This is a genomic window from Aquamicrobium terrae, assembly GCF_052978165.1.
This window is the reverse complement of record NZ_JBRKLZ010000002.1, coordinates 53,851-110,928: the sequence shown is the minus strand read 5'-3', so window position 1 is coordinate 110,928 and position 57,078 is coordinate 53,851. Positions and strand designations below refer to the sequence as shown.

43 protein-coding genes and 13 pseudogenes (2 of these 56 cut by a window edge) are annotated in these 57,078 nt (G+C 61.7%); 32 read left to right on the top strand and 24 right to left on the bottom strand.

Annotation, left to right across the window (positions count from 1 at the left end):
* The 4 genes in view from ACVCNR_RS17790 to ACVCNR_RS17775 are tightly spaced (each overlapping or abutting the next) and all read left to right on the top strand, a layout consistent with a single transcriptional unit that may run on beyond the window.
* On the top strand, positions 1-220 hold the end of the coding sequence (locus tag ACVCNR_RS17790; protein ID WP_447076652.1) for a PAS domain-containing sensor histidine kinase. The gene continues 1,757 nt to the left of window position 1, outside the view; the window shows 220 of its 1,977 coding nt (coding positions 1,758-1,977); its start codon lies off the left edge, out of view; the stop codon is at positions 218-220.
* Complete coding sequence (locus tag ACVCNR_RS17785) at positions 217-867, top strand: response regulator transcription factor (RefSeq protein ID WP_447075831.1); 651 nt, start codon at positions 217-219, stop codon at positions 865-867. The genes ACVCNR_RS17790 and ACVCNR_RS17785 overlap by 4 nt, the downstream gene beginning before the upstream one ends.
* Complete coding sequence (locus ACVCNR_RS17780; protein WP_447075829.1) at positions 857-1,240, top strand: response regulator; 384 nt, start codon at positions 857-859, stop codon at positions 1,238-1,240. Before ACVCNR_RS17785 ends, ACVCNR_RS17780 begins: the two co-directional genes overlap by 11 nt.
* Positions 1,230-1,916 (top strand): response regulator transcription factor, encoded by a 687-nt coding sequence (locus ACVCNR_RS17775; protein ID WP_447075827.1) that lies wholly within the window; start codon positions 1,230-1,232, stop codon positions 1,914-1,916. Before ACVCNR_RS17780 ends, ACVCNR_RS17775 begins: the two co-directional genes overlap by 11 nt.
* Positions 1,917-1,937: 21 nt before the next feature.
* Here ACVCNR_RS17775 and ACVCNR_RS17770 read toward each other — a convergent pair whose 3' ends face one another.
* Entirely contained in the window at positions 1,938-3,518 is a 1,581-nt protein-coding gene (locus ACVCNR_RS17770) for a DHA2 family efflux MFS transporter permease subunit (protein ID WP_447075825.1), read from the bottom strand.
* Positions 3,515-4,549, bottom strand: a complete 1,035-nt coding sequence (locus ACVCNR_RS17765; protein ID WP_447075823.1) for an HlyD family secretion protein — start codon at positions 4,547-4,549, stop codon at positions 3,515-3,517. Before ACVCNR_RS17765 ends, ACVCNR_RS17770 begins: the two co-directional genes overlap by 4 nt.
* Before the next feature lie 75 nt (positions 4,550-4,624).
* Here ACVCNR_RS17765 and ACVCNR_RS17760 point away from each other — a divergent pair, with 75 nt between their 5' ends.
* Positions 4,625-5,260, top strand: a complete 636-nt coding sequence (locus ACVCNR_RS17760; protein WP_447075821.1) for a TetR/AcrR family transcriptional regulator — start codon at positions 4,625-4,627, stop codon at positions 5,258-5,260.
* 287 nt (positions 5,261-5,547) lie between these two features.
* Here the strand turns inward: ACVCNR_RS17760 and ACVCNR_RS17755 are convergent.
* Positions 5,548-5,637 (bottom strand): annotated as a pseudogene (locus ACVCNR_RS17755) (recombinase family protein); the annotation flags it as partial.
* Positions 5,638-5,687: 50 nt separating this feature from the next.
* Between ACVCNR_RS17755 and ACVCNR_RS17750 the strand changes: the two are divergent.
* Together ACVCNR_RS17750 and ACVCNR_RS17745 are read left to right on the top strand one after the other, a co-directional pair.
* On the top strand, positions 5,688-5,942 hold the full coding sequence (locus ACVCNR_RS17750) for a hypothetical protein (RefSeq protein WP_447075819.1): 255 nt from the start codon (positions 5,688-5,690) through the stop codon (positions 5,940-5,942).
* Positions 5,917-7,064 (top strand): IS3 family transposase gene (locus tag ACVCNR_RS17745; RefSeq protein ID WP_447075817.1). Its coding sequence is split into 2 segments (ribosomal slippage): positions 5,917-6,178 and positions 6,178-7,064, totalling 1,149 coding nucleotides; the frame shifts between segments, so codons are not numbered across the junction. Before ACVCNR_RS17750 ends, ACVCNR_RS17745 begins: the two co-directional genes overlap by 26 nt.
* Here the strand turns inward: ACVCNR_RS17745 and ACVCNR_RS17740 are convergent.
* Positions 7,061-7,900, bottom strand: coding sequence for a DUF4158 domain-containing protein (locus ACVCNR_RS17740; protein WP_447075815.1), 840 nt, complete (start codon positions 7,898-7,900; stop codon positions 7,061-7,063). The two genes, ACVCNR_RS17745 and ACVCNR_RS17740, sit on opposite strands and share 4 nt — an antisense overlap.
* A gap of 365 nt (positions 7,901-8,265) precedes the next feature.
* Entirely contained in the window at positions 8,266-9,312 is a 1,047-nt protein-coding gene (locus tag ACVCNR_RS17735; protein WP_447075813.1) for an IS110 family RNA-guided transposase, read from the bottom strand.
* Positions 9,313-9,648: 336 nt separating this feature from the next.
* Between ACVCNR_RS17735 and ACVCNR_RS17730 the strand changes: the two genes are divergently transcribed.
* Both ACVCNR_RS17730 and ACVCNR_RS17725 read left to right on the top strand, forming a co-directional pair.
* On the top strand, positions 9,649-10,509 hold the full coding sequence (locus tag ACVCNR_RS17730) for an alpha/beta fold hydrolase (protein ID WP_447075811.1): 861 nt from the start codon (positions 9,649-9,651) through the stop codon (positions 10,507-10,509).
* A 125-nt stretch (positions 10,510-10,634) separates the two neighbouring features.
* Positions 10,635-11,804: a methyltransferase domain-containing protein gene (locus ACVCNR_RS17725; RefSeq protein WP_447075809.1), complete on the top strand. Its 1,170-nt coding sequence runs from the start codon at positions 10,635-10,637 to the stop codon at positions 11,802-11,804.
* Between the two features lie 198 nt (positions 11,805-12,002).
* Here the strand turns inward: ACVCNR_RS17725 and ACVCNR_RS17720 are convergent, their stop codons facing one another.
* The gene (locus tag ACVCNR_RS17720) at positions 12,003-12,374 is read right to left on the bottom strand and encodes a SecDF P1 head subdomain-containing protein (RefSeq protein WP_447075808.1); all 372 of its coding nucleotides are present in this window, start codon (positions 12,372-12,374) and stop codon (positions 12,003-12,005) included.
* A 369-nt stretch (positions 12,375-12,743) separates the two neighbouring features.
* On the opposite strand from ACVCNR_RS17720, the gene ACVCNR_RS17715 reads away from it, so the two are divergent.
* Entirely contained in the window at positions 12,744-13,166 is a 423-nt protein-coding gene (locus ACVCNR_RS17715) for a VOC family protein (protein WP_447075806.1), read from the top strand.
* A 170-nt stretch (positions 13,167-13,336) separates the two neighbouring features.
* Here ACVCNR_RS17715 and ACVCNR_RS17710 read toward each other — a convergent pair whose 3' ends face one another.
* The 4 genes and pseudogenes from ACVCNR_RS17710 to ACVCNR_RS17695 form a co-directional block, all read right to left on the bottom strand.
* The gene (locus tag ACVCNR_RS17710) at positions 13,337-13,873 is read right to left on the bottom strand and encodes a GNAT family N-acetyltransferase (RefSeq protein WP_447075804.1); all 537 of its coding nucleotides are present in this window, start codon (positions 13,871-13,873) and stop codon (positions 13,337-13,339) included.
* Positions 13,874-14,004: 131 nt separating this feature from the next.
* The gene (locus tag ACVCNR_RS17705; RefSeq protein WP_447075802.1) at positions 14,005-14,439 is read right to left on the bottom strand and encodes a VOC family protein; all 435 of its coding nucleotides are present in this window, start codon (positions 14,437-14,439) and stop codon (positions 14,005-14,007) included.
* Positions 14,440-14,580: 141 nt separating this feature from the next.
* Positions 14,581-14,916, bottom strand: coding sequence for a cupin domain-containing protein (locus tag ACVCNR_RS17700; protein ID WP_447075800.1), 336 nt, complete (start codon positions 14,914-14,916; stop codon positions 14,581-14,583).
* 244 nt (positions 14,917-15,160) lie between these two features.
* A pseudogene (locus tag ACVCNR_RS17695) lies at positions 15,161-16,033 on the bottom strand (DMT family transporter).
* A 500-nt stretch (positions 16,034-16,533) separates the two neighbouring features.
* Here ACVCNR_RS17695 and ACVCNR_RS17690 point away from each other — a divergent pair.
* Genes ACVCNR_RS17690 through ACVCNR_RS17680 form a run of 3 tightly spaced genes read left to right on the top strand, consistent with a single transcriptional unit; the run spans position 16,534 to position 17,798 of the window.
* Entirely contained in the window at positions 16,534-17,100 is a 567-nt protein-coding gene (locus tag ACVCNR_RS17690; RefSeq protein WP_447076651.1) for a hypothetical protein, read from the top strand.
* Complete coding sequence (locus ACVCNR_RS17685) at positions 17,097-17,435, top strand: hypothetical protein (protein ID WP_447075798.1); 339 nt, start codon at positions 17,097-17,099, stop codon at positions 17,433-17,435. Before ACVCNR_RS17690 ends, ACVCNR_RS17685 begins: the two co-directional genes overlap by 4 nt.
* A gap of 48 nt (positions 17,436-17,483) precedes the next feature.
* Positions 17,484-17,798, top strand: coding sequence for a hypothetical protein (locus tag ACVCNR_RS17680; RefSeq protein WP_447075796.1), 315 nt, complete (start codon positions 17,484-17,486; stop codon positions 17,796-17,798).
* 347 nt (positions 17,799-18,145) lie between these two features.
* On the opposite strand, the gene ACVCNR_RS17675 is transcribed toward ACVCNR_RS17680, so the two are convergent.
* A complete protein-coding gene (locus ACVCNR_RS17675) occupies positions 18,146-18,997 on the bottom strand; it encodes an alpha/beta fold hydrolase (RefSeq protein ID WP_447076650.1) in 852 nt (283 codons plus the stop codon).
* A 163-nt stretch (positions 18,998-19,160) separates the two neighbouring features.
* On the opposite strand from ACVCNR_RS17675, the gene ACVCNR_RS17670 reads away from it, so the two are divergent.
* The gene (locus ACVCNR_RS17670; RefSeq protein WP_447075795.1) at positions 19,161-20,060 is read left to right on the top strand and encodes a LysR family transcriptional regulator; all 900 of its coding nucleotides are present in this window, start codon (positions 19,161-19,163) and stop codon (positions 20,058-20,060) included.
* A 416-nt stretch (positions 20,061-20,476) separates the two neighbouring features.
* Here the strand turns inward: ACVCNR_RS17670 and ACVCNR_RS17665 are convergent.
* The 3 genes and pseudogenes from ACVCNR_RS17665 to ACVCNR_RS17655 form a co-directional block, all read right to left on the bottom strand.
* A pseudogene (locus tag ACVCNR_RS17665) lies at positions 20,477-20,773 on the bottom strand (transposase); the annotation flags it as partial.
* Between the two features lie 172 nt (positions 20,774-20,945).
* A complete protein-coding gene (locus ACVCNR_RS17660; RefSeq protein ID WP_447075794.1) occupies positions 20,946-21,458 on the bottom strand; it encodes a GNAT family N-acetyltransferase in 513 nt (170 codons plus the stop codon).
* A 3-nt stretch (positions 21,459-21,461) separates the two neighbouring features.
* Positions 21,462-21,764: a type II toxin-antitoxin system TacA family antitoxin gene (locus tag ACVCNR_RS17655; protein WP_354199392.1), complete on the bottom strand. Its 303-nt coding sequence runs from the start codon at positions 21,762-21,764 to the stop codon at positions 21,462-21,464.
* A 323-nt stretch (positions 21,765-22,087) separates the two neighbouring features.
* On the opposite strand from ACVCNR_RS17655, the pseudogene ACVCNR_RS17650 reads away from it, so the two are divergent.
* The 3 pseudogenes from ACVCNR_RS17650 to ACVCNR_RS17640 form a co-directional block, all read left to right on the top strand.
* A pseudogene (locus tag ACVCNR_RS17650) lies at positions 22,088-22,717 on the top strand (ParB/RepB/Spo0J family partition protein); the annotation flags it as partial.
* Positions 22,718-22,762: 45 nt separating this feature from the next.
* Positions 22,763-23,047, top strand: a pseudogene (locus ACVCNR_RS17645) (TrbG/VirB9 family P-type conjugative transfer protein); the annotation flags it as partial.
* Positions 23,044-23,796, top strand: a pseudogene (locus tag ACVCNR_RS17640) (TraB/TrbI/VirB10 family type IV secretion system protein); the annotation flags it as partial. The pseudogenes ACVCNR_RS17645 and ACVCNR_RS17640, both read left to right, overlap by 4 nt.
* Here ACVCNR_RS17640 and ACVCNR_RS17635 read toward each other — a convergent pair.
* Positions 23,749-23,952: pseudogene (locus ACVCNR_RS17635) on the bottom strand (Arm DNA-binding domain-containing protein); the annotation flags it as partial. The pseudogenes ACVCNR_RS17640 and ACVCNR_RS17635 sit on opposite strands and share 48 nt — an antisense overlap.
* A gap of 227 nt (positions 23,953-24,179) precedes the next feature.
* Here ACVCNR_RS17635 and ACVCNR_RS17630 point away from each other — a divergent pair.
* Both ACVCNR_RS17630 and ACVCNR_RS17625 read left to right on the top strand, forming a co-directional pair.
* On the top strand, positions 24,180-24,488 hold the full coding sequence (locus tag ACVCNR_RS17630) for a type II toxin-antitoxin system RelB/DinJ family antitoxin (protein WP_354199385.1): 309 nt from the start codon (positions 24,180-24,182) through the stop codon (positions 24,486-24,488).
* On the top strand, positions 24,485-24,778 hold the full coding sequence (locus tag ACVCNR_RS17625; RefSeq protein WP_447075793.1) for a type II toxin-antitoxin system RelE/ParE family toxin: 294 nt from the start codon (positions 24,485-24,487) through the stop codon (positions 24,776-24,778). The genes ACVCNR_RS17630 and ACVCNR_RS17625 overlap by 4 nt, the downstream gene beginning before the upstream one ends.
* Positions 24,779-25,085: 307 nt before the next feature.
* On the opposite strand, the pseudogene ACVCNR_RS17620 reads toward ACVCNR_RS17625, so the two are convergent.
* Together ACVCNR_RS17620 and ACVCNR_RS17615 are read right to left on the bottom strand one after the other, a co-directional pair.
* Positions 25,086-25,343: pseudogene (locus tag ACVCNR_RS17620) on the bottom strand (IS110 family transposase); the annotation flags it as partial.
* Positions 25,344-26,109: 766 nt separating this feature from the next.
* Positions 26,110-26,970 carry a universal stress protein gene (locus ACVCNR_RS17615; RefSeq protein ID WP_447075791.1) on the bottom strand — a complete coding sequence of 287 codons (861 nt, stop codon included), beginning with the start codon at positions 26,968-26,970 and terminating at the stop codon, positions 26,110-26,112.
* 104 nt (positions 26,971-27,074) lie between these two features.
* On the opposite strand from ACVCNR_RS17615, the pseudogene ACVCNR_RS17610 reads away from it, so the two are divergent.
* The 5 genes and pseudogenes from ACVCNR_RS17610 to ACVCNR_RS17590 all read left to right on the top strand — a co-directional run.
* Positions 27,075-27,248, top strand: a pseudogene (locus ACVCNR_RS17610) (hypothetical protein); the annotation flags it as partial.
* 493 nt (positions 27,249-27,741) lie between these two features.
* On the top strand, positions 27,742-28,599 hold the full coding sequence (locus ACVCNR_RS17605) for a LysR family transcriptional regulator (RefSeq protein ID WP_447075789.1): 858 nt from the start codon (positions 27,742-27,744) through the stop codon (positions 28,597-28,599).
* 261 nt (positions 28,600-28,860) lie between these two features.
* A complete protein-coding gene (locus tag ACVCNR_RS17600) occupies positions 28,861-29,454 on the top strand; it encodes an ankyrin repeat domain-containing protein (RefSeq protein ID WP_447075788.1) in 594 nt (197 codons plus the stop codon).
* A gap of 16 nt (positions 29,455-29,470) precedes the next feature.
* Positions 29,471-29,944 carry a nucleoside deaminase gene (locus ACVCNR_RS17595; RefSeq protein WP_447075787.1) on the top strand — a complete coding sequence of 158 codons (474 nt, stop codon included), beginning with the start codon at positions 29,471-29,473 and terminating at the stop codon, positions 29,942-29,944.
* Between the two features lie 4 nt (positions 29,945-29,948).
* Positions 29,949-31,160: pseudogene (locus tag ACVCNR_RS17590) on the top strand (cyanate transporter).
* 499 nt (positions 31,161-31,659) lie between these two features.
* Here ACVCNR_RS17590 and ACVCNR_RS17585 read toward each other — a convergent pair.
* The 3 genes from ACVCNR_RS17585 to ACVCNR_RS17575 form a co-directional block, all read right to left on the bottom strand.
* Entirely contained in the window at positions 31,660-32,343 is a 684-nt protein-coding gene (locus ACVCNR_RS17585; protein ID WP_447075786.1) for an aspartate/glutamate racemase family protein, read from the bottom strand.
* Positions 32,344-32,433: 90 nt separating this feature from the next.
* Entirely contained in the window at positions 32,434-33,489 is a 1,056-nt protein-coding gene (locus ACVCNR_RS17580) for a DUF6282 family protein (RefSeq protein WP_447075785.1), read from the bottom strand.
* 73 nt (positions 33,490-33,562) lie between these two features.
* Positions 33,563-35,098, bottom strand: a complete 1,536-nt coding sequence (locus ACVCNR_RS17575; protein ID WP_447075784.1) for an MFS transporter — start codon at positions 35,096-35,098, stop codon at positions 33,563-33,565.
* 182 nt (positions 35,099-35,280) lie between these two features.
* On the opposite strand from ACVCNR_RS17575, the gene ACVCNR_RS17570 reads away from it, so the two are divergent.
* Positions 35,281-36,126, top strand: a complete 846-nt coding sequence (locus ACVCNR_RS17570) for a MurR/RpiR family transcriptional regulator (RefSeq protein WP_447075782.1) — start codon at positions 35,281-35,283, stop codon at positions 36,124-36,126.
* A gap of 101 nt (positions 36,127-36,227) precedes the next feature.
* Here the strand turns inward: ACVCNR_RS17570 and ACVCNR_RS17565 are convergent.
* Positions 36,228-36,471 (bottom strand): annotated as a pseudogene (locus tag ACVCNR_RS17565) (transposase); the annotation flags it as partial.
* 294 nt (positions 36,472-36,765) lie between these two features.
* Positions 36,766-36,921 (bottom strand): annotated as a pseudogene (locus ACVCNR_RS17560) (IS110 family transposase); the annotation flags it as partial.
* Positions 36,922-37,099: 178 nt separating this feature from the next.
* Here ACVCNR_RS17560 and ACVCNR_RS17555 point away from each other — a divergent pair.
* A pseudogene (locus ACVCNR_RS17555) lies at positions 37,100-38,083 on the top strand (IS110 family RNA-guided transposase); the annotation flags it as partial.
* The gene (locus tag ACVCNR_RS17550; protein ID WP_447076649.1) at positions 38,060-38,617 is read left to right on the top strand and encodes a transposase; all 558 of its coding nucleotides are present in this window, start codon (positions 38,060-38,062) and stop codon (positions 38,615-38,617) included. The pseudogene ACVCNR_RS17555 and the gene ACVCNR_RS17550, both read left to right, overlap by 24 nt.
* A 111-nt stretch (positions 38,618-38,728) precedes the next feature.
* Here the strand turns inward: ACVCNR_RS17550 and ACVCNR_RS17545 are convergent, their stop codons facing one another.
* The gene (locus ACVCNR_RS17545; protein ID WP_447075780.1) at positions 38,729-43,906 is read right to left on the bottom strand and encodes an autotransporter domain-containing protein; all 5,178 of its coding nucleotides are present in this window, start codon (positions 43,904-43,906) and stop codon (positions 38,729-38,731) included.
* Between the two features lie 435 nt (positions 43,907-44,341).
* Here ACVCNR_RS17545 and ACVCNR_RS17540 point away from each other — a divergent pair, with 435 nt between their 5' ends.
* Together ACVCNR_RS17540 and ACVCNR_RS17535 are read left to right on the top strand one after the other, a co-directional pair.
* Entirely contained in the window at positions 44,342-45,787 is a 1,446-nt protein-coding gene (locus ACVCNR_RS17540) for a sensor histidine kinase (protein ID WP_447075779.1), read from the top strand.
* Entirely contained in the window at positions 45,784-46,500 is a 717-nt protein-coding gene (locus ACVCNR_RS17535) for a response regulator transcription factor (protein WP_447075778.1), read from the top strand. Before ACVCNR_RS17540 ends, ACVCNR_RS17535 begins: the two co-directional genes overlap by 4 nt.
* A gap of 131 nt (positions 46,501-46,631) precedes the next feature.
* Here ACVCNR_RS17535 and ACVCNR_RS17530 read toward each other — a convergent pair whose 3' ends face one another.
* A complete protein-coding gene (locus ACVCNR_RS17530; protein WP_447075777.1) occupies positions 46,632-47,726 on the bottom strand; it encodes a trypsin-like serine peptidase in 1,095 nt (364 codons plus the stop codon).
* A 392-nt stretch (positions 47,727-48,118) separates the two neighbouring features.
* Between ACVCNR_RS17530 and ACVCNR_RS17525 the strand changes: the two genes are divergently transcribed.
* The 3 genes in view from ACVCNR_RS17525 to ACVCNR_RS17515 are tightly spaced (each overlapping or abutting the next) and all read left to right on the top strand, a layout consistent with a single transcriptional unit that may run on beyond the window.
* Positions 48,119-55,120 carry a hypothetical protein gene (locus ACVCNR_RS17525; RefSeq protein ID WP_447076648.1) on the top strand — a complete coding sequence of 2,334 codons (7,002 nt, stop codon included), beginning with the start codon at positions 48,119-48,121 and terminating at the stop codon, positions 55,118-55,120.
* Positions 55,117-56,928, top strand: a complete 1,812-nt coding sequence (locus ACVCNR_RS17520) for a hypothetical protein (RefSeq protein ID WP_447075776.1) — start codon at positions 55,117-55,119, stop codon at positions 56,926-56,928. Before ACVCNR_RS17525 ends, ACVCNR_RS17520 begins: the two co-directional genes overlap by 4 nt.
* Positions 56,925-57,078, top strand: partial view of an SCO family protein gene (locus ACVCNR_RS17515; protein WP_447075775.1) — the start only. Its footprint extends 443 nt past the window's final position; only the first 154 of its 597 coding nucleotides appear in the window; it begins with the start codon at positions 56,925-56,927; the stop codon falls past the right edge of the window. Before ACVCNR_RS17520 ends, ACVCNR_RS17515 begins: the two co-directional genes overlap by 4 nt.

The window sequence follows — 57,078 nt, the reverse complement described above, 5'->3', positions numbered from 1 at the left end:
GGTCCGGATCGAAATCGGCGACCGGGGATCGGGCGTGGAATTTCCCGAGAGAATATTCGAGCCGTTCTTCACGACCAAAGGAGATGGAATGGGCATGGGGCTGGCGATCTGCCGCTCCATCGTCGAATCGCATGGCGGGCGGCTTTGGGCGGAGAAGAACGAACCGCAGGGGGCGAAGTTCGTCTTCACCTTGCCGGTCGAGCTGGAAACGACGCCATGACCGAGCATGACCACATCGTATTCGTCATCGACGACGATATCCGCATCCAGGAAGCGGTCGAAGAACTACTGGCTTCCCACGAAATCCATGCCGTCGTCTTCGGATCGGCCGGCGAATATATCGACGCCGTGAAACCGGATATTCCCTCCTGCCTCGTCCTGGACGTGGAATTGCCCGACATCAACGGGCTCGATCTTCAGCGCCAGATCTCTGAGGGCGATCATCCGCCGATCGTATTCATAACCGGCCATGGAGACATCCCGTCCTCGGTCAGCGCCATCAAGCAGGGCGCGGTGGATTTCCTGACCAAGCCGTTCAGCGACCGCGACCTGATGACGGCGGTCCGAGCGGCAATCGCACAGGATCGGCAGCAACGTTCGCAGCGTGCCGACCTCGAGCTGCTCAGGCAGCGCTACGCCCGGCTCACGCCCCGGGAACGTGAGGTCATGCCGCTCGTCGTCAGCGGGCTTCTGAACAAGCAGGCGGCTGCCGAACTGGGTATCAGCGAAGTCACGCTGCAAATCCACCGCCGCAACGTCATGCAGAAAATGGTGGCCGCTTCTCTCGCCGATCTTGTGCGCATAGCCGAACGGCTGGAGATGCCGGTCACCCATTCGCGCCGTGCCGGAGGTTCGAGTGTCGAGTAGAAGAAATACCGTTGCCATCGTCGATGACGACCCCAGGCTGCTGGAGTCGTTGGCGGACCTGCTCGAATCCGCCGGCTACGAGGCCCGCACCTTTTCTTGTGCGGGTACGCTGTTGGCCGGCGGGCTGCTGGACCTGGACCTGCTCATCACCGATATCGGCATGCCGGGAACGGATGGCTTCGAGCTTCGCGACATGGTGACGAAGGAGCGCCATGATCTGCCTGTCTTTCTGATCACGGGTCGCCACGAAATCGCGGATCAGGGCCGCGCCAGGGAGAGCAGCGGGTTCTTCCGCAAGCCTTTCGACGCTCAACAGTTGCTGGCGGCCGTCGAGCAGGCATTGCACAACCAAGAGGGTGAAGATGAGAGTTGAACAGCCGCTCATGCGGAGATCGGCACCGCAATACCCGCAACGGAAGAGTGAGCCGGACAAGCCGCTCGTCATCATCGTGGATGACGACGAGGCCGTTCGCGAGGGACTCCATGAGCTCATCCTGTCAGCCGGCTTCCAGCCGGCGGCTTTCGCATCGACCAGGGAGCTTCTGGAGGCAGATGTGATCGACCGGCCCGGATGCCTGATTTTGGACGTGCGCATGCCGGGCTCCAGCGGCCTCGACCTCCAACATCATCTGGTTCGGAACGGCAATTCCAAGCCCATCATCTTCCTGACCGGGCACGGCGACATCCCCATGACCGTACAGGCGATGAAGGCAGGCGCCATCGACTTCCTAACCAAGCCGGTACGCGACCAGACATTGCTCGACGCGGTGATCGCGGCCATCGCCGCCGACGCCCGGCGCAGAGCGGACGCTGAAGTGGTCGAGCGCAACGTCAGGCGTCTGGAGACGCTGACGCCGCGCGAGCGCGAGGTGTTGCATGAAGTGGCGCGAGGGAGGCTCAACAAGCAGATCGCCTACGACCTCGGCATCAGCGAAGTGACGGTGAAGCTGCACCGCGGCAACGTCATGCGCAAGATGCAGGCGGCCTCCATCGGCGAGCTCATCCGCATGTGGGAAACGCTGCCAGCACCGATGCGCGAAACCGCGTGACGGCCGCCAGCCGAGCCGTGGTCAGGCGCGCGCCCCGGCCAGCCTGGCGAGCGCGATCCTGATCGTAATCAACACAGGCGCGGCCGTCACGAACAGCAACGCGACCGTGGTAAACGCGGTGTCGAAGGCGATCACCGTGGACTGGCCGATCACGGCCTTGCCCAGCAGGCCGAGGGCCGCGCGGTTGGCCTCTATGGCGTCCACTCCCCTTGCGGCGAGCGCGGCGGCCGTCGCCCCAAGCCGCTCGCCAAGCGCGGGGACGCCGGCCGTGACGTGGGCGCCGAGCACTGTCGCGTTGGCGGCGACATTGTCTTGGATCGATGTCTGGAGAGCTGCCACGCCCACCAGCCCGCCAAGCTGGCGGCCCGCATTGAACAGGCCGATGCCGGACGCAAGATTGCGGCTTTCGAGCCTGTCGAAGGCGATCAGGGTGATCGACAGGAACAGAAAGCCGAGGCTGAAGCCACGCAACAGGATGGCCGCCATCATGTCGTCCGCTCCGCTTTCGCCGGTCGAACCCGAGAGCATCCACATCGCAACCATAATCATCAGGATGCCGAACGGCACGGTGGCGATTGGGGGAACGCGGCCCGCCTGCATGAGGAAGGCGCAAACCAGGAGCGAGAAGACGAAAAGCCCGCCGCTCGGCAGCAGGAGCAGGCCGGCGTCGGTCGGCGTGAACGCGAGGACCGACACGGCGAACGAGGGGATCAGATAGGCGCTGCCGAACAAGGCCGCTCCGGCGACGAAGCTGACGATGAAGGCAAAGGAGAAGTCGGTCGATAGGAATGCGGTGAAGTCGAGCAAGCCGTCACGCCCAGCGCGTATCTCCCGGCCGATGAATGCCATCAAGGCAATCGTGCCTGCCAGTGTCAGCCCCACGATGCGCGGTTCTTCAAACCAGTCCCAGCGGCTGCCCTGACTCAAGACATAGGTGAAGCAGAAGAGCCCAGTGGAAATAAATAGAAAGCCGATCCAGTCGAACGGGCGGCGCATAGCTCTGTCGGGCGTCGGACTGTCTGCCATCAACATCAGGCCTGCCGCCGCCAAAGCCACCGGAACGACGCCGAAGAATATCCATGTCCAGGATCGGCTGTCGAGCAGCCATCCCTGAAGCGCCGGTGCAATGGTGGCGGGGGCTACGACCGAGCCCATTGCGAACAGCGCCTGAAGAAACGGCTGGCGACGCCTAGGCCAGGCGAGAAAGATGAGGGTCTGACCACCGACCAGCAAAATGCCGCCGGATAGGCCCTGAATAACGCGCAGCGCGATCAGCAGATCCAGTCGCGCCGTCATCGCGGCAAGGGCGCATGTCGCACCCATGACAAGGGTCGATCCGACGATCAAGCCGCGCGGGTCGACGCGGTCGATCAGCCAGGGCGCGACCATGAATGCCATCAGCTTCAGCGATGTGTAGCCGATATCGAGCCAGGCGAATTCGTCCGGCGTCGCGTAGGTGTCGCCGATAATGTCGCCGCGCCCAAGTGACAGGACGGTGCTGGCGATCGCCTCGGTCAGCGTGGCCAGCACGATGCCCGCCAAGAGAACAGTCCCTGCCGCAGAGCGGTCGTGGCTCGGCGCGCCGGGGAGGGCGGTAGTCATGAACGGCTGCCGCCATCAATCTCGACACGTGCCGAAAGGCCGGGTACGAGGCGGCCAGGTAACGGGTTGTCGACGAGCCGGATCTTGACCGGAACCCGCTGAACGACGCGGACGAAGTTTCCGGTCGCATTGTCCGCCGGAAGCAGACTGAAGGCGGAACCGCTGCCGGGCGCAAAGCTGTCGACCTCGCCCGCAAACGTTTCTTCCGGATAGGCATCGACGGTGATGCGGACGCGCTGGCCGGGTCGGATACGTCCGACTTGTGTTTCCTTGAAGTTGGCGACGATCCAGACATCGTCGACGGGAACGAGATCGAGCAGCGGGGCGCCGGGCGAGACAAGCCGGCCGACGCGGACCTGCCGGTTTCCAACGACGCCGTCGACGGGAGCGCGGACCACGGTATTGTCGAGGTCGATCTGAACCAGGTCGCGAGCCGCCTGCGCCTGATCGACGGCGGCCACAGCGGCTTCGCGCTCGGTGGAAAGGACGTCGATGCGCTCCTTCTGGGCATCGACGGCCGCAGCAGCGGCGGCCACGGCGGCTTCCGCCCGCGATCTCGCGGCATCGCTTTCGTCAACCTCGGCCTTGCTGATGGTGTGGCTGCGGACAAGTTCGCGACGCCGGTCGGAAGCCTTCGACGCCAGCGTCAGTTCGGCCTTGGCCGACAGTTCCTGCGCCTGCGCCTGCCGCACCAGCGCATGCTGAAGCTCGATCTGGGCATCCACATTGGTCAGCCGGGCCAGCGCGGCCGCGACCGTCGAGGCCGCCTGCGTGAGCCTGGCGCGATAGTCCAGGTCGTCGATCTTGAACAGGATGTCTCCTGCCTGCACGATCTGATTGTCGTCGATCGCCACGGTGGTGACGTAGCCCGCAACCCTGGGGGCGATCGAGGTGACGTTGCCACGAACATAGGCGTTGTCGGTGGAGGCCTTCGCGTCGAAGCGCAACACCGACCAACCTGCCGCCAGGACGACGACGGCTCCCAGGCACAAGAGCAGACCGACGAGCTTCCTGTTTCGCGACTGTGCCATGATGGCCTCCGGTAATGATTGTTACCATTGACGCTTATGGTAACGAATGTTACCAGTCAAGCATGCCTGGAAGGAATGGATGCATTGGATGGTATCAGGTCAGGGCGGATAAGCCGGCGACGGGAAGCGCTTCTTCAGGCGGCTGCCGAAATCTTCTTCGAACAGGGCTATGCTGCAGCGAGCATCGACGCGATCATCGAGCGTGCCGGCGGGTCGAAGCGGAACATCTACAGCGAATTCGGCAACAAACAGGGCCTGTTCGCCGCGATCGTCACGGGGAATGCCGACGAGGCGCTCTCGAGCCTGCCGATCGACAACACCGAGGAGCGCGATCTCCCGGAGACACTGACCGTCTTCGGCCGTCATCTCCTGCGCATCTACATGTCGCCGACGGTGATCGGCATCTATCGGCTTGCCGTCACGGAGGCCAATCGCTTTCCTGATCTTGCCAAGGCGTTCTACGAACAGGGACCGGGTCGCACGACGGTCCGGCTGGCGCAGATTCTTGAGGAGGCACAAAAGCGAGATGAAATTCGGGTGGGAGATTGCCGGCAACTCGCCGACCGCTTCATCGGCATGATCCGTGACAATCTGCATCTGCAGGTGGTCCTTGGATTGCGGCCACCGCCCTCTGAAAAGGAGATGCGAAATGCAGTAGAATCGGCTGTTGACTTGTTTCTCAACGGCATACGGAACAATTGCCAGAAATAACGGAGCCTGTGTCCGCTCCTCGGTGGAACGGACGCCTGCCGATAGGATTGGGGAATAGCGCGGCAAGCGTCGCGAAGCGCAGCCGACGCTTTCTGTCGGAAAAACCAAGGACACAGCCAGGTTTCCCCAGACGGTCAGTCCAACCCACGCGAATCCTTCGCAAGTCATTCCCTTTCCTCTCGTACTGCGCAGTGACGATTTCACCGGCCTGGTAGAGAGGATGGAGAATGCTTCTTCGCCTGACCATTCTACCTATAGCTTGATCTGGCGATACGAAGGTGCAGGATAACGCGCGTTCCGCGCCGGCCAAAAGCGTAGGCGCCGGCATAGACCGGATTGGTCAGCATGTGGTGCAGCGTGTGATAGACCGGCACCTTCGGCCGCCATGCTGCACCGCTCAAGGGCCTTACTCGTCAAGCAGCGCACGATGCTCCTGCATTCGATCCGAGCACATCTCGCCGAAATCGGAATTTCTACCGGAGCCGGGATCAGCCAGATGACCCGCGTTGTCCGAGAACTCGCGCAAGGCGAGCGCACCGACCTCCCTGACCTTGCCCGGTTCGTGCTCGAAGCACTGGCCAAATTGGTCTGCGTGAGCTGCTGCCGGTTTCATGGCCACGAAGATAAGATCGTGACCAAGGAACTGGAGTGCAGATATGACGAGACGGAAGTTCAGCCGTGAGTTTAAAGTCGAGGCCGTCAGGCTGGTGACGGACCGGGGCGTGGCGGTGGCGCAGGCGGCGCGCGACCTCGACGTAGCGGAGAGTGTTTTGCGCCGCTGGATGCGGGAACTGACCGCGACGCCTGCCGCAGCTTTTCCCGGGAACGGGCAGATGCGGGCCGATCTGACCGAGATTGCAGCGCTGAAGAAAGAGGTCGCGCGGCTGCGTGCGGAGCGTGACATCCTGAAGAAAGCAGCAGCTTTTTTCGCGCGAGAGGCGATATGAGGTTCGTGTTCATCTCCAAACACCGCCACATCTGGCCGGTCACCTGGCTCTGCGAGGTTCTGGATGTCTCGCGGTCCGGCTTCCATGCCTGGCTGACCCGCCCGACCAGCACCCGCGAGAGTTATGACGCCAAGCTCGTTGCTGCGATCGAGATGAGCTTCAAGGCCAGCGACCGGACCTATGGCGCCCGCCGGGTCTGGCGGGATGTTCTTGAGGACGGTCTGGCCTGCGGGCTTCACCGGATCGAACGGCCGATGCGTATCAATGCCTTACGGGCACGGCCCAGACGCCGTGGAAAGCCGAAGGACGACGGTCAGCGCTCGATCATCGCCGACAACATCCTTGATCGCGACTTCGAGGCCGACCGGCCGAACCAGAAGTGGCTGGCCGACTTCACCTACATCTGGACCGCGGAAGGCTGGCTCTACGTCGCGGTCGTGCTGGACCTGTTTTCTCGGCGCACCGTAGGCTGGTCCATGAAAGCTGATCGGGATGCTTCACTGGTCATGGACGCACTGATGATGGCGGTCTGGCGACGCGGCAAGGCTGACGCGCTGCTTCATCACTCGGACCAGGGATCGCAATACACAAGCGAGCAGTTTCAACGCCTTCTGGCCGACAATGGGATCACCTGCTCGATGAGCCGGGCCGGCAACGTGTGGGACAATTCCGCGATGGAGAGCTTCTTTTCCTCGCTGAAGACCGAACGCACGGCCCGCAAGGTCTATCGAACCCGAAACGAAGCGCGTGCTGATGTCTTTGATTACATCGAGCGTTTCTACAACCCGCGCAGGCGGCACTCGAAACTGGGCTACATCAGCCCCATGGAATTCGAAGCCCGCGCTATGCTAGCTTAACCCGCTGTCCACGAAACCGGCAGCAGCTCAAAATCTGCGGCGAGCCACGCAGGAGTGGCATCGCCCTCCCTAATGATCTGATCCCAGCGTCCAGATGAAATACGCGCCTGCAATCGCGGGTCAATTTCGAGCGCGCGCAAGAAGGTTATTCGTTCGGTTAGTTCAAACAAGTTCGAAGCGCCGGGAGCATCTGGTGCCGATCGCAGCCAATGGAATCGCGTTTGACCAATAGCCGGATCGACGTGAAGCACGTTGTCGAGCACTACCAACTTCTCGACGGCAATATCTTCAACGAGCGAGATATCTGCGCGACGGCGTGCAATGGCGCGGCCGGCCAATCCGATCGTCTCCATCGCAGCTTGAGAAGGTAGCAACGCCCCACGCTGCCGAAATGCGGACATGACTGCCGTGGCGATCAGATACCCCTTATCTCCGGAAGCCGCGGCGTCGATTGCAGCCAGGAGCGCAGCACACCGATCATCTTTGTTTGCTATGTGCAAGCCGAGATGCTCGGTCAGAAAACGGCTGTGGTCGAAACGTGTCTGCGCTCGACGTGCGTAGATAGCGTAATCACGCGGCTCTATGCTGAGTTGGTCTGCCAAGTAGTGGATGAGGGTCGCTGGCGGCTGTTCGCCTTCCGCCAAGAGTCGTCCGGTATGTCGCATGACGCAAAGTTGGATGGCGAAGCCCAACTGGTTATGCGGGCGGCGTCGGATCTCGCATTCCAATCTGTCAGTTGGACCGAGGGTATAGTGTCGGAGCAAACTGTCTTCGTCAACCGCAACCCCAAAAAGAACCTTCGCCTCTGCCGCATTGACCAGCCTTCTTCGGCCCATTCGTTCGCTCCCTTGCTGTGAAGGAGCCCAGCCTATGGTTGCCCGCGAAATCGATCGCAATCGGATGGTAATCTTATCCAAGGGACAAACAGATGTTCGTTCTTCGTTCGACCTTAGCGTGTGTGTGGAAGGCTCCCGCGGTGAGGCAATTTCGGCTCGGTCATGCAGCGCGTCTCGAGTGCAGTCGTGTGTCCGGCCTATCAATGCAGCCGCTCTGACTGCTGGCCTTGAAGGGTTCCGCCAGGATCATGCCCCCGATCGATTAGACGGACTGCGACGTCCGACACGCTAAACGGGTTCGGCTGATCCCTCGGGGATCGAGTTGCTGCCTTCACTTACCTCTTTCGCCTCATACTTTGGGCGGCTCAGCTCGCTTGCTGGATCGTCCTCAGTTCGTTGATCTCCTCGTACTCGCCACCGCGTTTCATAATTGACCATGCAATGCGAGCCATCTTGTTGGCAAGCGCAACCGCAACGACCTTTGGCGGTCGACGCCGTAGCAGACCACCTACCCAACCCGACCCTTCGCCTCCATCTTTGCGGATGTGACGCAGAACCGATGTCGCCCCGAGGATCAGCAACTGCCGAATATATCTGTTACCCTGCTTGCTGATGCGGCCGAGTCGGCTCTTTCCTCCCGATGAATTCTGTCTCGGGACCAAACCTAGCCAGGCCGCAAAATGTCGGCCTGATCTGAAAACCTCGGGTTCGGGAACGATTGAAGCAAGTGCCGACGCCGTGACAAAGCCGACTCCAGGAATGGTCTCAAGGCGGTTCGACAGGTCGTTTCTGTAGTGCCACGAGACGAGCTTCTTTTCGATCGCTTGAAGTCTGTCGGCGAGATCGCACACCAATCGGGCCAGTGCTTCGAGCACAAACCGGGCAAGCTCAGGTAGGTCGGTGCGCTCGCCGCGTGCGAGTTCTCTCACGATCCGCGCAATCTGGCTGATGCCGGCGCCAGTCGATATTCCGAGCTCGGCGAGATGCGAGCGGATTGAATGAAGCAACATCGTCCGCTGCTTCACAAGCAGAGCCCTCGAGCGGTGCAGCATCGCAGCCGATTGCTGCTCGACTGACTTGATCGGCACGAACCGCATCGTTGGGCGCGTCACCGCTTCACAGATCGCCTCCGCATCTGCGGCATCGTTCTTCTGCCGCTTCACGTAAGGTTTCACATAGGCCGGTGGCATTAAACGCACGTCGTGCCCCAGCGCCGAGAGCTCCCGTGCCCAATAGTGGGCAGTTCCACACGCCTCCATGCCGATCAGGCATGGTTTCAATTGCTCGAAGAACTTCAACATCTGCTGACGTCGCAATTGCCGCCTAACGATCACGTTGCCGACGGGATCGATTGCGTGAACTTGAAACACCGACTTCGCGAGGTCGATACCGACAGTCGAAATCTCTTCCATTAGAACGCTCCCTGTTTGTCCATCCTAACCGAAGCCAATCTAGCACCGGTGGAGCGGGAGCCTTCCAACCCATCGTCTGGGGAAGCAAATCTTGTTCCGGCCCCTGCTTACGGCGGCGCTGAGCATCGACGAAGAGGATGCTCGGGCGAAAAGTCTGCTCGCCGCTCAGGCCCGGGCTGCGTTGTGCGCCGCGCAGCGGGTTCGGCGGCGAATAAGATGGTGTAAACGACAAACAGGCTGATTGCTCTACAACATGCTAGCACTCCGACGTTCGCCTGGAACAGATCGATTGGAAGCTGCGTTGGGCCTTAACCGCGTACAATATGGAATTGCTGCATGTCACCGACGAACAAGCAACGCATTCGACTTTCGGGCGGCACCGACTTGTCTTTCGTGACCGCGGGGGTGGCTTCCGACCCGCCCATACTTCTTCTACACGGATTTCCGAGTTCCGTGCGAACGTTCCGGGACGTCATCACCGCCCTGTCGAAGACCGCATGGGTGATTGCGCCCGACCTGCCGGGCTTTGGGGAATCGGATGTCCTTCCATCCCCTTCGTTCGACGCCTTCGGCGAGGCGATTTCCGAGCTGCTGGAACATCTGTCGGTCGGGCCGCGCCACATATATCTTCACGATTTCGGCGCACCCGTCGGTCTTCATATCGCCATGAAGGCGCCGGAGCAGGTTCTGGGCCTCATCGTCCAGAACGCCAATGCGCACCAGACGGGGATGGGTCCGCAATGGGGGGCGACAAAGGCCTTTTGGGCTGATCCGACCACGGAAAACGAGGCGGAAGCCACCGGGCACCTGTCCTTCGAGGGCACGCGCGACCAGTATGTCGCGGAAGTCCCCGAGGATGTTGTCGCGCGAATGCCGGCCGAAAGCTGGGAGGAGGACTGGCGGGTGATGCAGCTTCCTGGCCGGATGGAGACGCAGCGCGCGCTGATCGCCGACTACGGCAATTATGTCGCTCGCTTCGACGCCATCGCCGAGTATCTCGCGCGATGGCAGCCTCCCGCCCTGATGATCTGGGGGCGGCATGACGCGTTCTTCGATCTTGCCGGGACCCTGTCGTGGATGCAGGCCCTGCCGAGGATGGAAGCCCACATCCTCGACGGCGCGCACTTCCTGCTCGAGACCCACGCGGCGGAAGCCGCGAAACTCATGGTCGATTTCATCGAGCGGAACAGGAAATAGGTAGTTCTCGACACCGAAAGCCGGCGCTTGTCGCTTTCCCTGCGCTCGAATAACGGAGTGGTTTCGATGCCGGGAGATTTCAGTTCAACCCAGCGCCACCCACCGAAGCGTTTGCGAGGATCACCATGGCGAAGCAGGTTCTCCTGATTCAGGGCGCGGGCGAAGGCGCTCACATGGATGATGCGAAACTCGCGGAAAGCCTTCGCAGCAAGCTCGGCCAAAACTACCAGGTTCGCTACCCCGCTATGCCCGACGAGGCAGACGCGGATTACGAGGTCTGGAAAAGCGTCATCCAGCAAGAAGTGGAGGACATGGGCGAGCGCGCGGTGCTGGTGGGGCATTCGATCGGCGCTTCGGTTCTGATCAGAATGTTCGCCGATCGATGCCCGAAGCCCACGATCGCCGGCATGTTTCTTATTGCGGGTCCGTTCTGGCATGACCATGAGTTCTGGCGCTGGGACGAAGCGGCGCTGCCCGAGGACTACCCGGGCGACGTTCCCCTGTTTCTTTATCACGGCGAGAACGATGAGTTCGTTCCCGTTTCTCATCTCGACATATATGCGAAAGCTCTTCCCCAGGCGACTGTTCGACGCTTGCCGGGCCGCAACCACCAACTCAACGACGATATGACGGAGGTGGCGCGCGACATCGAGGGCCTGAATCGGATGGAGCCCAGAAACGTCCTCGAAGGCTATGCGCGCGATGCGCCCCACCTTGTCCAATCGTTCGAGGAAACTTCGGCAAGCGGCGTATATGCGCATGTGACGCACCTCCTGCCCGCACGGTTCGTCGACGTCGGCGCGGGCACGGGGCGCGATGCGGCCTGGTTCGCCGCGCAAGGGCACTCGGTGCTTGCGGTCGAGCCGACTGACTATCTGCGCGCCGCTGGCATGGAGCTCCATCCTTCACCGCGAATAATCTGGCTCAGCGACACGCTGCCGGACCTTGAGCGCACGCTTGCGCGCGGCGAGGTATTCGACCGCGTGATCGTCTGTGCAGTATGGCAGCATCTGCGCGCAGAGGAACGCGCTCGCGCCATGCCCAATCTCGCGCGCCTTCTCGCACAGGAGGGTCTCTTGATCATGATTCTGCGACATGAGCCGGACGAGCCGCGGGGACGGGGCGGCGACACGCAGCGCGAAGATGCGCAGATGCTGGCGCGCGCCTCGGGGCTCAGTCCCGCCTTCGCATACGAGGGAGAGCCGTTGCATCCCAACCGTACTCGTGGTGTGACGCTCACCTGTCTCGCCTTTGCTGCGGCCACGGCCTCGCCCAGAGGCTCCAGATCATTCTAAAGCGGTGCGCTTTGCGCACCGTCCGATTGCGGCGTGCATGGTTGCAGAACCGACCAAGGCTGCAGCGACAGTACAGCGTCACCAGCACGAGGAATATCGCCGTTCCACCCGATCTGCATCCATGTGGGCGCGCTCCATCCGGCAGATGGGCTGCTTTACGATGCTGTTTCGAACGACTGTGGGAGGATTGACCGGACTTCACTCCGGATCGGCGACCGCCATGCGTGCCTGTCCCGAACGAAGCAGCAAGGCAAGGTTGCCGGCGGCCTCAACGCTCGAAAGGTTCGTGATAAGGCTCTGCCCGGTAACGATCGGCGAGAGGATGATCGGCGAGATCATGAGCTCGTCGTCAACATAGACTGCCACCGGCTTTCCGACGCGCTTTGCTGTGAAGGCGGCGAACTCGCGCATGCCTTTCTCATCAAGCTGGATCGCGACCGCGGGCAGTCCGTCTTGACCAATCGTTGCTTCCGCGGCTGCGACGGTGAGTTCCAGCCGCTCGGCGCTTGCCGACAGCACCAGGAACAGTATTGCTACGATCGTTGCGGGTATCAATGCTGGTGTTGGCATCACGAGTAACCGATCGACCTTCTATGATTTCCAGCCCCACTGCTTCCATGCGAGGCGGGGCGCAAGACCGAGCGCCAGCCTATGCCCGCGCCAATTCCGACCACTCCAGAGAAACACATAGTCGGCAATTGTGCCGATCTCGGGGGAGAAGGCCGATTTGCGCCGCGACGGCGCATAATCCCGAAACGGTCCGGCGTGCCGGAGTACCGAACCCCCACGCCGGACGAGCGCGACAAGGAGTGGTTTCCAAACTGAAACGATCGGCCACCTGGGACGTTGATCACCGAGCCGCAGGATGCGCAGCACGACCCTTCAAGGTCAGCCTGAAACCAATGCAACATTCGCAAATACGGAAAAGGGAGAACGGTAATGCCCAGGATGATATTCGTGAATTTGCCTGTGAAGGACCTCGCAGCCGCGACCCGCTTCTACGAGGCGATCGGTTGCGAGAAGAACGAACAGTTCAGCGGAGAGAACGCGGCCTCTATGGTCTGGTCGGATTCGATCACCTTCCAGCTTTTGACGCACGACTATTTCAAGACCTTCACGTCGAAGCCGATCGCGAACGCACGCGAAGCCGTCGGCATGCTGATCGCGCTTTCGCGTGACAGCCGCGAGGAGGTGGATGCCATCACGGAGGCGGCTGCGGCCGCTGGCGGCAGGGCCGACATCCGCGAACCTCAGGATATGGGCTTCATGTATGTCCGCACCTTTGAGGATCCTGACGGCCATGTGTTCGAGCCGGCGTGGATGGACATGGCGGCGGCATCTGGCGAGACGGGCGAGGCATGACCCACTCCCGCCGCAAATGCAGAACGTGACTTTGGCAGCAATATAAAGGCGGAGGGTGTCCCGCTGAACCGTATGAGCAACAGGCTTCTATACGCCGGCAGGCTTCTGAGAAAAAAGTGGAAGCCGACCTGCTTCCGGAGATTTCGCCGGTGGCGACGATTCGGGGCTTCCTAAAGCTGCAGCATGTAGGCGACGATCTTCTGGTGGCCCAGAGCTGGGTCAAAGCCCAGGACCTCCGATGCCAGAAGGTCGTGGGAAGGATGTCGCTGGAAGCCAATCCTCTCATACAGCATGCATGCCGAGGTCATGAACGATGCCGTGTGGAGCGCAAGGGCGGTTGCTCCCTGCCGCCTGGCGCGTGTCACGCACCATTCGCAAAGCACCCGGCCATGGCCGCGGCCCTGAGCCGCCGGAGAAACCGCAAGCGTCCGGAGGCCCGCAAATCCGGAAGGCCAGCCCATGCCTTCCCGGGCGGCATCTGCATAGTAGGTAAGTGTTCCGACGATCCGGCCTTCCTGCTCGAGCACCATGACGTTTGCTTCCTGCCACCGCATTGTCAGGTTGGCGGCATCCTTCACGTAGGGTTTGAAAATGTGCGCAGCCAGAACTTGTCGGAATGATGCGAAGGCATCGAAGACGAGCGCCCCTACTTCCTCCAATTCCCGATACCTCACCTGACGGACGCGCGGCTTGGAAACGACCTGCATGAGATATCCTCGCCGGGATCGTGAGTTCGGATGGTATATAGGGCATTGCCCTACCTTCGGCGCGCTGGATTCAAGATCTGACCTGCCTCCAGTGATCTGAACACTTGCGGAAGATCCAGCTCAGGGGAAACTCAGGCTGACGTGGGTTGCTGGTCGGAGGTGCCCGACGCCGCGCTCATGTCCATCCATACGAGCTCGAAGATATGATCATCGGGGTCCGCCAGGCACCGATTGTACATGAAGCCCATATCCAGCCGCTCGCGAACATCGGCCTCGCCGCCGGCGCCCGCGCCAGCGTCCACCGTCGCGTTCACATCTTCCCTGCTGTCGCAAGACAGGGCGATGAGCACCTCGCTGGTCGCCTTTGCATCGGCGATCTTCTTCGGTGTGAAGGTCGCGAAATAGTCGTTGGCGAGCAATTGGAACGTGATGCAGTCAGACCAAACCATGCTTGATGCCTGATGGTCGCTGAACTGCTCGTTCCTTTCGCACCCGATCGCCTCATAGAAGCGGGTTGCAGCCGCAAGGTCTATCACCGGCAGATTTATGAAGATCATCCTGGACATCGTGTTTCTCCATTGGGTATTCGGTTCATTTGGCGCGCGGTGGGGAACATCATGTCTTTCCTCGTTGTCACGCGGCTTTGCGGATTGCGCTGATACGACGAACGGTCCGCTCCAACTTTGACGGGACCGATGCCGGGCAATTCAGACCGATGTCTGAATGATCGTGTCGCTTGGGTGGATGCAGACGAGTTCGAGCCTGTCGTCTCCGATATTGGTGAAGCGATGCGGCACGCCGGCTGGCGCGACGACGATATCTCCGGGAAAGGCACGCGCCGTTTCATCTCCAACGATGAACTCGGCCTCGCCGCGCCTTACCACCCAGGTCTCTACATAGGGATGCATGTGCAGCCCGGAACCCTGTCCGGGTGCGGCATCGACCAGGAAGAGCGATACCGGGGCGCCTGCCTCACACCCCTCGAAGCGGATTGTGCCGCTCTGGCCGGGCTTCGGTTCCCGACGGTGCAGGATCGTGATCATGTTTGGGCTCCTTCTCGCCCGGCGTCTGAGGGGGCGTGTCGTTCGAAGTGTGTCCCCCAAGGACGCATCAGCGTCGTTGGTGCCGACATCCGGCCGGCTTTTCCTGTTGGTTCGTCCGTGAAGCCGCTGGGCTGGATGACATCCAGTGGCGGCGAAAACCAATGTGGGCGCGCTGTCGACGCCGCACCGGCAGGGCGCACATAACCAGCCGCACAGGTCGGACAATATGCGGGGACATGGATGGTCAACTCGCCGGAACAGGCTTGCGGGTCGGGATCGTCATCGCGGCCACACCCGCGATGACGCATACCAACCCGATCAACCCGGTCGAGGACAGGCTTTCCCCGAGGAATACGACGCCGATCGCCACCCCGATCGGCACCCGCAGATAGGCTTGCGCGGTCGTGCAGACCGATCCGAGGGTCTGGACCAGCCGGAAATAGATGACGAAGGTGAGCGCGGTGGAAAAGACCGTGAGCGCCAGCAAGGCCAGGATCGACTCTGTCGATGGAGCAGGGTCCAAGGCTGTTCAGCGGGAGGCTGGCGGGAATGAGGACGGCGGCCCCGCAGATCATCGACCCGGCCGCCGGCATGATGGGATCGAGCCCCTTGAAGCTCTTACCGAAGATCGCAGCGCCGGCATAGCAGATTGTGGCGGCGACGATGGCGAGTTGCGCCCACAGTTCCCGTCCTAGATCACCGAGAGCCTGAACGCCGATGATCAGGCAAATGCCGACAATGCCGGCCCCGATCCCGAACAGCTTGCGACCTGTCACCGCTTCATGGCGCGTGACGAGCACGGTCAAGAGGAAAGCGAAGATGGGGGGAGGTGGAATTGAGGATCGTCGCCAGCGCGGCGTCGGTGGTCTGCTGCGCCCATGCGATCAGCGTGAAGGGAACCACGCTGTTGAGGCAGGCCTGAAACAGGAACCGCCGCCAGGTGGTCGCATCCTTCGGCAGGCTCAGGCCGCGCCAGCGGATGATGGCGGCTAGGATCAATCCGGCGATGAAAGTTCGGGCCGCGATCAGCGTAACGGGCGGGATGGTTTCGACCCCGATCTTTATGAAGCTGTAGGAGGCGCCCCCACAACGTCGAGAGCGCCAGCAGCAGCGCCAGTTCTTTCGTCGGATTCGGCTTCTCGGTCGTCTTGCTCTGCCCGCGATCACTGTGGAGGAAACTTCTATCCTTCTATCGTGCGCCTTGCAGCGGATGTTTCGGCATCGGCCGAAGTGTTGGAGGCTGACGACCGTGCACGCGCGGGCTGTGCTTCGTCCATGTCTAACATCGCTTCGGGAAAGCACCATTGCCGAGGCTGGCCTGCCTCCCTTTAGACGGATCCACCGAGCTTTTCTGCCATACCGCTCAGGGTTGTACCGCGCGCCTTCCTATGGACTCAAACGTCTTCGTCGATCTGTTTGCAAGGATGATCCGCAGACGGATAGTCATCCGGTCAGAGGCGGACTTTCACGAGCGTGAAGAGGGCCGATCCCGAAGGACTGTCATTCAGGTTTGGAAACAGCCTGCACGTGCCCCTGCGGTGCATGGCGTTGACAGCATAGATCGCCGATGGTTAGGTGTCCTTTGTCCGAGGACAAGGGACACGTGCGATTGCGATGATGAAGAGCCAGGATGTGGTCGTCTTGCTCAAGCTGGTGAGCCTGGAAGACGAAGAACAAAATATCGGTCAGCAACCTGCGCGGGATAGGTTGGTGACAGGAGAAGACCCGTATTCCGTACGCGGCCTCGAAGCGGCGCTCGGGATCAGCAAGACGGAAGTCAGCGCTTCGATAAAGCGCAGCGTCGCATCGGGCATCGCAATCAAGGACAGGAAGACCGGTCGACCCAAGCCAAACCGAAGGCAGTTGCGCGAATTCATAGTTCACGGCCTGAAGTTTGTCTTCCCTGCGAAGCCGGGCGTCATGCAGCGTGGGCTGCCGACAGCATTTGCCGCTCCCGTGCTTCAGGGAGTTCTGCACAGCGCCGGCAGCCTCATTAGCGTATGGCCCTATGCTCGTGGTCAGGAAATGGGTCAATCGGTCGAGCCCCTTTTCAAAAGCGTCCCGGAAGCCGCCGAGAAGGATGAGCGTCTTTATGCCTACCTCGCCCTCATTGACGCCGTCCGCCTCGGCAATCAACGCGAAGCCAATCTGGCTGCCGACCTGTTGGCGGAGAGGTTGGGATGACCGTCCAGGGCCAGTTGAAGGCAATGTTGAAGACCGTTGCTGTAGCGCTCGGCGACGAGCTTCGTGAACGCCTGGTTTTTGTCGGCGGCTGCACGACGGCGCTCTACATAACTGATCCCATTACACTGGAAGCCGTCAGGGCGACCGATGATGTCGACCGGATCGTTGATCTCGACGGCTTCGCCGAATGGGCTGAGCTCATGGATCAGCTACGCTTGCGCGGCTTTTCCGAGGCGCCGGACGACAATGTCATATGCCGAATGAAGCTTGGTGAGCTGAAAGTCGACTTCATGCCGGACGATGAGTCGATCCTTGGCTTCAGCAACCGTTGGTAAGCCAAGGGAATTGAGACGGCGGTCCCCGAGGCACTGGAGGACACGCTCGTGATCAGATGCCTCACGCCTCCTCTATTTGTCGCGACCAAGCTGGAGGCATATCGCGGGCGAGGCGATAGCGATCTCATCGGTAGCCGTGATGCGGAGGATATTCTCGTGCTCGTCGACGGGCGGGAGGAGCTCGTCGAGGAAATCACGGTGGTCGACCCCGAGATTCGGACCTATATCGGCGCGCAAATTGCTGTGCTGCTTGAAGATCGCAACTTCGATCATTTTCTTGAAGGAAACATTCGCGGGCCAGCCGGCCGCACAGACATCGTCTACGATCGCCTCGTTACAATTGGCCGCTTGGGTGCACGCTGACATACTCGGCTTAAACGCAGATGCGCTGCGGCGTCTCGCAGAATAGCGCCAGCTGGCCAGTTGTAGCCGTTTCCTCGTGGGTTCCAACTCACCCCCAGAAGCCGAATTCACTTTGCCGCCGGAAACAGTTCGGCGAGCGACGGCCGTGCGATTTTGAGCATATCAACCACGCTTGCGATGCTTCTCGACAATGTCCGGCTGCGTGCGTGCTGCTGAAAATCTGAGCTGCCGCCGCTCGGCTGAGCGATGCGTCTGCCTGGGTTACGGGGCAAATCATTCAGGTGGCGGGCGGACATGCTCTCTGACCGCCTCGCCTTGTAGCGTCGTTCGCAGCGGCCGTTACGCGATCAAGCCGCGTCGCCAGCCAGAAACGCCAGCACCTCCTCCGTGAATTCCTTCGGGTACTCGACGTTGCTCAGGTGTACGGCGGGCAGGATTTTCAGCTTCGCGCCGGGAATGGTGCTGGCGATTTCCCGGCTCATATCGACGGAGGTGACCATGTCGAACTCACCGCCAATCACCAGAGTGGGGGCGGTGATGAGGGCGATCGTGCGCCGCATGTCGGCGTCGCGCACGGCCGCCCAGCTGCCGGCGATGCCCTGCTGCGGGTTGCCGAGCAGCATCGACCGGAATTCCTCGATGATCGGTCCGTTTTCCGCGACCATAGCTTTCGGGAACCAGTTGGCAATGAACGTCTCGGCCGTCGCTTTCATGTCAGGAGCGGCAAGAACCCCGGTAATGGATCGGTCGAACAGCTCGGCCGGCCCGAGATGGGCGGCGGTGTTGCTGAGGATCAGGCGGTCAATGCGCTCGGGCTTGTGGATGGCGAGCCATTGACCGACAAAGCCGCCCAGGGACAGGCCCAGGAAATGCGCGCGCTCGATGCCGAGCTGGTCCATCAACTCGATCACGTCGCGGCTGAGTCTTGCGTCTGAATATCCACCGGGCGCAACGTCGGAGCCGCCATGTCCACGAAAATCGTAGCGGATGACCCGAAAGTGTTGCGACAATTCGGGGACCTGGCGATCCCACATATGCAGATTGGTTCCGATGGAGTTGGACAGGATCAGAGCCGGGCGATCGGCCGGGCCGTCTATCCTGTAGACGATCCTGACACCATCATCGGTGACGAAGGACGATGAATTTGCAGGACTTTCGCGAACCGGCGTCGCGAGCCGGGCGGAACTGGTATTGGTCATTGCGGCAACCTTTCTCGTCATTGTTTTTTTCCGGCGCGTGCCGGAGCTTCGTCGGGTGGAAGCCGTAGGCTTGCAAATCTCGACTGAACGGGGTGGAGACTAGCCGCGACCAATTTCAATAAATATTGAAATTATTAGACGATCATTGTAATGATAGATGACAATGCAGAATTTCACGCTCCAGGAAATCCAGTGCTTCGACGCCGTGGTCCGCGAAGGCGGGTTCCAGGCTGCGGCGGCGCTGCTGAACCGTTCTCATGCCGCCGTCTTTGCCGCGATCGCCAAGCTGGAAGACAATCTCGGGGTCGCCCTGTTCGACCGGACCGGCTACCGGGTCGCGCTGACGGATGCAGGCCGCTCCTTTCATCGCAAGGCGCAGTCCCTGATCGGTGAGATGGAAGCGCTCCAGCTCCATGCCCGGCAACTCGCCATGGGTGAGGAAACGCATCTGCGCGTCATTCTCGGCGATGCTTGCCCGCTAAATGATGGTCTGCAACTGCTGAGCGGATTTTTCGCCAACTGTCACACGACGCGGCTCGACCTGCATTTCGAAACGATTGGCGGTCCTTGTGAGCGGCTTTTGGAGGATGAGGCCGATCTGATCCTGCACTGGATCGACAAATCCGATTCCCGCCTGGAATGGATCGATCTCGGCACTCACTCTTTCGTGCCGGTCGTGGCCCCGGGTTTCCTTCCCTTTGCTCCCACCGGTTCGATCACGCCCGAGCAGATGCGCGGGCTGACGCAATGCATCATTCGCGACACCGCGCGCGTGCCAAAACTGAATTATTATATTGTTGAAGGTGCGCCGCAATGCACGGTCGCCGACCACCCGATGCGGCGGGAGGTCATTCTTCGCGGTATGGCCTGGGGGCATCTGCCCCACTTCATGATCGAAGAAGACTTGCGCGACGGCCGCCTGCTCTCGATCACCGGAGAGTATTTTCCCGGCGTCGAGGTGGCGTTGGTCGCCGCCCGCCGCCGCGATCGGCCGCATGGGCCGATTGCCAATCGTCTATGGGATCATATCGGCGCTTGCGCGCCTGATCTGCAGAAACGTTGACCGCCTCGCCTTACAGTGTCGTCGCAGAACTTTTAACTGAAGCAGCAGGCCGGCTGCCCCTTGAATTTGAAAGGGAATATCTGTCGCAAAACACAGGCGTAAAAGTCGAACTTGTGCGACAGACTCTTGCGACAATGGAAGGCCGCTTCCACCCTCTGCCGGCTCAAAACCCGTCTAACCGCTCCTCACCCATAGGCTGACTATCGCGACAGGCGGTTGGATTCCACTCGCAACCAACGACGGGCGATGAGATTCAGATCGGAAACGCTGACGGTCAATCTCATTGGCAGGGTCGCGTTCGAAACTGGATTGCGTGTTACAATTTCATATGCGCCGCCTAGCAGCTTGGTAATTTCGGCGAAGTACAGGCGTTGCGTCTCCTCGAGCGCGTGAAGATCGCAGACAAGGCTTATGCGCACCAGTTCATTGTTGATAGCGCGAAGCCGACCCTCGTCGCGCCAGCGGTAGAAGTATTTCTGCACGATTGAGAACGGCGGAAAATCCTTCGGCAAGAGCCGCCACGCGCCGCCCGAGGAGGCCATATACAAAAGCGCGTTTACCACCTCGCGCAGGTCCGTCTCGCGCGGACGACCGATGCGGTTCACCACTGGCATCAGCGGTTCGATCAGTGCCCATTCCGCGTCGGTCAAATCACTTGCGTAGCGAGGGCAACGCCGCTCATAGTGAGGGCGAGTGGTTTCGGTCCAGGGCATCGTGATCTCCGTCGAATCTCAGCAATCCGACTGAATCATAACTCGCCGAAATCACTCGCTCCTTTTTGGAACGGACACTAACGTCGCCAAGTCTTCGCGGGCTCAAACAGCCGAATGTTCTCCTTCGCGGCGCCGCGCCCGTCCCAAAATGCCATTTCCTTCCCCCATTTTCTTATTTGAAGAGCTGTTCGATGTCCGCCATCGGCCGGAACAGCTTCATCGGCTGGTCGGGAAACGGCAAAAAGCTTTCACGCTCGTAGAAGCGGCGCGCATTCTCATCCTTGGCATCTACGACTACCGCGAAGGACGCGATCTCGCTCCTGACGGCCCGAAAGAGGGCATCCGCCAGCAGAAACCGGCCGTACCCCTTGCCTTGTTGGCGCCGATCGACCGCGAGTCGGCCGAGAAGGGTTGCCGGAACGAGCGGATAGCGCGGCAGTTTCCGCACTGTCTTTTCCGGCAGGTCCCCGAGATTCACCGCCGTCGACGAAAGGGTGTAGTAGCCAGCCACCGTGCCGTCCCACAGCACCAGCACGAAGGGCGCGGCCATGTTCTTGCGGGCATCCTGACCGGCCTGAACTCGGAGATACCGGTCGAGCGGCTCGACGCCACTTTCGAACGCAGACCTGTCGTGCTGGGTGCCGAGGATCTCGACCCGCAGGGCTTCTCCGATATCGTCCGCCACCCGTCAGACGCCGGTCGCCTGGCGATAACGGCGCACCGTGTCACGAAGACGGTCGTTGACGGGCTGCGGGTTGAGCAACGCTTCTACGAAGGTCTCGCTGTCGCGGACCGACAGATCCAGACGCTGATGCTCCTCGATCGCCCGGCGGGCGGCCTCCTGGACGCTGGACAACACAAAATCGGTCACCGTCCGGCCCTGGAGGGCCGCGGCACGCTCAATAAGGCTTTTCTGGTCGGCCGTAACGCGCGTTTCCAGACGCTCGCCACGGACCCGGCCGCGAGGCGGATGTGTTGCAGTTTGGACCATCGACATTCTCCTTTCCGACATATGTACGGCCATTGGCCGGGAAAAGCAAGCTGGAAGGGTGAATTGTGCAACAACCTGCTGCATTGCCAAGGGAGAGATGGTTTCGGCCATCTCCCCCGCGACCGCTGCCTGCACATGGCAGGACCGCGCGCTCTCAAGGCGGCAATAGCCGTCACTGTTCCAATCGCTCCCATCCGCCCCGCTCGCGCCACAGCCCGGCCATGCTCGCCGGCAGCCGCCCCCCTCTCTGCCGAGCGCTCACGCGCCCCCGGGAGGCATGTCGGGGACATGCCTCCGGCATTAACGGAGAAAGGATTGGAACAATGGCAAGGACAGCGAAAAAGGCGAAGGCCGTCACGGTTGCGACGGTCGAGCGCGTGGCGGCGGATGCGGAAATCCGCAGCGTCGGCGAAGCTATGGGGGACGTGGTGGCATTGCCCGCGCCGAACGCGGCCAGCGTGGCGGGGGAAGCCGCGAACACCTCGGAAGTGGAGACCACTACAGAAACCGTCACCGGCAGGGAAGTTCTCATTCCCCTCAACAAGCTCAAGAAATCTCCCCGTAATGCGCGCAAGACCCCGCACGGCGAGGAAACTGTCGAAACCTATGCGGCCAGCATCGCCGCCAAGGGCATCCTGCAAAACCTCGTGGTAGAGCCGGAGCTTGACGCGAACGGAACGCCGACCGGCTTTTACTTCGTCACCATCGGCGAAGGAAGGCGATTGGCGCAGATGTTGCGGGCGAAACGTAAGGAGATCAGGAAGACCGAGCCGATCCGTTGCGTCATCGATACGGCAAACGACCCGTTCGAGATCAGCCTTGACGAAAATGTTTCGAGGACCAACCTCCCGCCTGCCGATCAGTTCGAGGCTTTCCTGCAGCTCTCGCAGGATCGTGGATGGGGCGCAGAGGAAATCGCCGCCCGCTTTGGCGTCACCGCCCATGTGGTAAAGTAGAGGCTGAAGCTTGGTGCAGTCAGCCCGAAGCTGATGCAGGTCTACCGCTACGGGCTGACGGGCGACAATCCCCCGTGGAAACCCGTCACCGTCTATGACGATGGTCGGCGCGTCTATGTCGAGTTTCCCAGAGGGATCGTGCAGGGCGAGATGCCTCCGATCTTCGCCATCGGCCCGGATGGCGAAGCGCAACTCGTCAACGCACGAATCTACCGTCACATCCTGATTGTCGATCGTCTGTTCGGAGCGGCCGAGTTGCGCCTAGGTAGCGGCGACCGGCAGCAGAAGGTGAGGATTTCCCGCGCCGACGGAAGGCCTCAGTCATGAGCCAGGGAAACAGCAATATAAGCGCTCCGATGCGGCTGCGGGCGGAACCGCCTCGCGTCACTCGGCTGTCGCGCAAGGTGCTCGCCAGCTTCACGGCCGTTGCCCTGGTCGGGATTGGCGGCGCTCTCATCTACGCCCTTCAGACCCGAAACACCGAACGTGATGGCGAGGAATTATACTCCACTGCAAATCGGCAGACGGCAGACGGCCTCGCCGGCTTGCCCCGAGACTATACCGGCCCGGTTCTTGGTCCGCCTTTGCCCGGCGATCTCGGGCGGCCAATCCTTGACGCGCAAAATCGCGGTCAGCCCGTCGTGCCCCCGGCGATTTCAACGCCGACTATTGACGAAGCCGAGCAGCGCCGCCTTGCAGAGGAGGAAGCCACGCGCACGTCGCGCGTTTTCTTCCAGACCCAGCCGGTCACGACGCCTTCCGCATCGGCAGGCTCAGTAACAGAAGGCCCTCCCGGTCTCGATCTCGCCGGCCTTTCTGCTCTGCCGGGTCAGCAGACCGCGCAGGATCGGCAAAACGCATTCCTCAATGCGCCGGCCGACCGCCGCACCACCGCCACGGATCGCGTTATGGCTCCCGCTTCGCCCTTCGTGCTCCAGGCCGGCGCGGTGATCCCCGCAGCACTCATCACCGGAATACGCTCGGATCTTCCGGGCCAAATCACTGCTCAGGTGACGGAAAACATCTACGACAGTCCGACCGGTCGCAGCCTTCTCGTACCGCAGGGAACGAGGATCGGCGATCGCGCGCCGCGCGTCGATGCATAACTCGCGAGCCCTGGCGAGCGATATCCCGTCACGGGCATACCTACCGAGATAGACGGTCTCCCGCCTGCCGTTCAGCCGATAGTCGAGCCTGAACGAGATGGCGCCCGACGGTGCAACGCGCACATACTTCGCCCATTTGGCTGGCGAATGTCGGCTTCCGGATTTGACGGTTTCGGCTGGAACGGCAGAAATAAGGGCGCTTAGCTGCCTCTAGGACTGTCTATCGTTACGACCGCTTTCCACTCCACAACTGTCGAAGCATTGGTCGATAGGACATCCTTGAAGATGCAGCGTGCAGTCGGGGTGGAATTCGTCATTCAAGTGCATTACATTGGCGCGAGAAGGAGGCGATCATGCCTGCAAACGCTCTTGTCCAGACACGAATCGACGCCGATGTCCGCGACCGCGCATCGGCCGTCCTGGAAAACATGGGTCTCACGGTCTCAGACGCAGTCCGTATCCTGCTCACCCGCACCGCCAACGAGGGCGCGCTGCCACTCGAACTGCTTTCGAACAGCGAGGCCCACGACGCCTGGTTCCGCGCCAAGGTGCGCGAGGCGCTGGAGGACAGCCGCCCGGACATTCCGGACGATGAGGTCGAGGCGCATTTCGCCGGGCGGCGCGCCGCCGCGCGGCGTAAGGTTGGCGACCTCGGATCGTGAGGCTCACCTGGTCGGCCTTTGCGCTCACCGATCGCGACGGTACCTTCACCCATATCGAAGCCCACAATCCCGCTGCGGCCGTCGCCATCGACGAGCGGATCGTCGCGGCGACGCGCCGTCTCCGCGACTTCCCGGAAAGCGGTCGGCAGGGCCGCGTCGCCGGCACGCGCGAGCTGGTCGTCACCGGGACGCCCTATGTCGCAGCCTATCAAGTCACCGGCGAGACGGTGCGCATCCTGCGCGTCCTGCATGGCGCGCAGCAATGGCTGGACGATCTTCCGGAAAGGTGACCCGCACGCCTGTTCCCACGCTCGGCAGGGCGCTTCGGACTCCCCGCCACGGCGGCGAGGCGCATCGAGGGATGAAGACGTCACGCCAGCGGCGGTGGCGAGGCGGGGAACAGGCCGACGTCTGCGCGGACCAGCGCTGATCGATGCAACCGCAAGCCCGACCCGCGGCATGAACGTGGAGAGGCCTCGCCGGCCTTGCGGCGACCCCTGCTTGCTCGGCGACCGCGACCAAGGCAGGCGGGGATGCGGTAAGAGCGACCGGGCGCGAACGGCTGCGATCTGGGTGAGCTGATGGGCAGGGAAGTTTATCAAGCGCGGTTTTGGCATGGCGCGCATCAATGCAGATGGCTGGCAGTCCCTTGGCACGCAGCGCATGATAGAACCACACTGACAGCGGGCCAGTTTCGAACACGACGCGCTTTGCGGCCGGTGCCCGCTTTCGGACAAGCCCGGCAACGATGTTGGGATCGGATGCGCACTTCCCGCGCCAAATCCTCTCGCCTTCACGGTGGATAGACATCGCCGTCTCTTTCATCGACACGTCGAGACCGATATATTCTTCCATGGCTGTTCTCCGTTGATGCTGGGCCCGGCGTCCAGTCGTGAGCCCGTATTTCATCTTATCGGGGAACAGCCACCGCTCAGGAACATAATTTGGTTCTCAGGGCCGCCGTTCCGGCGATTACCCCATGTGGATGCCCCTCCCGACGGCATCGATGTGCCAGAGTGATGTTCGCCAGAACGTCACTTAGAGGAGAGAGCATCCATGAAGGAAGTTAGCATTGTCCGCCTGGACCTTGCAAAGCGGGTGTTTCAGGTTCACGCGGCTGGAGGCGATCTGGCCCCAGTTCCTCGCCCTTTTCTTCGTCTCTCTCGGGCGGTTCCGCAGATCGCTCAGATAAAAGCGTATAGTGCGTAACCTGGATCCGTCGGGACGGAACGCGCTTTACCTCGCCGCGCGACGAGCTTGACCGGTTCTTGCCACACTGGGCCGAACCTGCTGTCTCGGTGCAGATTTGCCAGTTAATGCCGTCCAGGCTAACGGTAGAGAACGCTTTGCGCCCCCTTAGCATGAATGGCGGCTGACCGATACTGGGCTGGAGAACGGTCCTATTGCGGCTTTGACAGACCAAGCTTGGAGGCATCATGCTAAGATTTTCGACGCCCACACAGGAGTACGGGCAATTTCCCATCTATGGATGCAGCATAGCTGGCATTCTTGCCACGACCGCAACATTCCATGCGATGGAGCTGAAATGACGCCACGCAAAACGACTCTATTGGCTGAGCCCACGATTTTTGACGTATGGTGGAGGTGAGAGTTAGGCTGTTTACCGGGACAGCAGGACTGGAAGATCCGCATTCCCCAGGATGGTGCGGGTGGCGCCGCCGAAAATGAACTCTCCGATCCGTGAGCGTCCGACTGCTCCGATAACCAGCATATCGGCATCGCTTGACCGACATCGATCGAGTAGCACCGAACCGGCATCCGTTCCGTTATACTGATTCAGATCCACCGCCACGCCATGGCGTACGAGGTGGTGTGCCATATCTGCTCCCGGCTCGGCCCCGTAAAGCCCTTGCGCCTTCGCCTCGGGAACCACCACGAGGTGCACAGCCTCGGCGCTCATCAAGAACGGCATTGCATCCGCAATTGCACGCGTTGCCTCGCGACCGCCATTCCAGCCGATCACGATCCGCCGCGCTATTCGTTCCGCAGGCCAATTCGTTGGAAGCAATATGGTCGGACGGCCGGAACCGACGATCACGCTCTCCGAAAGACCGAGCGTGGTCATCGCCCGGTCCCCACGAGAAGGTGGTCCGACAATGGCGAGACTGGCATGCCGCGCATGTAGCATCAACTCCTCGGGGCTTTCATTCTCGGAGATGCGCCACTCGCCTACAAGGCCACGGCCGCTAAGGAGAGTGTCGAAGATCTCCTTGGTTTCCGCTTTAGCGCACGCCACTTGGCTCCAATAGTTTTGCAGCATGTGTGCGAGGCCAGACCCCACTGCAAAGCCCGCATGCCGGTTGAGATCAAGCCGAGCCACAACGAAGGTTGCGATCAGATGCGCTTGCCAAAGCGCAGCCAGCGTGGCGGCGAATTCGAGGCGGCTTTGCCGACCTTCCTCTTCCTCAATCAGTACGACCAGATCCTTTGGCAACACGTCATCAGGTTCCTGCAACTGCAATAAACCCGTCTATTCGTAGCGGCGTCGGACGCTCTTTCATTGATTCCGGTCAATATTCAGGACCCTTATGAACAGGTCCGGCGTGCTTCATCGTAAAGCGGGCTATGCTAATGGTTTCGCAACGGGTTTTGGCGACAGGAATGCTTAATTTTAATGTGGGACCTTCTTACGGGCTACTGGCCCATCTCGTCGCCCTCGTTTCCGTGCTGATCGCAACGGCAGCGATCGCACATGCCGCAATGACGAAGAATGAGGTCCGTTCCGCCATCGGCTGGGTTGGCGTCATCCTGCTTTCGCCCATCGTCGGCTCCCTGATCTATGCGTTCGTGGGCGTGAATCGACCTCGCCAAACGGCCCCTGCTGGAAATGGCGTTGTTCGGCCTTCATCCTGCCGTGGGAAAATCTCAAGGGCTCGAGTGCGTCTAAAACGCGCTCCTGATCGGAAACATGTCTTCTCCGTAGTGGTGAAGCCTGGTGTGATGCCGGCGGCATAACCATCTCGCCTTCAGAGGCTCGGGCCGAGCGTCGCGATTACGCTCGCCCAAAATCGCTTGGCTAGGATGCTCCGTTACCGAAGTCCTGACCGTAAACGTTATTACGGGCGGGAAGAATGGAGATTGTCCCACTGCGCGGCACGTTGGCCTAGCAGGCTTGATCTATTCCATCTGCAAATTAAATGCATAAATGCTGGACATTACAAACGTGAATATAAATGATCATGAGGCCGGCCCACCGCCGCCTCCCTTTCTGCCAACGTATCCCGAGGGAAAGATGCTCGATCCTCGCCTTCTTCGTTCTTTCGTCACGATTGCAGATACCGAAAGCTTCACCCAGGCGGCCGAGCGCCTTAACATGACACAGTCCACGATCAGCCAGCAACTCGCCCGGCTGGAGGATGCGGTCGGGCAGGCACTGATCGACCGTGCCGCACGTCCGATTCGGCCGACGCCGGCGGGCGAGCGACTGCTGGGCTATGCCCGTCGTATTCTCGCGCTCCAGCAGGAGGCGGAAACGGTCCTCGGCGATCCGGCGGGCACGACATCCATCCGCATCGGCCTTCCGGAGGATATCGTCAGCACAGCGATGGCGGCGGCTTTCGGGGAATTCGCCAAGCGCCACCGGGAAGTCCGTCTCGACGTCACCGCAGGGCTGAGCCGCGACCTGGCGCGGCGCTATCGTGGTGGTGAATTCGATATCGTCATCGTCAAGGAACCGGCCGCCAGTTCCGACTACCGGGCGACGTTCCCCGAAGCCATGGCCTGGTTCGAAAGTGCGGATGCTGCGGGCAAATGGCCCGATCCTGTTCCATTGGTCGCCTTCCCGCCGGGTGGCCTCTACCGCGAGGCGATGTTCCAGCGCATCGAGCGCGAGCGCCGCCACTGGTACATCGCCTTCTCGGGTAGCAGCCTTCACAATGTCCTTGTCGCCGTAGAGACAGGGCTTGGCCTGTCGCTTCTGCCGATCGGCACGACGGCCGGCCGCCATGTCCGCCAATATGCACCGTTCGGCATGGAGCCGTCTATGGTGGTTTCGATCTATGCTTGGGAGACCACGGGACCGGTTTCGGAATTGGTAGAGGATATGAGCGCCATCCTCTCTGGCAGGTTTGACATACCCGGACAATCGTGACGGCAACGCCGCGGGCAGGGCAGCATCGGGCGCGGGTATTCAGTTCAATAATAGTAGTAATCTACATATTTAATTACAAAATAAGGCAGGTCGAGCCTATCTGAATGGCGTGCCGGGACGGTGCCGTGAGTCCCTTTCGCGCCGGCCAATCGACAAACACGTTAAAGCGAGAGGAGCGACAAAATGCTTCGTCGTTCGATCATTCTTAGTGCCGCCTTTCTGGCGCTGGCATCCGTTTCCTTTATTGCGTCAGGAGAACCCATGAGCGAAACCCCATTGCATGCGGCGGCGGCCAGGGACGACGTCGCCACCATCGACAAGCTTCTGTCCGAAGGCGTGAAGATCGACGCGCGCGATAATACCGGCGCGACCGCGCTGCTGGTCGCGACCCATCAAAACATTATAGACGCCGCCAGGGCGCTGATCGAGGCCGGCGCCGACGTCAATGCCAAGGACAATATCGAGGACAGTCCTTATCTCTATGCCGGCGCGCGCGGCCATCTCGAAATCCTGAAAATGACGCTTTCGCATGGAGCCGATCTGACGAGCACAAACCGCTATGGCGGCACCGCCCTCATCCCCGCATCGGAACGTGGCCATGTCGAGACCGTGCGCACGCTGATTGAAGCCGGCGTCGACGTCGATCATGTCAACAAACTGAGTTGGACCGCGCTTCTGGAAGCGATCATTTTGGGTGATGGCGGAGAACGCCACCAGCAAGTCGTCGCGCTTCTCGTAGAGGCCGGGACCGATGTCAATCTCGCGGATGGCGAAGGCGTGACGCCGCTGCAGCATGCGCGCAGCCGCGGCTACAGGGAGATCGCAGACATCCTCGTTGCGGCGGGCGCGCACTGAGAAGACGGAGAGAACCATGGAAAATGAAAAGCGCTTCCTGTGCGAGGCTATCGAACTTGCGCGTGCCAATATCGCGAAGGGCGGCCGCCCCTTCGGCGCAGTCGTCGTTAAGGACGGCCAGGTCATCGCGGCTGGTGTGAACGACATCCACAGTACCAACGACCCCACTGCGCATGCGGAGCTGACAGCGCTGCGCGCGGCCGGCCGCAAGATCGGCTCGCCAAATCTCGAAGGCGGCGCAGTCTATGCCAGTGGCCATCCGTGTCCGATGTGCATGGCGGCGATGCGGCTCGTCGGTATTAGCGAAGTCATATACGCTTACTCCAACGACGACGGCGCGCCCTACGGCCTTTCGACGGCGGCCATCTACGCGGATCTCGCAAAACCCTTCGCCGAGCAGTCGATGAAGATTCGCTACCTGCCGGTCCGGCTGGAACAGCATCAGGACCTTTATGGCGAGTGGAAGCGGGCTCAAGATAGACCGGCATAGGCATATGGAACATAATAGTCATTCCCCGGCGGCCAACGTCATGCTGCTTGCCGTCGTCGCACTGGTCGGCCTCAATCTCAGACCGTTCATCACCGGCATTAGCCCGCTTGCCACCGCCGTGAGCGCCGGAACCGGCCTCGACCTGCAGGGTATGGCGCTGCTGACCCTCGTGCCGATGGTGCTGATGGGGGTGTTCGCATTCGTCGGCCCTTCGTTGGAGGGCGAATGTGGGAGCGCGGCGCTCGGTCATCGCCGCGCTCGCGGTGCTGGCCCTCGGTTCGTTCCTGCGCCTGTTCGTTGCGACGGGCTGGCAGATGGTGGGAACCGCGGCGCTACTAGGGGTCGGAGCGGCGATCGTGCAAGGGATATTTCCGGGTATCGTCAAGCAGCAATTTCCCCACCATGTCGGCCTTGTCACGGGGCTTTATTCGGCGATGCTAATGGGTGGGGGGCACTGGGAGCGCAGATGGCGCCGTTGATCGCAGGCGGCGCGCGGAACTGGCATTTCGGGCTTGCGTGGATGACGATTCCGGCGCTCGCCGCCCTCGTTCTTGCCATTCTCTGCTTGCCGCGCGACGACGTGGGCCGGGCCGCCGGCAACGCGACGACGGCCTTGCTCAAACGGCCGCGGACATGGCTGCTTATGGCCTGTTTCGGCCTCGTCAACGGCGGCTATTCAACGGCGGTGGCATGGCTCGCACCGTCTTACCAGGAGCATGGCTGGACTGATGGCGCCAGCGGTGGCCTGCTGGCAATCATGGCGGTTGCCCAGGCATGCGCGGCCCTACTGCTGCCAATCCTCGCCGGCAAGTGCGAGGATCGCCGGCCTTGGCTGTGGCTGACGCTGGCCATGCAGGCGGCGGGCTTTGCCGCGCTCGCGCTCCGGCCGGAAGCCACGCCGGTCGTGTGGGCGGTCTTGCTGGGCGCCGGGCTGGGCGGCTGCTTTTCGCTTTCCATGATCGTGGCGCTCGACCATCTGCCCGATCCGACTGAGGCCGGCGCACTGTCGGCGCTCATGCAGGGCGGTGGCTTTCTGATCGCGGCGATTCCGCCATGGGCCGTGGCCGTCCTGCACGACCTCACCGGCAGCTTCGTCGCTGGCTGGATGCTGCATCTCACCTGCGTCGCCATCGTCACGGTACTCTACTGGCACGTTGATCCCCGAAGCTATGAGAGGGCGATGCTCAGGCAAATGCAGCTTCAAGATTGCTCTTAGTGGTCCGCGAAGCTGAAGAGCGGGCCCAGCATCATTGGCGAGAGGCGTGCGGCAGTAAAGATTGCGACCGAAATCTCGGAATGCGTAAATTCAAACACCAGCCAGCCGAGCACAAGTGTTTGGGTCCAGACCCCGGCGAAAAAGAAAAGGTTGGAGAGCCATAACAGTCGGTAGTGCGGATACAGAAGAAGAGAGGATGCAACCCGGTTCGCTATGCCGTGACTATGGTTCTTCTTTCATGCGAGGCGGCCGCCTCATATGCGATATCTTCCCGTTCCGACATGGAACTCATTAATATACACCGGTCACGAGTGCGAAAACGAGCTCACTCGTCAGGCCCGCCGAATCTGTAACAGGGCAACGTATTCCACGTCTTATAGGTGTCGTCGTGTAAACTCGGAAATTAAATATTTCTATATTATACATTCATTTTGCAAATGCGTTGGACGGGTGCACGTCGATGCATTTGATCAAGTAAACCACGATACAAAGAGGCCAGTCAGGAAGACGTCTGAAGATCCAGACTCGCGCCGGAATAGGCCCGTGTGTTTGCGAGTCTGACAGCCGCAGGAACAGGTTCGATGATGTTGACAGAGAAGCACTTTTGCAGTGCTTCGGCATGAACGGCAAGAGGACCGCCACCTATGACGATCGCTTCAGCACCATCCTCCACGATCGCCCTGTCGCAGGCCTCAGCGAGTGCCCTTTCCAACCGCACCGGGTCGCTCATAACGTCGTTGACGTCCCCGTCGGTGAGCCGGATCCCGGCGAATGTTCTCTGACATCCGTACCTTTCGACACGAATGTTGATGGCCGAAACAAGCCGCGGCGTTGTGGTGACAATGGAGAACCGCCGTTCACCCCGGGCGGCCTCGAGAATACCGGCTTCCGCAATACCGGTCACCGGAGCCGATATAGTCTGTCTCAATTCGTCAAGACCAGGATCCCCGAAAGCCGCAATGATCAAACCGCTATATTGTGTAACGTCGATCGCATGTACAAGTTCGAGGACTGCAGTCGCACCAAGAGAAAGCATCTCTTCATCATGAATCAGGGGAGCGCCACGCTTTACGGTTACGCCCTCCAGCGACTGACCCGGCAGGGACGCGCGGCGAGCGATCATCGTCATGTCTGTCGTGGTATTGAAGTTGGTGTTCGGGTTTATCAAAAGCAAAGGTTTCATTGGGGACTTTCACCAGGCAGCGTCGACGCCCTAGATACCGGGCGCCGTATCACGTCACTGTTTCCTGGTCTGTTGTTTCTGACTAAAATGTTAGCTCATATCGAGAAGCTGTTCGGGATTGGTCTTCACCAGTGTGTGGATTTCTTCAGGTGTAAACTCCAGATCGAGAAGCGAACTGACCAGGATACGCATACCTTCTGCCGGCGTTGGCCCTGAACGAATGCCATAGTCTGTTCCGACAACGAAGTGTTCTATTCCGATTTCCCGGATTTGGCGCGCCCACGGTACGATCCCGCTGAACGCCTCTGGTGCGCTGGCGATACCTGCGATCTGGTCAGCCCATTCCGGTTCAACATAATAGTTCGAGCGTGGTAATCCCCGATGGAACATCCAGTCAGACACGCATCCCTCAAGCATCACGCCTTTTTTCGCCATGCCTTTCTGCTGTTCGGTCGAGAGCCGTACCCGGCAAGGATGCGCCACAACGATCTTCCTGATCCCGAATTCAAGCGCGAGGTCCACAAGCCGGATCGCTTCCTCTGCGGAGATATGGCCGGTATTGAGATGAACATGCGGGTGGTCTGCAATGAGCCGCAGGATCTCGGCAAGATCATCCCCAATCTGCCCTTCAAGCGGAATGCGAATTGCGCGCGAAAGCTCATCCTTTGCAAACTTGGGGTAGCGATCCTTGAAATAGACAGGCTTCCCGTCAACGTAGCTGCCCTCATGGCTTGCCATATAGTGGGTGCAATGTGCACCAAAATGCACGAACCGGGCGCCGGAACCATAGTATAGTGCGGTCTTCACTGCCCTCGGATTGAGACCGCCGAGGTTCGACGTCAAGATGATGCCACCGAAAACCTCAATACCGGGGACTTGGCGCGACACAAGCTGCGCCGTGCCTGAACTAACCCCGAGAGTATGGTCATAGAGCACGATCCCTTTCATCCCGACCGCCTTGGCTTGCTCGGCAATCTGGAAGGGATCCAGCCGCCCCGGGCACGACTTCAGCCATGGACCTCCATGAATATGGATATCGGTTGTGCCGTAAACCAGTTCGTCGGGCAGATCCATGGAGCGATCAAAAAACGTTTCGCGTGGCAATTTAGGTCCGGCGTCGGGTCGGGTTTCTGCTGTCTTTGTCAAAACAGATTCTCCTGTTGTTTCGAATGCGGGCCAAGCAGGTGAGGTGGCGGCCACATGGCCCTGGTTTCTCGCTTCAATGTGATTTCGCCGGTCCTGGTGTCGCTATTCCATCGGGGGCACTTTCCCGATCTGCCTGAATGCACAACAGGATGAGCAGCACCGCGATCAGTTCAACGCCTGCTATGATGAACAGACCCGTCGAGTAAGCGCCTGTCGCAGTCTTGATGGCACCCAGAAACTGCGGTGCGAAGTAGCCGGCCAGATTAGCTATCGAGTTGATCACGGCAACACCGCCTGCCAGAGCTGTACCTGACATAAATCGTGGCGGAAGGCTCCAGAACACCGGAATGGACCCCATAGTACCAGCAGCCGAGATGGCTAGGGCTGCGATTACGCCCGTCGAGCTTCCGGCGTTCTGCGCGAGAGCTGCCAGAATGAGGCCAGTGGCGCCAATAGCAGCGGCGCAAGCCGTGTGCCAGCGCGATTCCCGGTTCCGGTCAGATAACCACCCGTTGACCATCATACCCGCCCAGCCGAAGAGGAATATGCCCGACATGATCCAGCCTACGGTTTTCAGGTCATCAATGCCTGCAGCGGTCACAAGGCTTGGTCCATAAAACGAGAGCGTCGCGTTTCCGGTGATGATGCAGAAAAGGGTCAGGATAAGGATCCACACCGCTCTAGAGCGAAGTGCCTGACTGAGTTTATGTTCGCGTTCACCGCTTGCCTCTGCTTCCTGCTTTAATTCATATGCAATCTGGGCTTTCTCATCGGCGCTAAGCCATTTCGCGTCCGACGGCTTCGCAGTCATGGCGAAAACTGCAAACAGCCCGAGTATGATCGATGGAATGCCTTCAATTATGAACAGCCATTGCCAGTCCGCATGCCCCCATACGCCGTCCATGCTGGTCATGATGTAAGCGGCAAGCGGAGAACCCATCAAAAGCGCAATCGGTGAAGCGGACATGAAGACAGCGATCGCCTTGGAGCGCCTGTGAGCCGGCAACCAGAAGGTCAGGTAAAGGATCAACCCTGGATGAAGACCCGCCTCGAATGCGCCCTGCAGAAATCGAAGCACGTAAAAATGCCATGGCTGCGAACACCAGGCCATCAGAACCGATACGACGCCCCAACCGAGGGCAATCCGCATGATTGTCTTGGGCGCGCCGATCTTCTGAAGCAGCAGGTTGCTCGGCACCTCGAAGAGAAAGTAGCCCCAGAAAAAGATTCCTGCGCCCGCGCCATAGACCGCATCGCTCCATCCCAGATCGCTGAGCATAGTGAGTTTTGCGAAGCCGACATTGACTCTGTCGAGCCATGCAAAGATGTAGACAACGGTTGCAAATGGAAGAATTCGCCACGCAACCTTGCGAAAAGTCCTGTTTCGCTCTTCCTCGGTTGCATGCGGCGGACTTGATGGAAAACTCGTCTGCATTGCTATCCTCCCATAGCGATGGCGCATTAAACGCTTTCCGGTGCGGGCATTTGGACATGCCTCTTCGAGCACCTGGCGAGGAAATTCCTTCCCAAGCGAACGGAAAACAACGCGGAATGTGCCTTCTGCTGTGCATTCTCCCGACAGCCGAACGAATTCGGTTATCAATTTCAAGAAAAGCATTTTTCATGATATGTGTCTATAAAAAAGATTGAACATGGTGCCCCCTGTGCGTTTCGCTTGAGGCAGTTCGCAAAATTACAAAGACAATCCAAAAGAATGCGCATATTTTCGGTTCCCGACTCTGGTGATCATGGGCTATTGTATATGAAAAGGATTTTCCATGGATGCGGTTCATGAAATCACGCAAAGAGAAATCTTTCCTGCACCGCGTTAGAGAGAAGCTGCATGAGATGCATCCCACGGAGCGTCGACTGGCAGAATTCGTTCTGACGTTTCCCGGCGAGATTGCCAGCTATTCAGCATCGGAACTGGCGCGACTGGCCAATGTATCCAATGCAACCGTATCACGCTTCATTCAGCGCCTAGGTTATACGAATTACGATGAAGCCCGTCGGCACGTAAGGTCGGACCAGGAATCCGGTGCAGCGATCTTCCGGGTGGTTTCTCCTTCAGATGGGCCTGAGCAGATTCTGCACGCACACCAGTACCAGGCGCATGTCAACATTGACCGGACCCTGAGCACGATAACCCTTCCCCAGATCGATGCTCTTGTGCAGGCCATGATGACGGCGCGCAAAGTCTGGATCATCGGATTTCGCAGTAGCCATTCATTCGCAACATATCTTCACTGGCAAGTGCTGCAGATTCTGGAAGGCGTCGTCGTGCTTCCACAGGCAGGGCACACGATGGCCGAACACGTCGCCGGGATTGAGCCAAAAGATTGCGTTATCGTCTTTGGACTACGGCGTCAGATCGCTACATTTGATACAATGATGGATTTTCTGGTGAAGACCGGAGCTTCGGTAGCGCTGATAGCAGACAGCGGTAGCGTCAGTTATCCTGGAACCAGCTGGCATTTTCAGTGCCAGACCGCATCAGCCGGACCGCTTTACGACCATGGTGCAGTCATTGCACTGACACATCTCATTGCAACGCGCGTCGTCGAACTGTCCGGACCAACTCGACGGCGTCGGCTTTCTACCATTGAAACAATTCATGATCTTTTTGATGAGATCTAGTAGAGACCGCAGTGGTGTTTCTTATTCGAAATGGTCAAATTAGATATTTCTATTTCATAAGCTTCTATACTATATTGCGGAACTCGAAACCGATCATCCTTTTATGCAAAATTGATTAATGTGCGTTTATTAATAATAGCCATCTGCGTTCTACTCTCGCGCAGCGCCTTTCCTTGCTTGCTGATGTGGCCGAGGCGCGACTTGCCTCCCGAGGAGTTCTGTCTCGGCACCAAGCCAAGCAGCGAAATGCCTCCCCGATCTAAAAGCCGCCAGGTCAGGAACGATCGAAGCGAGCGCCGAAGCCGTGACGAATCCTACCCCGGGGATGGTCTCCAGCCGGTTCGAGAGATCGTTTCGGTAATGCCAGGAGATCAGCTTCTTCTCGATCGCCTGAAGGCGCTGAGCTAGGTCGCAGACCAGGCTGACCATTGCTTCGAGGACAAACCGCGCAAGCTCGGGCAGGTCGGTACGTTCGTGTGTGGACGGCCACAACCTTCGGCGTTCGACGCCGCAGCAGACCGCCAACCCAACATGCCCCTCCGTCTCTGTCGTGGCGAACGTATCGCAGCACCGATGTCGCACCGAGGATCAGTAACTGCCGGATATATCGATTTCCTTGCTTGCTGATGCGGCCGCCTCCATCTCAATCAAGCAAGGCGCCAGCTGCTCGAAGAACTTCAACACCTGCTGGCGTCGCAACTATCGCCGGACGATAACATTGCCGGCGCCATCAATCGCATGAATCTGAAACACCGACTTCGCAAGGTCGATGCCAACGGTAGAAATCTCTTCCATTCGAACGCTCCCTGTTTGTCCATCCTAACCGATGCCTATTTAGCACCGGTGGAGCGGGAGCCTTCCATCCCATCGATTTTGAACAGACCTTGTTCTGATGAGGTGGATGTTCTCCGCGCCCCGCGCGATCCTTTGAGCGCGGGTGTTTGGCAGCAGCGAAGCGAGGAAGGAGCCCACAATGCATGTAGAGACAATCGGTTTGGACTTGGCCAAGAACGTTTTTCAAGTCCATGGCATCGATGGCGATGGTCGCGTTGTCGTCCGCCGGCGCCTGCGACGCTCCGAAATGCTTCCGTTCTTTGGCGCGCTACGTCCCTGCTGCATTGGTATGGAGGCATGCAGCACGGCCCATCACTGGGCTCGGGAATTGATGGCGTTCGGGCACGAGGTGAGGCTCATGCCGGCGAGCTATGTAAAGCCATACGTCAAGCGGGGGAAGAATGACGCCAACGATGCAGAAGCCATCTGCGAAGCAGTGACACGTCCGACGATGCGCTTTGTTCCAGTCAAGAGCATCGAGCAGCAGTCGGTCATCATGCTTCATCGCACCCGCGATCTTCTTGTTCGGCAACGCACGATGCTGGTGAACGCCTTACGCGGGCACTTGGCAGAAGTCGGCATTGTCGCAGCGCTGGGGCTTCCGAAAGTTCAGGAGCTTATCGCGATCGTCAAAGATGACACGAATGAGCGCATTGAACCTCTCATGCGGCGTTGCATGGGAGTGATTGTCGATCACCTGCAGGATATCCAAGGGAAGATAGGCACGCTCGATCAAGCTATTCATGCATGGCATCGGCAGAACGAAACCAGCCGCAGGCTCGAGACGATTCCAGGCGTCGGTCCGATCACGGCAAGTGTACTGGCAGCGACGGTGGCCAATCCGTCGGCTTTTTCTTCCGGCCGACAATTCGCGGCATGGCTCGGCCTGGTGCCGCGGCAGAAATCCACCGGAGGAAAGGATCGGCTCGGCAAAATCTCAAAGATGGGCGATCAGTACATACGGCGTCTTCTGATTATTGGAGCCCATGCGGTCTTGCGGTGGGGCAGGACCACCAAGGGCTCACCATGGGTTTTGGCATTGCTTGGCCGCCGACCCTTCAGGGTCGTCGCCATAGCCTTGGCCAACAAAATGGCGCGCATCGTCAAGGCTATCACGGTCAAGACCGGCACGCTGGTCGATGCGACCATCATCGCCTCGGCCAGTGAGGGCGACGGCGATGCGCGCTGGGTCAAGCACAAGGGCAAGGCGGCCGTGCACGGCTTCAAGGCTCACGTCGGCGCCGATGCCGAGACGGCACTGGTGGAAGAGGTTGCCATCACGCCCACCAACGTCAATGATGGCAAAGCCGGTCCGGATGCACTGCCGGACAACCCGGGTGAAGTCTTCGCCGACAGCGCTTACCAAGGCAACCATTTCGGCGATGCGGTTCGAACCAAAGGTGGCACGCCACGCATCGTCGTCACAGGCATGTGGGGACGCGACGAAGCCGAGACGCTCAGACGGCTCGATGCCTGGAACCAGCCGATCCATCGTGTCCGCGGGCGCATCGAGAAGATCTTCGGCACCTGGAAACGCAGCTACGGCCTGCGCCGAATGCGATGGCGAGGCCTTGCCAAAGCCGGCGTGCAGATTCGTCTCACCGCAATCGCCTACAACTTCAAACGCACCATCAGCATCGTCGCAGCAGCGACATAAAACCTTCAATGCCGTGCCAGAAGCCAATGGCTGACTGGGCAGGAGATAGCTGTGCAGCCCTTGCTTAAAATGGCGCTCACCGCCGTCCACAACGACCCGCGCACAGGTCTCCTAGAAGCGCTTGGCGATTTCCAGCCCGAAGGCATCGTCCCGCTGGTTGCTTCCGAACGCAGTGCGGTAGTCGAACCCCAGGGTCCAGTCCTGCGGAAGTTGTGCCTTGAGTGATAGGGCGAGGGTCATGTAGCTCCGGTTCGAGGCTTGGATATCGAGCCGGTACGGCAGGTGATCGAGGTCGATGTAACCCAGGTTGATCCGGCTCGACCCGGCGAAATCATGTGTGTATTCGACACGCGCTCCCGGTGTCAGCGAGCCCCAGTTCGTCTTGAAGGCGTATTCCGCGCGAAGGCCGATCACGCCGGACACCGTGTCGATGCTCTGATCCCCGTAGCGCAGGCCGAAACCGCCCCCGCCGTCTTCCGCAAAGCCTTCGAGCCATGTGCGGGACAATTCGATACGCCCATAAGGTGAGACGAGCCAGGTTTCGTCACGAAATTCGTAGGCGGCGGTCAGCGAACCGAAGACCTGATGCCCTGACCGTTTGCCGGTCGCGAAGTCGCCAGTCGCAGTGACATAGCGTCTGCTGTCGAAATCGAGCCAGCTCCCGCCGACGAGACCATCGAGGAAGAAATTGTCGAACGGCTTGTAGCTGCCATAGACAGCCGCGCTGTAGGCATGGCCCGTGCTTTGCGTGCCGTTGGCGCCGACGTCGGTGCGGTCGCGGCCGAAACCGACGCCAAAGCCGGCGATGAACTTCTGCGAGAAGCGATGGTCGACGCCGGCGCTGACCCCGACCATCGTGTGGTCGAGATCGAGCCTGCCACTGTTGCTCTCGCCGAAGTTGATGTAGCCGCCTGTCCAGATCGCGTAGGGCCCGAGGTCCATGCCGTCATTGCCTATAGAACTCGTGGAGGGAGCCTCCTCATCCGAGGCGAGGGCGCCGCTTCCCGATCCGCTGGCATTCTGTGGCGCATAGCCGAGGAGACCGGGAGTCTCGTGGGCCTTTTCGACCAACTCCCGGATTTCGCGATCGCCGGGCTTTTCCTTTGCATTGTAGCCGAGACGCAGGTTCATGCTGTTGCTGCGCCGGTCGCCTTCGTTGTGCAACTGCTCCAGCCGGTCGTTGAAGTTGCGCGTCTGCACCTGTGCGAAGCGCTTGGCGGCATCGACCTGCGCGGTCAGCAACCCGATCACCTCCGGGTCTTGCGAAGGGTCCGGCCGCCCGAGGATCGTGAACGCTATGGTTCCGGGCGCCGACGTTCCGGTGGCGTTGGAAAGGGTGAAACGGATATCCGTCCCGCCCGTATAGGTCGAGCTGGAGGCGAAGACGAGGCGATAGCTCTGGCCGTCACGCTCTATCCGGGCAGTGCCGGCCTCGGCATTGGAGAGGTCGACGATCGCCGCATTCGTGAACGGACTGCCGCTCGCGCCTTCGGTGAGGTCGACTGATACCGTCTCGCCCGCATTGATTTCGATCGCGCGGGAGACGACGGTCGGCACTGGCTGCGCCCGCTCGACTGTCACCGCATAGGTCCGCGTCGTCATGTCGTCCTCGGCCGTGACCACGACCTGAATTGCGGTCGGGCCGACCGACAAGGCAATCGCTTGGCTGGCGCTGCCCGATGCCACCGTCTGCCCGTCGACGACGATCGTCGCGTTGGCGTCATCGGCAATCGGCGTCAGCGTCAGGCTATCGACGGCATTGGCGACCGCCACGGCATAGTCGAGCGCATCGGAGTCGAACGCAGGATCGAGCGCGCCGGCGCTCGGTGTCAGTCCTGCCAGCGTTGCATTGGTGGACACCGTGCGGGTGACCGTCACGGTGTAGGTCCGGGTCGTCGTGCCGTCCTCGGCCGTGACGACGACGGGGATCGCCGTTGCCCCCACCGCCAGCGCGATCACCTGGCTCGCGCTGCCGGAAGCAACCGCCTGGCCGGCGACGGTGATCGTCGCATTGGCATCGGCCGCCATTGGCGTCAGGGTGATGCTGTCGGTCGCGCGGTCGACGGCGACGTCATAGTCGGCCGTTGCCGGGTCGAACACCGGATCCAGAATGCCTGCGCTCGGCGCAAGGCCCGCCAGCGCCGCATCTGTCGAACCACCACGCACCCATGGCGTACCGGACGCAAACGGGGCTGTCATCGGATTGCCGGCCAGGTCGGTAATCGATCCATCGGCCAAAACATCGAGGCGCAGCGAGCCGGTGCCGGATATGCCGCTGACATTGATATGGTAGGTCACACCATCCGCAGTGCCGTTACCGCCAACTGTGCCCGTGGCGGAACCAGTTGTCGTCAGCACGAAATCCGACGGATCGACCCCATTTACCTGCTCGGAGAACGTCACGTCGAAACCGACCGTCGTCGCATCCGATGCCGGGCTGCTACTGACCGCGCTGGAGATCACCGTCGGTGCCAAGGCATCGACGAGGACGCCGCTGGTGCTACCAACGTTGTTGAGTGTCAGGTTGGCCGGTATGCCCCCGGCAGCACTTGCAAAGGTGCCGCCATTGGCATCGATGGCCGTAATCGCAATACCGTCCAGGTCCCGGTCACCGGTGTTGACGACATGTTGGAAGACGAGTGCGCGTGAGTCGCTTCCGGACACATAGTCGGCGTAGCGTGTGGCGGTGCCGACTGTCAGCCCAATGCGCGGCGTACCGCCGGTCGTGTCGACAATGACGTTATCGCTGAAATCCACCGTGAAGGACAGGATGTCGCCAGCCCGGTAATATCCGTTGGCCGGAACCGCGACGGACGAGACCGTCGGCGCAGCGACCGGTGCTTCATAGGTAAAGCCGTCCGCCAGCGTTGCGCTGCCGCCTGGTGTCGTCACCACCACGTCCGCCGCGCCGGCCGATCCAGCCGGCGTCATCGCCGTGATCTGTGTCGCGCTCTCGACCGTATAGTTGGCCGCGGCCACGCCGCCGAAGCTGATGGCGCTCGCGCCGTTCAGGTTCGTGCCGGTGATGGTGACCATCGTGCTGCCCGCCATCGGGCCGGTGTTCGGCGAGACGTCGGTGATCGTCGGCGCGTCTTGCCCAATCGTCACCGACACGTCAGCCGGCGCCGAACTGAACGGACCCGTTCCGGTCGAACTGTCGATTGCGACTACGCTGAAGGTGAACGTTCCTGCCATGGTGGGCGTACCGCTCAGGGTTCCGTCCGCGGCCAGCGTCAGTCCGGGCACCATCGTTCCTGAATCATGGGCAAAGGTATGAGGAGGCGTGCCGCCGCTCGCGCCCCCCGCGATGGACTGGCTGTAGGGGGCGCCCACGATGCCGGCGGGCGGGTTGGTCGGCGTGTAGGTGATCGTCGGCTGGTTGACGGTTATGGTGACTGTGCCGGTGTTGTCACCATATATGCCGGTGTCGTACTGGAACTCATCCGTTCCAGAGAATCCGGCGTTTGGCGTGTAGGTTACCGATCCATCTGCGTTGAGAACGATGGTTCCATGTGTCGGGGCGACCACCAGAAAATAGTGTGACACCCCGTCGTTTACCACGCTTAGGTTCAGCTGCGTTTCGAACTCCGTCGTGAAGGCGAAATCCTGCAGCGGGGGATCGACGACGGTGATCGTCACCGTCGCTGGCGAGGATGTGCCACCGGCGTTGGTAGCGGTATAGGTGAAGCTGTCCGGACCGGCATAGCCTGTATTGGGTGTATAGGTGATCGTTGTGCCCGAGGCGGTCGCGGTGCCGTTTGTCGGAGCTGTGCCCACGGCGACCGAGCTGGCCGGCACGCCGGTTATGTCCAGCGTTATCGGGTTGCCGCTGCTGCCATAGGCTACAGTAGCAGAGACGGGATTTGCCGTTGGCGGCGAATTGTCGAACGTGAACGCTGCCGGCGCAAAGGCGAGACCAGCATCGGTATAAACCTCGACATCGACAACCCCGCCCGGATGCGGCGGCGCCTCCGCGAGGACCGTGTTATCGTCAACGCCGGTGACGCTTGCCGAGACAACACCGCCGAAAAGGACCATCGAGGGTCCGGTCAAGCCAGTGCCTGTGATGGTGACGATCGTCGGGTATGCGCCGGCGTTCGGCGAAATGCCGGTGATCGTCGGTCCCGCTGCGTCGTCATCCTGGATCGTGCCGACACCCTGAGCCTTGACCACCGTTGCGCCGACAACGTTGGTCACGTTGACGAAGAAGGTCTTGTCCGGCTCAGCGAGCGTGTCGCCGTTCACCCTCACGGCAAAAGTTCTGACAGCGTTGCCCGCGCCCATGTCGATACCGGTACCGCTGCCGGCCTCATAGTCGACCCCGGCAATCGCGGTGCCATCGGCCGTGGCGATGTCGAATGTAACAGACCTGAACTGGGGAAGAGGCTGGTTAAGCCTTATCTCAAACGTGGCGGTGGTGGTGCCAGAGTCACCTTCGACAACGGTGACGTCATTGATCGACAGAAGCAGCTCCACCGGAGCGTCAAAGGTGAAGGCACCGGGCGCCGTGGCCCCGCCGCCCGGCGTGACCACTTCCACGTCCGCCGTGCCCTGCGCATGCGGCGCCGTGCTGGCGGTGATTTGCGTGGCGCTGTTGACCACGAAGCTGAAGACCGGCTCTCCGCCGAAGTTGACTTCGGTCGCGCCGGTAAAGTTCGTGCCGGTGATGACCACGCTTGTGCCGCCCTCGGCCGGGCCGGCACGCGGCGAGATGCTGGCAATCGTCGGTCCCCCTGTGTTCGGACCGGCGACCATCAGCGTGAAGGCTTGCGATACAGAATGGCCGTACCCGTTCGTCGCGCTGACCGTGAAGTCGAAGCTTCCTTCTTGGCTCGGAATGCCCGACACTGTGCCATTATTGAAGCTCATGCCTGTCGGCACGGTGCCAGACTCCAGCGTCAAGCTGAACGGGCTATCGCCACCGTTCGGCACGATATCGAAGAAGCCGTGCTCCCCCTCCACCAGTTCGGTCGACCCTATGCCCATCATCGTGATTGAGGTTTCATAGCCGGAGACATGACATGTTTCCGTGATGGTCGCCTGCCACCTGTCACCGCTGTCGTGAACGATGTTGCAGCCGCTCGGACGCGACGCATACGTCCATCCGGAAGGGAAGGCGAAGTCGAAGGTGACCGTCGTGCCAATGTCGACGGAATCGCCGTTGGACAGGAATCCGCCGGGGCCACCGTAAGCCATGACAAATGCGGAATCCCAGGTGACGGTGGCCGTTTGCGCCTGCGCTGGTGCGGAGAAACCCAAGCCGGCAAACAGGACCGCAAGGAGAAGCATGAGCCGTGACAGGCGCGAGGCCGATAGGGCCCCACCCCATCCAGAAGCGACCCCATTCCGGAATCGAACGCTAGAATTGGCCATGCTCACCCTCGCCTGGACGAACCGTCCCATCAGAACGGTCAACCACTGCCTGTGCGGCGAGAGAGTGTTGCAAGATCGATGGCGCGGCGCCCCCTCATGGCATCGCGCCGGTCAATCCTCTCCATATCGACATTCCACCAAGCGAACCGGGGCGCGTGGCGGAAGGATCGTCAGTGCCGCATCAAATCCGGCTTACGATAGGGTCATGGCGGCCAATGAATCCACCGATCAATTCTGCTCAATTCTGACCAATTCTTGCAATTTCGCCCGTGACTTGCCTCTGCGCGTAAGTCCTGCGAGTTTCAGAACCGATGCAGCGGAGGAACGGCAAGGTCTTGCGAATGGTCGAGGATGCTTGATCTCAAGACGGTCCTGGTGGTCACATTCGCGATCGCCTGCCTGCAGGCTATCGCCTGGACGTTCGTCTGGCTCGCGTGGCGCCACCTCTACGAACTCAGGTTTCTTGCTGCGGGCCTCGCCGCGATAGCGCTCGGCCTCTTCCTGATGATCGTGCGCGGCATGGAGCCGGCCGCATGGAGCATCGTACTGGCCAATCTCGTCATCAAGATCGGCCTCGTACTTCTGGCCGAGGGGCTTGCCCGTTTCCTGGGACAACCCCGCTACAGTTGGATCGGCGTGTCTCTGCTGGTTTTCCAGCTCGTGACCTGGACCATGGCGGTGACGACCGACCCCGACAACGTCGCCATCCGGATCCATCTGTCGACCGTCTTCACCGTGATCATGATGTCGATCATGTGCCTCGCGCTATTGCGCGACAGGACGCAGCCGCGCCTGTTGCGCTGGATCACGATCGGCATCCTCGTCGAATATATGGTCGCGAGCATCATGCAGAGCGTGATCGAGCAAGGGCTGCCAGCTTCGGTAAGTGCCGTCGTTCTGGCGGATCACAACGCCTGGTATCTGATGCAGGGCGCGCTGTTCCAGATTGCCTTCTTCGCCTGCGTCCTGTTCATGGTCAACACCCGCCTGTCGACCGATCTGCGCGAGAAGAACGAAGCCCTGTCACGCGAGATAGAAGAGCGTCGAAGGCTGGAAACGAAATTGAGCGCCAGCCTGGAAGCCGAACGGGCGCTGCGCGAGGAACAGGCGGACTTCATGCGTGTCGTCAGCCATGAGTTCCGCACCCCGCTTGCCATCATCCGCAACGCGACTGAGATGATACGCCTTGTGGGCCACAAGTCGCCCGAGGCCACACGCGAACGCATCGCCGGAATCAGCGAGGCGCTCAACCGGCTGTTTTCCCTGATCAACCGTTTCATGTCGGACGACCGGGAGAACCGCTTCCAACCCGAGCCAATGACGATAGGCTCCCTGCTGCTCGACGTGCGACTGCATTTCAGGATGACAAATCAGGGGGAGCGACTGAACCTTACCGCGGATGACGAAAGGACCTCATTGTTGGCGGACCCCGAAATGCTGACGACCATCATAATCAATCTCATCGACAATGCCCTCAAATACTCGCCTCCGGATCAGCCGGTCGACGTCGACGTGCGTCGGCGTGACGGTGATCTGGTCATTCGGGTGCGCGATCGAGGTATCGGCATCCCGGTAGGCGAACTCCACAAGATCGGGAGGCGCTTCTTCCGGGCCTCTAATGCCACAGCGCGCGGCGGGACGGGCCTTGGCCTCTATACATCGCGCAAACTGCTTGCCTATCACGGCGGAACGCTGAAACTGGTTGCTAACGAAGATCGGGGGATGACAGCAACAGCATCCCTACCGTTGCCTGCTGCGGAAGCGGCTCGACCCCATACGGACCACGTAACGGCATGACGCATATTCTCATCGTCGAGGACGAACCGCGGTTGCGCGCGGATCTGGTTGACTTCCTGCACTTGAGCGGCCTCAAGGCTTCCGGCGTTGCTACGGCCCGTGAACTACGGGAGGAATTGTGCGGTGGCTGGAGGCCGGCAGTGGTGGTCCTCGACGTCGGACTGCCGGACGGGAACGGCTTCGAACTCGCCACCGAAATACGCCGTGACCACCCGTGCGGCATCATCATGCTGACCGCGCTCGGCGACAGCGATGACCGGATCCGCGGCTTTGACAGCGGCGCCGATATCTATCTCGTCAAGGACAGCACATTGCGCGAGATCGAAGCGGCAATCCGCAGTTTGCTGCGCCGCACCGGTGACCTGTCAACGATGACCGGCAACGACGATCAGTGGACGCTCGACAGCACCGGCTGGCTTCTCATCGCTCCAAGCCAGGAAACGCTCAGGCTAACTGCTGCGGAGTTCACCTTCATCAAGGTTCTGTGCAGCCGCAGCGGCGAGGTCTGCCATCGCGAGGAACTTGTCGACATACTGGCGCGCCCACGGTCGACTTTCGACAACCGGCATCTCGATGCGGTCGTCAGCCGGCTGCGCCGAAAGATCGAGGCTCGTACCAATCTACCGGCGCCGATCAAGGTCGTGTATGGCGTCGGCTACATGTTTACCGCTTCGATCATTGAGCGCACCAGCCCGACGCCAAGTACGGGATAGTTGCCGAGCGACAGCTATCTTTAGGCTCTACATATCCGGCGTTCTGGCGAACCCAATCCCGCCGCTCCAACATAGCTCTTCCTCAATCGCACTTGTACGACGGCAGATGGCTCCATCTGGCTGCAAAACTCTTACGCGGGCTCGACGATCCCCCATACGGTGTCCCAGGGCTCGGCACTGGATACGGTCGCCACGCCGGTGAACCCGACCCCGGCATCGATGATGCGCTGGTCGCAGGCCATGTCAGCCGCCACGATGGCCCAGTTCGCCACCGGGGGATCTCCCCAGAAATGGACGCCGACCACCTCTCCGGTATCGAAGCTGACGATCGGAGAGCCCGAGCTGCCGGCGAGCGTCGAACTGTCATGGGTCAGGCAGCGCGCGCCTTTCTTGAGGTACTTTATGCCCCGCGCGGCCGGATTCTCGACGACAATCGGATCTCCGAGGAAACCCGGTTGCAGCCGCTTGACCTCGAACGCGTTGCGCATGATCTCGTTCTGGACATCCTCCGGCTCGGATTTGTCGCGCCCCGGATAGCCGATCACCGCGCCGGCCTTGCCCGAACCGGCGGCGGTGGCATCGCTCGCCAGCGCCAGCGGGGCCACGCCCGGCGGCATGCCCTCGATCTTCAGCAATGCAATGTCCCAATAGGGATGCATCATGACAACCGAGACGATGCGGAACGAGCGCGTCGTATCGTCAGGGTTTCCGATCTCGCGGCCAAAGTTGACGCAGGCGTTCTCGCTGTCGAGACCGATGAAGCGCGTTCCGGTGCCCACCACGAATTCATAGGCAACGTGGCGATTGGTCAGAAGCAGGTTCTGGCCGACGAGGAATCCGGTGCCGAGAGGCGTAACAGTGCCGCTCTCGACCAGTTCGACCCTGCCGACCGCGGCGATCGCCGCCTCCATGCGCGCTTTCACCTCCGGATCGTTGAGCCGGGCCCAGTCTTCGTGCTCGACATCCGCATAGGATCCTTCCACCACATCGATGACCGGACGCCGCTCGGGCAGGATGATGGAACGGAGATAGAAGGTCTCGTTCGCGGTAAGGTCGAGGCCTTCCTCCAGCTTCCGCGCCAGCTTGCGGCGATCGACAAATCTGCGCGGACGGAGGCGCGCGCCGCCTGCCGCCGGTCCGGTCTCGGCGATGTCGCGCAAGGTCTTCCCGCGCGGGAGCAGTCGTTCGACCTGGGCTCTCAGTCGCCGTGTCTCTTGTGCAGTCATCCGAGCCTCCCTCCGAACATCGCGGTTCCAGCCAGTCCCATAGCGGATCGTTTCCGCGCCGGATGTGAAATGCTTCACGGACATCGGATTGAAGCGCTGTCAGGCTGCGGGCACCGACATTGACTCACTTTCCTGCTTCTGCGACATTACGCAACGTAAGGCACAAATAATGCCAAAGAATTTTCCAGCCATCAAGCGAAGGATTAAATTTAGTTCATATTTATCTATTAACATAAATATCGGCTTTCCAAGGTCTCGGACGGTTCTGAGAGGGGTTTGCAATGAGTATCCCTAAACTTGGACTTAAATTGGTGAAATCATGTCTTCTGGCGCAGGTCTTTCTGCTGCCGGTTCCAGGCAAGGCGGCCGTCTCCGATGCGGATCGTGACGCCATGGCATGTTCATCCATAGCGGGAAAACGCACGGTCTGCGCAGATGTGGCCGCACTCGACCAGACGCTCGTCTATAACCGCTTCGGCTCCTTCAACCCCTTCGGCATGATCTATACGCTCAAGCGCGATCTCAGCGCGGCAGCTGAGCCGCCCGTTGCAGTCGATGCGGATGCGTGCGGGCGCCAACTCGGCACCGAGCCGGGCACCGGCCCGCTCGAGGCCGGCACTGTGCGGCTGAAGGATTGCAAGCGTCCGCGACCGCTAGTGCTGCGCGCCAATGTCGGGGACATCCTCCACCTGCGCCTGACGAACCTGCTGCGCGAGAAGAACCCGGGATTCAGCGAGACCTTCTGCCGGCAGGGCGAAGGCAATCAGGACAGCTTTTTCCGCAGCATCCGCAACTGGGTTTCGCAAGGGCCGGACGACAGCGTGGCGCACGGGGAGGCGGCCTGTGCCACCGGCAGCGCGGCCCAGCAGACCACCGACGGCGCGCCCAACGAAGGCAACTGGCCTCGCACGCGCGGACTGAATTTCGCGATCCAGGGTCTCACGGCGGTCAATGAAGCGGGCGAACAGGACGGGATCGAGCCTGCCTGCACCGGCCTCGCCGCCGTCGCGCCGGGTGAGGCGATCGATTGCTACTACCAGATAGACCGCGAGGGCCCCTATTTCATGGCCAGCACCGCTGCTCCCTCCGGCGGCGAGGGCGACGGCGGCTCCATCACCCACGGCCTGTTCGGCGCGGTGGTGGTGGAGAAGAAGGGCACGGGCTGGTATCGCAGCCAGGTCTCGCGCGGCGCCTTCGACGCGGTATGGGACCCCGCCGGCACCGCGCCCCATGCCCGCGACGGCGCGCAGGTCGCCGATATCGCCAGCTACGAGAAGACCGACGGCAGCGGCGTGCCGATCCTGAAGCTCACCATGGAGCGCGGCCCGGATGCGCATGAGATCGTGCATTCCGACCTCAATGCGATCGTCTACAGGCCGGAGGCCGGCGATACGCCCGCGACCGCCTTCCGCGAATTCTCCGTCTTCTTCCACGACGAGCTGAAGAGCTTCTACACGCGCAACTTCGAGGAGCTGGCGTCCTCCGGGCAACTCGCCGGCGTGCGCGACGGCTTCGCCATCAACTATGGCGCCAGCGGCATGGGCTCGATCCTGCTCGCCAACCGCAAGGGCATCGGCCCGTCCGCCAATTGCATGGAATGCCTCTACGAGGAGTTCTTCCTCACCTCATGGGCCAATGGCGATCCGGCGCTGCTGGAGAATTTCGCCGACGACCCGTCCAACGTCCATCATTCCTATCTCAACGACGAGGTCGTGTTCCGCAACTTCCATGCCGGGCCGAAGGAGACGCATGTCTTCCACCTGCATGCGCACCAGTGGTTCTCCGGCAACGACACCGGCCGGGGCAGCTATCTGGACTCCCAGACGGTCGCGCCCCAGCAGGGCTTCACCTACAATATCTACCATGGCGGCATGCGTTCCTACGCGGCAGACGAGCAGCAGAAGAAGGGCTGGTGGGGCACGTTGGGTTCCGGAAACCGCAACCGCACCATCGGCGACTCCATCTTCCACTGCCATCTCTACCCGCATTTCGCGCAGGGCATGTGGGAGCTGTGGCGCGTTCACGACGTGCTGGAGGACGGCTCGCGCCGACTGCCGGACGGGCAGCTCGAGCCCGGGCTTTCGCTGGCCGAAGTGTTCGGCAAGACGAAGAAGCGGCGCGGCAGCGTCGATCCCGAGACGGGCCGGCGCATCGTGCAGGCGAACGGCGAGGCGCGTTTCGTCGGGACGCCGGTGCCCGCGCTGGTTCCGCTGCCGGGACATGCCTGGCCCTTGTTGCCGACCTATCCGGAAGGCGACATCGTGCAGCAGGCCGACGGCACGCTGACGCCGCCGCAGAACGCGCAGGAAGAACAGGCGGGAACGACCATGCCCGGCTATCCCTTCTATGTCGCGGGCAAGCCCGGCCACCGCCCGCCGCAGGCGCCCATGGACATTGCACGCGCGGCGGATGGACATGAACTGCCGGCGGGCGAATATCTCGACGGAGGCCTGCCGCGTCATGTCGTGACCGACAATGCCGGGCGAGAACTTCCCTTCAAGCTGCCTGCCGAGCCCGTCGCACTCCCTGCCGACATCCAGACACAGGCCGATGCGCTGGCCAGCGACACGGTGCGCAAGAGGGAGAAGCAGCAGTCGCAGGTCGTCGCCAAGGCGCTTGCGCTGGGCGACATGACGGCTCACCTGACGAGTTCCGAGCTGACATTACTCGACTATGACGGGACACCGCTCGAAAAGGCCGCCATGGGCTTCCACGCCAACGGCGTCGCATGGCAGGGGCCGGCCCTGTCGCTGCGCAAGGCGGACGGCAGCACCGTCGCCTTCGACGGCGCGAGCGCCGGCTATCCGTCCCTCGGCACGACGCCCGGCGCGACCTTCTTCGTCAACGGCTCGGCGCCGAAGCCGGGCGCGCCCTTCGCCGATCCGTGCGGCGCGCCGCGCCTGTCGCAGCAGGACCCCGGCGAGCAGGGCGGCGATCCCTTCATCGTCGGAGGTGGCAGCCCCTTCTGGCCGGACCCGGCGGTCAGCGGATACCGGCGCTACGAGGCATCGGCCGTGCAACTCGACCTCGTCACCAACCGGGCCGGATGGCATGACCCGCAGGCGCGCATCAACGTGCTGACGGCCAATTCGGACCACTACAAGGACGGCGAGGGCCGCATCTCGCCGCGCATCAGCGCCAGCGAGCAGCCGTTCTTCTTCCGCGCCCTGTCGGGCGAATGCATCGAGTTCCGCCACACCAACGAACTGCCGAAGGAGCTGGAGCTCGACGATTTCCAGCTTCGCACGCCGACCGACACGATCGGCCAGCACATCCATCTGGTGAAGTTCGATGTTACCTCATCGGACGGCTCCGGCAACGGCTTCAACTACGAGGACGGCACGCTGGCGCCGGACGAGATCGCCGCGCGCATCTGCGCGGCGCGTACCGCCGGCATGGAGGTGAAGGCCACGCGCGCCGCCGGCGAGCTTGCCCTGCTCGGCGCGGAGCTTTGCGAGCAGGTCACCGAAAACGGCCATCAGGTCTACAAGGTGAAGTCCGAACACAAGCAGCTGTGGCGCAAGAAGCGCAGCGAAGAGCCTCGTCGCTTCCAGACCACGGTGCAGCGCTGGTTCGCCGATCCCATCCTCTCCGGCAAGCGCAGCGGCGATGATGGCGGCGCAGAGGCCGGCAATTTCGACCGCACTATGCGCACCGTCTTCACCCACGACCATTTCGGCCCGTCCTCGATCCAGCAGCACGGCTTTTATTCCGCGCTCGTCATCGAGCCGGCGCGCGCGCGCATCTGCGACCCGGCTGTCGGTGGCGCCTGCACGCAGGCGCGCGGCGACCGCAGCCTGCAGATGGGAGACGCCAACTGGGTCGGCACCAACAAGCGTGTCGAGGATCCGGGTGCGCTCGACCCGGAAAGCGTGAACTATCGCGAGTTCGCGCTCGCCGTCGCCGACTTCGCCACCCTTTACGACCCGCGCGACAGCGAGACGGCGGCGGATCTCGATTCGCGCCTTTCGGCGTCAGCCGAGGGAGCGGAAACCTCGCAGGGCATGGGGACGCTGGCCTGCGAGGCGCGGCACGCCGCCGATCCCGCGCGCATGCAGGCCGCGTGCGGCTCGGCGCTCGCCCGTGACGACGCGGGCTGGTTCGGCGCTCCCGGCGACGTGCCGCCGGCCTGGGCGGCGGCCGGGCGGCCGGGCGATGTCGCGGAGCATCGCGCCGACCTGCTCGCCAGCCTCATGACGCAGGAGGACAGCGATGCGCTGCGGACCCATCTGGTCGAATATCGCCGCATGGCCGCAGGCTATGCGAGGGACGACGCGTTGGGCCGCCTCGCAAAGCCGGTTGCGCCGCCCCAGCGTCCGGAATCGATCTCCGTCGATCATCACGACCCCTATCTGGTGAACTATTTCGGGGAGCCCCTGCCGCTTCGCGTGGGTGCATCCAGCAGCGGCGGGGAATGCGCCCTGAAGCCGCTACCGCACTGGGTCTCATCGCTCGAGACGGGCGTGCGCGAACGGTGCAGCATCGATATGCAAAAACCGTTCCCGCAGGGCGACATGGCCAACGTCTTCCTGTCCTCGCTGCATGGCGATCCCGCCACGCCGGTCTGGGAGACCTATACGTCCGACCGCGTGATGTTCCGCCTCATTCAGGGCGCGCAGGAGGTGCAGCACACCTTCACGCTGGAAGGCTACAACTGGCCGCGCAACGTGGACCAGCGCTTCGCCTCCGGCATGGTGCCGCTCGACGACGATACGCCGCTCGGCACGCATTGGAAGGCATGTCAGGCGCGGGTCCTCAAGCGCGAAGGACTGCCCGGTATGCTCCTTTCCGGCGCTGGCAGGCCCGACCAGTACCATCAATGGCTGCGCCAGGGGCCGCAAAGCTTCCCGGCTCCCGCAGACCGTGCCTACTGGGAGGCCTATGAAAACTACATGGCCGAATGCCTGAACGTCGAGGGGCGGATCGCGGCGCAGGAAGTCGGCATCTCGGAGCATTTCGAGTTCGCGGCCGCCTACCGCAATGATCTGGGCGGAGCCGAAAGATTCGCGCCGGCATCCGCGCAGGCGGCCGCCACCACTGAAGCCCGGCTCGCGGCCCTGCGCGCGCTGACGCCCTCCGACACACTCCAGCATTTCGGCTCGGTGGACGCCTTGTGGAACGGCGCCTGGAGCCTGCTCAGGGTCTACAAGGACCAGGACGCCAGGGATGGCAAGGCGCTGGCGGAATGTGCCGCCTTCGGCCGCGACATCGGCGACGGCGGGGCCATTCGCACCTGCCTTGAAAGCAAGGACAGGATCGGCAAGCGGCTTCAGCCGCTGCCGCGCGGGGGCGCCGAGGCTGCCGCGCGCCCCGACGACGACCGGCCGGCGACGCCGACGGTGTTCGGCTGCCGTATCGGCGCGCCAGTCGTCCATGCCACGGCGATCGCCATCGAGGCGCGGCGCGTGTTCGGCCGCTCCCTGCCGGGCCAGCCGGATACGGGCACGCCCTATGGGAACGGGCTCTACGACCGCAACGGACTGTTCCTGGCGATGGTCGATCCGAGGCGCATCGCAGCGTCTCCACCGGTCGGCACGCCATGGGCCGACTGGCTGGAGCGCGAAGGCGCGTGGACGAATATCGACGCATCCCGCGTCGTGGCGGCTGTGCGCGAGGCCTACAGCCGGCCCGAGCCCTATGTGCTCAATGTGCGGGCGGGCGATTGCGTCAAGCTGACGATCGTCAATGCGCTGGAGGAATTCGGCGGCAATCTGCCAGTCTACAGGAACCGCAAGGGCCTGATCGACGACCTCGGCGATGCGCCGATGCCGAGGATCGTGCCGCTCAATGTCGAGCCGGACTGGGCGCCCGACGAGGCCGTTGGAGGCGAGGAGCACGCCAACCAGCCGCTGCGCTTCGTGCAGGCCGACCGCTCGAACATCAGGCCGTCGGCGCGCTTCGCGCTCGACCTGCCGCTGCCCGTGCTCAACCACCAGCAGGACGTCTCGCGTCCCACGGGCTGGAACCGCAAGGGCGCGCTGGCCCCCTCCCGCACCGGCAGGCTGACCGTGCGCGACAGCAACGTATGGAGCGAGCGCGCCGCCAACATCGAGCAACTGACCTTCTATGCCGGCAGGGTCGGCGTTCCCGAGGGCTTCGACCCGGATGCGCTTCCGGCCTTCTCACGGCAGGACCTTCTGGCCGAGGACAGCGCGCCCGTGCGCGACATCCAGCTCGCTTTCGCCGATGCGGTGCTGGCGCGGCTTGATCTGGCCGTGCCGGTTCTGGAGGTGAGGAGGGCTGCCGCCGGCTCCGCCCGGACGCTGAACGTCAACGGCGCGGGCTATGAGATCCATGTGCCGCAAAACGGTCCGCCGGCCTCCATAGAGCCGCTGTTCGCAAGCGATCCCGCGCTGCGGGACGACGTGCTCCGGCTCTGGAACGACTATATGCGCCAGCTCTATTCGGCTTCCGTCCACTGGATGCCCTATGCCTTCGGGGCGCTGCCCATGAAGTCGTCCGGCGATGTGATCGGACACGGCGTGCATGGCCTGTTCGGAGCGGTGGTGGTCAATCCGCGCCATGCCGGCTTCTCCCGTAACGATGGCATGAGGCTGGAGCCCCTTGTCGCCACCTGCGACGAGGCGACAAGGGAAGGCTGCGTCCATGCGGCGGTGCGCGGCTCGGGTGAGCGCGACCGGCCGACATGGGCGGTGCGCTACACGCTCGACGGGCAGGACGGCGCCGCGCACCGGGTTCGCGAGTTCACCCTGTTCTGGCAGGACGGCCTCAACCTGCGCGACACGGCCAGCAGGGACAGGTGGGTCGGGCGCGACACCGCCACCGACACGCCCCTGTCGCCGCGCCTCGTGTCCGACTGCGCGGTCTGCGACGATAGCTACGACCTCGGCGAGGCCGGCGTGAACTATCGTGCTGCACCATTGCATGTCAGGCTGCGGGGTGAAGCCGGTTCTGGCGGAGGCGACCCGCCGGAGCGGCATTTCAACCTGAATGCCTATGATTTCGGGCCTTCCTTCTACATGCTGCGCGACGAAGAGGCGGGTGCGGGCCGCACCGACGTGCCGGTGCTGCGCGCCGAAGCCGGTGACGAGGTGGTGATTCATGTCGTCCACCCCGGCGGGCGTGCGCGCCAGCGCGCCTTCGTCACCATCGGGCAGGACTATGACGACTTGTTCCCGGGCTTCGGCTTCCCGCACTCTGCCTTGCTCGCCCCCGGCAAGGCGATGCATGCGGCCCTGACGAAGCCTCTCGCCGCCGGCTGCTATCTGTGGTTCGACGGGCCGACGCCTATAAGGGCCGCCGGTGCGTGGGGCCTGCTGGATGTCGTGCCCGAGGGCGCGGCCGCTTCCGCGACGATGTGCAGGCGAGCGGATGGCGCGGCCATTGCCGGCGGGCCCACCGCGCCCGCCGTCGACGGAGCGCAAGAGCAATGAGGCGGCTGCGCCATGCGGGACGTGCTGCTGCCATACTGGCCGCGCTGTCCTGCGCCGGCGCTCATGCCGACACGTTCCAGTCGAGCCTCACGGCGACCGTTTCCCTGACCGACGGGCAGGGAAACACGATCGAGCGACCGGAGCGCGGTTCGCCTTTCCGCATCGGTGTCGTGCTGATGGACGCCGTCACCGGCACGCCGCCGAAGGGCATGCTCCTGCAGGCATGGATCAGGCCGCTTGGCGACGGCGCGATGAGTTGCCAGGATGCGGCGCGTGCCTTTCGGGTGACCCGCAGCATCGCCGAAGATTCGGTCGATCTCAACGGCATCGTGCTGGCCCAGCTCAATCGCGACGGCAGTTTCGGCATCGTCGATCCCAAGCTCAATTTGCGCTCCTCCAACATGATCGGCGCGGCCCGCTTCGACGCGCAGCCGGATGGCTTCGCCGTCGATCCGCGCAGCCAGACCGCCTATTTCGCCTTCGCGGATACAGGGACCGTGGAAGCGGTTTCGCTGGTGGACGGCGCGCGAAAGCCCTTCGCGAAAGACCTGCACCGACCCACGGATATCGCCGTCGGCCGGGAGGGCGATGTGTGGGTCGCGCAGGCCGGGACCGGCGGTCTGGCGCACTTCTCGAATCGGGGCGAACGCCTGCCGGATGTCGGGGTCGGTTCGGGCGGGGTTGCAATTGTCGAGGCAAGCGACGGCTCGACGTTTTTCGCATATGCGGCGGACGGCAGCGGCGTGCTCGTCGATCGCGCGGCCGGGCAGGAGCGGGCGCGCGTCCATTCCGGGCAGGGCATTACCTCCGCCGCCACGGCGGGCGCGGCCCTCGTCCTGCTGGAGCGCGACGGGATGCGGGCCCAGATACGCTTCGCCGATGCACCGAAATCGTCGCAATCCGTGCCCCTTGCCGGGCCGGCGGCGCGGGTGGCGATCGATCCTTCGGGAACCCACGCCTTCGCCTTTTCCGGCAGCGGCAACATCGTCACCATCGTCGATATCGCAACGGCCCAGGTCGTGCAGGCGGTTTCGGTCGATGGCGCGGTTACCGATATGGCGTTCACCGACAGGGCCGTCTACCTGATGCTCGCGGATCAGTCGGCGGTGCTGGCGATCGACCCGGCGACGATCGCGCTCGGGCGCGCGCCGTCGATCCGCAGGGTTCCCATCGGCGTTGCCGGCGCCGATACCGGGACGACGAAAGGATTGCTAGTCCCACTCCTGCCTTCCCGGACTGTTCTGGCGGTCAACGCCGAAAGCTATACCGGGTTCATCCTGCATGAGGAGATGGCCATCGGCGACGTGCCGCCAATGGATTCGGTGCGCCTGCGCGGCGGCGTGCCGATGGCAATCAAGGTGGCCGACCGCAGCTTCCGCGAAGTGTCGCCCGGCCGCTACGAGACCTTCGCACGCATCGCACGGCCGGGCCAACACGAACTGGTGCTGACGACCGGCATCGCAGGCATGACCGTCTGCTTCCCGATCCGCGTCGAAGGCGCGGCATCCGAAGGCAGGCCGGCGAAACTCACGCTTCGCGTGACGCCTGCGGCGGGCGGCCTCCGCGCGGGAGTCCGGCAAACGGTTTTCGTCGATGTCGTGGACGACGAGGGCCGGGCCTATTCCGCCGAAAGCGTCGAACTGATCGTTCCTAGCCTATCGTTCAGCTGGACAGGCCGGTTCATCGCGCGCCGTGATGGCGGGGGGCGGCTGGCGGCGGAAATCCTCCTGCCCCGCGCCGGCACCTACGCCGTACAGCCGTCCGCCAATCAGGCAATCGCCCCCGCCACGCTGGAGGTCGGTTCATGATCCCTGACAGATATTTCCTGATAGCCCTTCTGGCGGCCGGTCTCGGCGGCGGTGGCGCAATGCTGATGAGCCGGAGCGCAGCGGTCGAGACTGTGGACGGCGCCCGCGCCTTTCCCATGGAAGTCATCGAACTGCCGGACATCGCCGTGC

What these genes read in the sequence shown, in the direction of transcription:
- ACVCNR_RS17785 (WP_447075831.1), top strand. Translation starts at nt 217, where the DNA reads ATGACCGAGCATGACCACATCGTATTCGTCATCGACGACGATATCCGC.
- ACVCNR_RS17775 (WP_447075827.1), top strand. Translation starts at nt 1,230, where the DNA reads ATGAGAGTTGAACAGCCGCTCATGCGGAGATCGGCACCGCAATACCCG.
- ACVCNR_RS17770 (WP_447075825.1), bottom strand. Translation starts at nt 3,518, where the DNA reads ATGACTACCGCCCTCCCCGGCGCGCCGAGCCACGACCGCTCTGCGGCA.
- ACVCNR_RS17765 (WP_447075823.1), bottom strand. Translation starts at nt 4,549, where the DNA reads ATGGCACAGTCGCGAAACAGGAAGCTCGTCGGTCTGCTCTTGTGCCTG.
- ACVCNR_RS17760 (WP_447075821.1), top strand. Translation starts at nt 4,625, where the DNA reads ATGGATGCATTGGATGGTATCAGGTCAGGGCGGATAAGCCGGCGACGG.
- ACVCNR_RS17750 (WP_447075819.1), top strand. Translation starts at nt 5,688, where the DNA reads ATGCTCCTGCATTCGATCCGAGCACATCTCGCCGAAATCGGAATTTCT.
- ACVCNR_RS17740 (WP_447075815.1), bottom strand. Translation starts at nt 7,900, where the DNA reads ATGGGCCGAAGAAGGCTGGTCAATGCGGCAGAGGCGAAGGTTCTTTTT.
- ACVCNR_RS17735 (WP_447075813.1), bottom strand. Translation starts at nt 9,312, where the DNA reads ATGGAAGAGATTTCGACTGTCGGTATCGACCTCGCGAAGTCGGTGTTT.
- ACVCNR_RS17730 (WP_447075811.1), top strand. Translation starts at nt 9,649, where the DNA reads ATGTCACCGACGAACAAGCAACGCATTCGACTTTCGGGCGGCACCGAC.
- ACVCNR_RS17725 (WP_447075809.1), top strand. Translation starts at nt 10,635, where the DNA reads ATGGCGAAGCAGGTTCTCCTGATTCAGGGCGCGGGCGAAGGCGCTCAC.
- ACVCNR_RS17720 (WP_447075808.1), bottom strand. Translation starts at nt 12,374, where the DNA reads ATGCCAACACCAGCATTGATACCCGCAACGATCGTAGCAATACTGTTC.
- ACVCNR_RS17715 (WP_447075806.1), top strand. Translation starts at nt 12,744, where the DNA reads ATGCCCAGGATGATATTCGTGAATTTGCCTGTGAAGGACCTCGCAGCC.
- ACVCNR_RS17710 (WP_447075804.1), bottom strand. Translation starts at nt 13,873, where the DNA reads ATGCAGGTCGTTTCCAAGCCGCGCGTCCGTCAGGTGAGGTATCGGGAA.
- ACVCNR_RS17705 (WP_447075802.1), bottom strand. Translation starts at nt 14,439, where the DNA reads ATGTCCAGGATGATCTTCATAAATCTGCCGGTGATAGACCTTGCGGCT.
- ACVCNR_RS17700 (WP_447075800.1), bottom strand. Translation starts at nt 14,916, where the DNA reads ATGATCACGATCCTGCACCGTCGGGAACCGAAGCCCGGCCAGAGCGGC.
- ACVCNR_RS17690 (WP_447076651.1), top strand. Translation starts at nt 16,534, where the DNA reads ATGAAGAGCCAGGATGTGGTCGTCTTGCTCAAGCTGGTGAGCCTGGAA.
- ACVCNR_RS17685 (WP_447075798.1), top strand. Translation starts at nt 17,097, where the DNA reads ATGACCGTCCAGGGCCAGTTGAAGGCAATGTTGAAGACCGTTGCTGTA.
- ACVCNR_RS17675 (WP_447076650.1), bottom strand. Translation starts at nt 18,997, where the DNA reads ATGACCAATACCAGTTCCGCCCGGCTCGCGACGCCGGTTCGCGAAAGT.
- ACVCNR_RS17670 (WP_447075795.1), top strand. Translation starts at nt 19,161, where the DNA reads ATGCAGAATTTCACGCTCCAGGAAATCCAGTGCTTCGACGCCGTGGTC.
- ACVCNR_RS17655 (WP_354199392.1), bottom strand. Translation starts at nt 21,764, where the DNA reads ATGGTCCAAACTGCAACACATCCGCCTCGCGGCCGGGTCCGTGGCGAG.
- ACVCNR_RS17630 (WP_354199385.1), top strand. Translation starts at nt 24,180, where the DNA reads ATGCCTGCAAACGCTCTTGTCCAGACACGAATCGACGCCGATGTCCGC.
- ACVCNR_RS17605 (WP_447075789.1), top strand. Translation starts at nt 27,742, where the DNA reads ATGCTCGATCCTCGCCTTCTTCGTTCTTTCGTCACGATTGCAGATACC.
- ACVCNR_RS17600 (WP_447075788.1), top strand. Translation starts at nt 28,861, where the DNA reads ATGAGCGAAACCCCATTGCATGCGGCGGCGGCCAGGGACGACGTCGCC.
- ACVCNR_RS17595 (WP_447075787.1), top strand. Translation starts at nt 29,471, where the DNA reads ATGGAAAATGAAAAGCGCTTCCTGTGCGAGGCTATCGAACTTGCGCGT.
- ACVCNR_RS17585 (WP_447075786.1), bottom strand. Translation starts at nt 32,343, where the DNA reads ATGAAACCTTTGCTTTTGATAAACCCGAACACCAACTTCAATACCACG.
- ACVCNR_RS17570 (WP_447075782.1), top strand. Translation starts at nt 35,281, where the DNA reads ATGAAATCACGCAAAGAGAAATCTTTCCTGCACCGCGTTAGAGAGAAG.
- ACVCNR_RS17545 (WP_447075780.1), bottom strand. Translation starts at nt 43,906, where the DNA reads ATGCTTCTCCTTGCGGTCCTGTTTGCCGGCTTGGGTTTCTCCGCACCA.
- ACVCNR_RS17540 (WP_447075779.1), top strand. Translation starts at nt 44,342, where the DNA reads ATGCTTGATCTCAAGACGGTCCTGGTGGTCACATTCGCGATCGCCTGC.
- ACVCNR_RS17535 (WP_447075778.1), top strand. Translation starts at nt 45,784, where the DNA reads ATGACGCATATTCTCATCGTCGAGGACGAACCGCGGTTGCGCGCGGAT.
- ACVCNR_RS17530 (WP_447075777.1), bottom strand. Translation starts at nt 47,726, where the DNA reads ATGACTGCACAAGAGACACGGCGACTGAGAGCCCAGGTCGAACGACTG.
- ACVCNR_RS17525 (WP_447076648.1), top strand. Translation starts at nt 48,119, where the DNA reads ATGGCATGTTCATCCATAGCGGGAAAACGCACGGTCTGCGCAGATGTG.
- ACVCNR_RS17520 (WP_447075776.1), top strand. Translation starts at nt 55,117, where the DNA reads ATGAGGCGGCTGCGCCATGCGGGACGTGCTGCTGCCATACTGGCCGCG.